The organism is Enterobacter sp. ECC_219_Taxon_10 (genome assembly GCF_058354905.1).
In genome coordinates this window covers 4,170,105-4,225,378 of record NZ_CM178005.1, presented here as the reverse complement: position 1 = coordinate 4,225,378, position 55,274 = coordinate 4,170,105, and the positions used below count along the sequence as shown (strand labels likewise).

Sequence of the window (55,274 nt, the reverse complement as noted above, 5' to 3'; positions counted from 1 at the left end):
ACTGGACGCACCTCGAACTGCGCCGTCCGTTTGGCATCACTGGCAAGTTGCTTTCACCCGCCACGGCGGATGAGATCTGGGACCAGTGCAATGCGCTGCTGGCGCAGGATAACTTCTCCGCGCGCGGCATCATGAAGCAGATGAACGTGAAGATGGTTGGCACCACTGACGATCCGATTGACTCCCTGGAACATCATGCTGTTGTCGCCGAAGACACCTCTTTTGACATCAAAGTGCTGCCAAGCTGGCGCCCGGACAAAGCCTTCAACATCGAACAGGCCACCTTCAACGACTACATGACGAAGCTGGCGGAAGTGTCCGATACCGATATTCGTCGTTTCGCTGACCTGCAAACCGCGCTGACTAAACGCCTGGATCACTTCGCGGCGCACGGCTGTAAAGTTTCCGACCACGCGCTGGACGTGGTGCTCTTTGCGGAATCAAACGAAGCCGAACTGGACAGCATCCTGGCGCGTCGTCTGTCCGGTGAATCGCTTAGCCAGCATGAAGTGGCGCAGTTCAAAACGGCGGTGCTGGTGTTCCTCGGTGCGGAATACGCCCGTCGCGGCTGGGTACAGCAGTACCACATCGGCGCGCTGCGCAATAACAACCAGCGCCAGTTCAAACTGCTGGGCGCGGACGTGGGCTTCGACTCCATCAACGACCGTCCGCTGGCGGAAGAGCTGTCCAGACTGCTGAGCAAACAGAACGAACAGAACCTGCTGCCGAAAACCATTCTGTACTGCCTGAACCCGCGCGATAACGAAGTGCTGGGCACCATGGTCGGCAACTTCCAGGGCGAAGGGATGCCGGGCAAGATGCAGTTCGGCTCCGGCTGGTGGTTCAACGATCAGAAAGACGGCATGGAGCGGCAGATGACGCAGCTGGCGCAGCTGGGTCTGCTGAGCCGCTTTGTCGGCATGCTGACCGACAGCCGCAGCTTCCTCTCTTACACGCGCCACGAATACTTCCGCCGCATTCTGTGCCAGATGATTGGCCGCTGGGTGCATGCGGGTGAAGCGCCAGCGGATCTCCAGCTGCTGGGCGACATGGTGAGAAACATCTGCTTTAACAATGCGCGTGACTACTTCGCCATTGAACTGAACTAAGGCCGTCTGAGGTTGATATGCAATACATCAAAATCCATTCGCTGGATAACGTCGCCGTCGCGCTGGCAGATTTAACCGAAGGCACGGAAGTGACCTTTGACAACCAGTTGGTCACGTTACGCCAGGCCATTGGACGTGGACACAAGTTTGCCTTGTTCCCCATTGCAAAGGGGGAGAACGTGGTGAAGTACGGTTTGCCCATCGGACATGCGCTGGCGGATATTGCGCCGGGTGAATATATTCATTCCCACAACGCGCGCACGAATCTGAGCGATCTGGACGAGTACAGCTATCAACCTGATTTACCCGAAGAAAATGTGCAGGCGGCGGATCGTGAAGTGCAGATCTACCGCCGCGCTAATGGTGAGGTGGGGATCCGCAACGAGCTGTGGATCCTGCCGACCGTCGGCTGCGTCAACGGCATTGCGCGTCAAATTCAGACGCGTTTCCTGAAAGAGACCAACAATGCCGAAGGCACCGACGGCGTGCATCTGTTCAGCCACACCTACGGCTGCTCGCAGCTGGGCGATGACCACATCAATACCCGCACCATGCTGCAAAACATGGTGCGCCACCCGAACGCGGGCGCGGTGCTGGTGATCGGCCTCGGCTGCGAAAACAACCAGGTGGATGCCTTCCGCGACACGTTGGGCGAATTCGCTCCTGAGCGCGTGCACTTCATGGTGTGCCAGCATCAGGACGACGAAGTGGAGGCGGGCGTTGAGCTGCTGCACCAGCTTTATGAGGTGATGCGCCACGACAGGCGCGAGCCGGGCAGGCTGAGCGAGCTGAAGTTTGGGCTGGAGTGCGGTGGGTCTGACGGCCTTTCCGGGATCACCGCCAACCCGATGCTGGGCCGCTTCTCGGATTACGTGATCGCCAACGGCGGTACGACGGTGCTGACCGAAGTGCCGGAAATGTTCGGCGCGGAGCGCATTCTGATGAGCCACTGCCGCGACGAAGAGACGTTTGAGAAGACCGTTACCATGGTGAATGACTTCAAACAGTACTTCATCGCCCACAATCAGCCGATTTATGAAAACCCGTCGCCGGGTAATAAGGCGGGTGGGATCACCACGCTGGAGGAGAAATCCCTCGGCTGCACCCAGAAAGCGGGCGCCAGCCAGGTGGTGGATGTTCTGCGCTACGGCGAACGCCTGAAAACCCACGGTCTGAACCTGCTGAGCGCACCGGGTAACGATGCGGTCGCCACCAGCGCGCTGGCAGGGGCGGGCTGTCATATGGTGCTGTTCAGCACCGGTCGCGGTACGCCATACGGCGGTTTTGTGCCGACGGTCAAAATCGCCACCAACAGCGAGCTGGCGGCGAAGAAAAAACACTGGATCGACTTTGATGCGGGCCAGCTGATCCACGGCAAAGCGATGCCGCAGCTGCTGACGGAGTTCGTGGACACTATCGTGGAGTTTGCTAACGGCAGGCAGACCTGCAATGAGAAGAACGACTTCCGCGAGCTGGCGATCTTTAAGAGTGGTGTGACGCTTTAATCGGTGCGGCCTGATGCCCTCTCCCACGGGGAGAGGGTACAAACACTAAAAACGGCAACCTCAGGGTTGCCGTTTTGCTGTTAACCTCGCAGGGCATTCTTCGCTAAACGCGCGTCTTCCGCCTGACAGGCCGCTGCGGTGAACAGCACGTCGGTTGAGGAGTTCAGCGCGGTTTCACAGGAGTCCTGCAGCACGCCGATGATGAAGCCGACGGCCACAACCTGCATCGCAATCTCGTTCGGGATGCCAAACATATTGCACGCCAGCGGGATCAGCAGCAGCGAACCGCCCGCCACGCCGGATGCGCCGCAGGCACACAGCGACGCCACCACGCTCAACAGCAGCGCCGTTGGCAGATCAACAGGAATACCCAGCGTATGCACCGCCGCCAGGGTCAGCACGGTGATAGTAATAGCGGCGCCCGCCATGTTCACGGTCGCGCCCAGCGGGATCGACACGGAGTAGGTATCGCGGTCCAGGTTCAGCTTCTCTGCCAGCGCCATGTTAACCGGAATGTTCGCCGCAGAGCTGCGGGTGAAGAAGGCATACACGCCGCTCTCGCGCAGGCAGGTCAGCACCAGCGGATACGGGTTGCGGCGGATCTGCCAGAACACTAGCAGCGGGTTGATCACCAGCGCCACCAGCAGCATACAGCCGACCAGAACAACCAGCAGCTGCGCGTAGCCCCACAGCGCGTCGAAACCGGTGGTCGCCAGCGTGGAAGAGACCAGCCCGAAAATACCGACTGGCGCAAAGCGAATCACCAGCTTCACCATAAAGGTGACGGCGTTCGACATATCATTCACCAGGTTTTTCGTGGTTTCGTTGCCGTGACGCAGCGCGAAGCCCAGTCCAATCGCCCAGACCAGGATGCCAATGTAGTTTCCGCTCATCAGCGCGGTGATGGGGTTAGAAACCATGCTCATCAGCAGGCCGCGAAGGACTTCGACAATGCCGGACGGCGGCGTTATATCACCGGCCGCGCTGGTCAGGTGCAGTGTGGACGGGAACAGGAAGCTGAACACAACGGCCGTTAAGGCCGCAGAGAAGGTTCCCAGCAGATACAGGAACAGAATTGGGCGAATGTTGGTTTTTTGTCCGTGCTGGTGGTTGGCAATCGACGCCATCACCAGCATCAGCACCAGTACCGGTGCGACGGCCTTCAGCGCGCCAACGAAAAGGGTGCCGAGCAGCCCCGTGGCTTCCGCGGCAGGTTTTGACACCATCGCCAGCAGAATACCCAGTACCAACCCGACCAGAATTTGTTTTACAAGGCTGCCCTGCGCCAGGCGCGCGAACAGACCGCGTGATTGTGTGCTCATACGTTATTCCTGAGTGAAATTGCGTTCCATCCTGGATGTGCTCTAAGTCACATTTGTGTCCGGATGTAAGTATTTGTTTGCCTGGTTGAGTATCAGGGAAAGGAGCGAAAGGCGGAAGCGTAAAATGCTGGATTTTACGTGTTGCGTCATGTTTTTTAACTATTGGTTAACGAAAATGCCGGGTGGCGCTGCGCTTACCCGGCCTGCATTGCATTTCCCCCTCTCCCTGTGGGCTGAGGGATCCCCAGTAATTTTTAAGCAGAAGCAATAATGCTGTTTCAGAACGATTTAAGGCTTTCAGCGATGCTATGGTCCGGCTGTAAATCGCTGAGGCGTTTCCGTAAGGCCGGGGCGAGGCGCACGGATGCGCCGAGAGGGCGTGGCCTGCAGGGATGCAGGCTCATGCCCGACCCGATAGCCTGAAGGAATAAGCTGAGGGCACCGCGAAGCGGCGATTTACCGCCGGGAGCCCGGGTCGCCAGGGCGGTGGCGATTGAGCCGCCCTGGCACGTTCACCGGCCATGTCCTTACAGAGTAGCAAGGAACATAAAGTGAACGAAATGACCACCAGAGCCGTATGTTCCCCCTCACCCTAACCCTCTCCCCAAAGGGGCGAGGGGATTGTTCACTGCTCGCATTAATTTGTGGAGATCCCTCAGCCCTGTGGGAGAGGGTCGGGATGAGAGCATCAGCCCGCACCGAACGTTTTACTCCACCTGCTGCTTCTTATCGTGCTGGCGGTTAACCCAGGTATTGATAAGCAGCGTCACCAGCAGAATGCCGAACACCACGCCAAGCGAGATAGCGATTGGGATGTGGTAGAAATCGACGATCAGCATCTTGATACCGATAAACACCAGGATCACCGACAGGCCGTACTTCAGCATCGAGAAGCGCTCCGCCGCGCCTGCCAGCAGGAAGTACATGGCACGCAGACCGAGGATCGCAAACAGGTTAGAAGTCAGCACGATGAACGGGTCGGTGGTCACCGCGAAGATTGCCGGGATGCTGTCTACGGCGAAAATCACGTCGCTCAGCTCGACCAGAATCAGCACCAGCAGCAGCGGGGTAGCAAACAGCAGGCCGTTCTTACGCACGAAGAAGTGCTCGCTCTCGATCTTGTCGGTCATGCGCAGATGGCCGCGGATCCACTTCACCAGCGGCTTATCGCCGATACCGGTATCGTCTTCTTTCGCCAGCGCCATTTTGACCCCGGTGAACAGCAGGAACGCGCCGAACACGTACAGCAGCCATTCGAACTGGGTAATCAGCCAGCTGCCGGCGAAGATCATGATGGTACGCAGGACAATGGCACCCAGCACGCCGTATACCAGCACGCGGCGCTGCAGGGCCGCAGGCACGGCAAAGTAGCTGAACAGCATCAGCCAGACGAAGACGTTATCAACCGCCAGGGCTTTTTCAATCAGATAGCCGGTGAGGAAGGCGAGCGCCTGAGGATCGGCCACCGCACGGCCTTCGGTCGAGGCCAGATACCACCAGAAGGCGGCGCAGAAAAGGAGTGAGAGGCTAACCCACACCAGCGACCAGACGGCGGCCTGCTTGACGCTCATGCCGTGCTCGCCGCGACGACCCTGCAAAAAGAGGTCGATCGCCAGCATGATGAGCACGACAACCGCGAATCCGCCCCACAGCATTGGAGTGCCGACAGAATGCATACTATTTTCCTTACACATAAAAAACAAAAACGGCTATGGTCAGAAGACGATAGCCGTTAGCTTTTTATGCATAGACCTCGCCTCCCGGCAAGGTCTCACTTACAACCACGAAGGTTGCCCGGCGACCGGATGCGGTTTTGCACGCATCGTAATGACGATCCACCGGCGAAGAAGTTACTCCCCTTTGCAGGTAACAAAATATGTCAGACCATTGGTTTCGTCAATGGTCTGCGCCGTTTCATTACACACCTTTACGCGATAGCTTCCGCGCTCACGCCGTCTGCCGGGAACACCACGCCGGTCTGGCGGCGGATCTCCGTTTGCAGCTTCGCCGTGGTGCGGCTAACCGCGATGCCAGGGTGATTCACTTCGTTGTCTTCCACCAGACGCGCGAAGACCTCTGCCTCATAGAGCATAGTGTTAATATGCTGAGGCTGCGTCAGCTCCTGCGCTTTCCCGCCGCGCGGCACAAAGCTCACCTTCTGGCATTCGGAGATTTTCTCGATGACCAGTGACCCGGCTTCGCCCTGAATTTCGCTCGGCAACACGGAATCGCTCACCTTGGAGTGCTGCAGGGTGACGCTAAAATCACCGTAATCCAGCACCACCAAACCGTGCGCATCCACGCCGCTCTCCAGCAGGCTGGCGGTGGCCGTGACGCCGTGCGGCTCGCCCCACAGCGCGACCGCAGAGGCCAGGCAGTAAAAACCAATGTCCATGATGGAGCCGTTTGAGAAGGCCGGATTAAAGGTATTCGGGTTTTCGCCGTCGAGATAGCGCTGATAGCGCGACGAATACTGGCAGTAGTTGATAAAGGCTTTACGCACTTTGCCAATTTTCGGCAGGGACTGCTGCAGCAGCAGGAAATTCGGCAGGCTTGCGGTTTTGAATGCTTCGAACAGCACCACCTGATTTTCGCGGGCAAGCGCAATGGCCGCTTCCACTTCCTCAATATTCGAGGCCAGCGGCTTCTCGCAGATCACATGCTTTTTATGGCTGAGAAACAGCGCCGTTTGCGGGAAGTGCAAGGAGTTCGGGCTGGCGATATAGACCGCGTCAATGGCGTCGCTTTGCGCCATCTCATCAAGGGAGGTAAAGAGATGTTCGACGAGGTAGTCGTTAGCAAAACTCTGCGCCTGCTCAAGGCTGCGGGAGTAAACTGCGGTGAGTTTAAGTTTGCCGGTTTCGTGGGCGGCGTCGACGAACTGGCGCGTGATCCAGTTCGTACCAATGACTGCGAAACGTATCATAAACGTTTACGTACTCCGTAGCGGGGAACCTTAAGCCACTTTAGCACGGGATTATTGCAAAACCAGTGCGCTATTCCGCATTACCATTTAACGATAAATGCGTAAGCCACAAACGGGTGTCAAACTCCAGCTGATGGTACTGCGGCTCCATGTGGCAGCACAGGGAATAGAACGCTTTGTCGTGCTCTTTCTCTTTCAGATGCGCCAGCTCATGGACCACGATCATCCGCAGAAAGGCTTCCGGCGCGTTACGGAAAACCGTCGCGACGCGGATTTCGGCCTTCGCCTTCAGCTTGCCGCCCTGCACGCGGGAAATCGCAGTGTGCAGGCCGAGCGCGTTTTTTAGCACGTGGATCTTATTGTCGTACATCACCTTGTTAATCGGCGGCGCGCTCTTCAGATAACGGCTTTTCAGATCCTGCGTATACTGCCAGAGGGCCTTATCGGTCGCGAAATCGTGCGTGCCGGGATAGCGTTTTTCCAGTACCGCGCCGAGCTTTTGCTCGGCAATCAGGGTGCGAACCTGAGAAAGTAAATGCTCCGGGTAGCCCTGGAGATAAGTTAGTTGGTTCATCAACGCCCCAAATCGACAATAAAACGGGTATACTCACGCACCCTTTTCAGGGATACGCCAAATTTTACCATTCAGGAGGGCCGATGAGCCACTTAGACAACGGTTTCCGTTCACTCAACCTTAAACGTTTCCCGGAAACGGACGACGTTAACCCGCTTCAGGCGTGGGAAGCGGCGGATGAATATCTGCTGCAGCAGTTGGATGAGACTGAAATCCGCGGCCCGGTTTTGATCCTGAATGACGCGTTTGGCGCGCTCGGCTGCGCCCTTGCGGAGCACACGCCTTACAGCATCGGCGATTCCTACTTAAGCGAGCTGGCAACGCGTGAAAACCTGCGCCATAACGACCTCGACGAGTCCAGCGTGAAGTTCCTCGACAGCACCGCGGACTACCCGCAGGCACCGGGCGTGGTTCTGATTAAAGTGCCAAAAACCATGGCGCTGCTGGAGCAGCAGCTGCGCGCGCTGCGTAAGGTCGTGACGCCGGAAACCCGCATCATCGCGGGTGCCAAAGCGCGCGATATTCACACCTCGACGCTGGAGCTGTTCGAGAAGGTCCTTGGCCCAACCACCACGACACTAGCCTGGAAAAAAGCGCGCCTGATCAACTGCACATTCAGCGCACCGGAGCTGGCCGACGCGCCGGAGACGCTGAGCTGGAAGCTGGAAGGGACCGACTGGACCATCCACAACCATGCGAACGTTTTCTCCCGCACCGGTCTGGATATCGGGGCGCGTTTCTTTATGGAGCACCTGCCAGAAAACCTGGAAGGGGAAATCGTCGATCTGGGCTGCGGCAACGGCGTAATTGGCCTGACGCTGCTGGCGAAAAACCCGGAAGCCAGCGTGGTGTTCAGCGACGAGTCGCCGATGGCGGTGGCCTCCAGCCGTCTGAACGTTGAAAGCAACATGCCGGAAGCGGTGGATCGCTGCGAGTTTATGATCAACAACGCGCTCTCCGGCGTAGAGCCTTTCCGCTTTAATGCGGTGTTCTGCAACCCGCCGTTCCACCAGAAGCATGCCCTGACGGATAACGTCGCGTGGGAGATGTTCCACCACGCGCGCCGCTGCCTGAAAATCAACGGCGAGCTGTACATCGTGGCGAACCGCCACCTGGACTACTTCCACAAGCTGAAGAAGATTTTCGGCAACTGCGTCACCATTGCCACCAATAACAAATTCGTGGTGCTGAAATCGGTGAAGCTGGGACGTCGTCGCTAAATAACCAGCGCAAGCTGGGTGCCCTGCGCAATGGCTCGCCGCGCATCCAGCTCCATCGCCAAGTCGCACCCGCCGATCAAATGCACCGTTTTACCCGCCTCGCGCAGCGGATCGGCCAGATCCCGCTTTGGCTCCTGCCCGGCGCACAAAATGACATGATCCACGCGCAGCAGCTGCGGCTCGCCGCCGATCGTGACGTGCAGACCCTCGTCGTCAATCTTCTGGTAGCTCACCGCCGGGATCATCTTCACCCCGCGCGAGAGCAGGGTGGCGCGGTGGATCCAGCCCGTGGTTTTGCCCAGCCCTTCGCCCGGCTTGCTGGCCTTACGCTGGAGCATCACGATCTGGCGCGGGCTTTTCGGCAGCTGCGGCCCTTCCGGGCGTAATCCGCCGGACTGGCTCAGGCTGGTATCAATGCCCCATTCTACGCAAAACTCGGCAATGTTCTGGCTGGTGGCCTCGCCCGGCTGGCTTAAATACATGGCGGTATCAAAGCCAATGCCGCCGCAGCCGATAATCGCCACCTTCTCGCCAACCGGCGTTTTGTCTCGCAATACATCCAGATAGCTCAATACCTTCGGATGATCGATACCTTCGATCGCAGGCGTTCGCGGTACGATCCCGCTCGCCAGGATCACCTCGTCAAAACCGATCAGATCCGCCGCATTTACAAACTGGTTAAGCCGCAGCTCGACGCCCGTCAGCTCGATCATCCGGCGGTAGTAGCGCAGTGTTTCATAGAACTCTTCTTTGCCGGGGATCTGTTTGGCGATATTAAACTGACCGCCAATCTCCGCCAGCGCATCAAACAGCGTCACGCTGTGCCCGCGCGAAGCGGCGTTCACCGCAAACGCCAGCCCTGCGGGGCCAGCGCCCACAACGGCCAGGCGTTTTTTATTGACCGCCGGAACCACCGGCATTTTGGTTTCATGACAGGCGCGCGGGTTAACCAGACAGGAGGTGACCTTTCCGACGAAGATCTGATCCAGACAGGCCTGGTTACAGCCGATGCAGGTGTTGATCTCATCCGCCCGGCCGCTTTGTGCTTTAGACAGCAGTTCGGCATCCGCGAGGAACGGCCGCGCCATCGACACCATATCGGCGTCGCCGCGTGAAATCACATCGTCCGCCACCTGCGGGTCGTTAATGCGGTTAGTGGTGACCAGCGGAACGGACACTTTACCTTTCAGCTTCCGCGTCACCCAGCTGAACGCCGCACGCGGCACCGGCGTGGCGATGGTCGGGATGCGCGCCTCGTGCCAGCCGATGCCTGTGTTGATAATCGTGGCACCTGCTGCTTCAATCGCCTGCGCCAGCTGCACGGTTTCGTCGAACGTGCCACCGCCCTCTACCAGGTCGAGCATCGACAGGCGGAAGATGATAATATAGTCTGCGCCCGCGCGTTCGCGCACCGCGCGCACCACCTCCACGGCAAAGCGCATCCGGCGGGCATAGTCGCCGCCCCATTCGTCGTCGCGCTGGTTGGTGCGGGCGGCGAGGAACTCGTTGATCAGGTAGCCTTCTGAACCCATCACCTCAACGCCGTCGTAGCCCGCCTCGCGCGCCAGCGCCGCGCAGCGGGCGAAGTCGTCGATTAGCGCCAGGATCTCGTCGTGGGTCAGGGCATGAGGTTTAAAACGGTTAATCGGCGCCTGAAGAGCCGACGGCGCGACCAGGTTCGGCTGATAGCTGTAGCGTCCGGTGTGCAGGATTTGCAGGGCGATTTTACCGCCCTCGCGGTGTACCGCGTCGGTCACAATGCGGTGGTGCGGCAGCTGTGACGCATCGTTCAGGACCGCGCCGCCCTCCATGCCCACGCCGGAAGGCGCAGGGGCCACGCCGCCGGTGACAATCAGCGCCACCCCGTGGCGGGCGCGCTCGGCATAGAAGGCTGCCAGACGCTCGGCCCCGTCCGGATGCTCCTCCAGCCCGGTGTGCATCGACCCCATCAACACGCGGTTTTTGAGTGTGGTGAACCCCAGATCGAGAGGGGCGAATAACGACGGGTAGCGGCTCATAGTCTCTTCCAGTGTAAAATTATTGTTATGTGGTCGGATGAGTTACTAATTTAGCCAGCGGGGAGTAAAAGGGAAAAGGGGAATGCGGTGATTGTGATGGGATTCAAATAATGCCCCTCACCCTAACCCTCTCCCCGGAGGGGAGAGGGGACTGTCCGGCGCGGTCTTAAAGAATCAGCTCGATCTGGTTTTTTCCCTCTCCCCTTTGGGGAGAGGGGCAGGGTGAGGGGTGTGGGTTTTTACTAACCCCGGAGCCTGCCACATCGACGTCGTCAGCCCGCTGTCCACCAACCCAAGCTGGTCCGCGTACACCGCCTGCCATTTCTGCATCATGCCGTCGTACAGCTCGCGATGCTGCGGGTTTGGCGTGAACTCGCGGCTCCACTTCACCAGCCGTTCGCCCGTCGAGGCCATATCCGCAAACAGCCCCGCGCCAGCCCCTGCCGCTATCGCGCAGCCGAGCGCCGTCGCCTCTTTCACTTCCGGCACGCGCACCGGCAGCCCGGTGACGTCGCTTAAGATCTGGCTCCACAGGGCGCCTTTGGAACCGCCGCCTGCAAACACCAGGCTCTCAAATGTCACGCCGGAGAAGCGAGAGATCTGCGCCAGGTTGCAGGCCGAGACGATCGCCGCGTTCTCTTCAAGGGCACGGAACAGCGTCGCTTTGTTGCACTTTTCCGGGTCGATGGAGAGGTTGATAAACGACGGCGCGGCGTGGTACCACTGCTTGAAATGCATCGCGTCGGAGAAGATCGGCATCACCCCGTGGGAGCCCGCCGGTACGCGGCTCGCCATCTCTTCCAGCAGGGAATAGGTGTCCATCCCCATCCGCTCGGCAATCAGCTTCTCCTCCGCGCAGAAGGCGTCGCGGAACCAGCGCATGGTCAGCCCGGTAAAGAAGCTGATCGACTCCGCCTGCGCCATGCCGGGAATCACGTGCGGGTTCACGCGGATGTTCATCTCGGGGTCGGTGCGCACCTGCGGCAGGTTCACCACCTGCTGCCAGAAGGTGCCGCCCAGCACCGCGGTTTGCCCGGCGCGAACTACGCCCAGCCCCAGACAGCCCAACTGCACGTCGCCGCCGCCCATCACCACCGGGGTGCCCTCGCGCAGGCCGCTCTGCTGCGCGGCCTCTCTGGTGACAGCGCCCAGCACGGTGCCGGTCTCTTTCACCGGGGAGAGGATATCGGCGCGCAGGCCGGCCATGTCGAGCAGAGCCGGACGCCAGTCGCGGGAGAAGAGATCCAGCATGCCCGTCGTGCCCGCGTTAGACGGGTCGACCGCCAGCTCGCCGGAGAGCTTCGCCGCCAGCCAGTCGCTGATCATGGTGATAGTCGCGGCCTTGCGATAAATATCCGGACGGTGGTGCGCCAGCCACAGCAGGCGCGGCATGGCGCTCAGCGCCAGCGTTTGCCCTGAGACGTCATACACTTCGGATTCAAAACGGTAATCGTGGATCTCTTTGAGTTCGGCCACCTCGCGGCTGGCGCGGGCGTCGACGTTGGCGCAGGCCCAGATGGCCTCGCCGTTGCGGTCGTACAGCACGATCCCTTCGCGCATCGAGCAGCAGGCGACGGACTGAATGTCCGCCGCGCTCAGGCGCGCACGCTCCAGCGCCTGATGAATGCACCGGCAGGCCAGCTGCCAGTTGGTTTCGAGGTCGAACTCCATCGACCCCGGCACGTTCTCCACGCTCAGGTGCTTCCACTCGGCCTGGCCGACGGCAATCTGGTTGCCCTTTAAATCGAAAATCACGGCGCGAACGCTGCCTGTCCCTGCATCTAACGCTAAAAGGTAACTCATGAGCTTGCCTCGTTGTTAGCGCAGGGCAACCCCGTTACGTCAGGGCCAGCACCGCGCGGGCTGTCGTCTCCTCCGTCACCAGGCCATTGATACGGCGGCCCTTCAGTGCGGCATAAATCGCATCGGCTTTCTCTTCCCCTCCGGCCACGCCAACGATGGTGGGCAGCTGCGCCAGTTCATCGAGCGTGACGCCCAGTAATTCTTTATGGATCTCCAGCTCCTCAACGCATTCGCCCTCGGCATTGAGGAAATAGCCGAGAATATCGCCGACCGCGCCTTTGCGGGCATACATCAGCTGTTCACCTTCGCTGATATAGCCGGAGCGCAGTATGGTGGCGTCACGGCGCTGGTTCACCGAACCAATGCCGACCACCGCCACGTCGGCGGCGGTGGCGGCGAGGATCACGTCCCGCACGCTGGTCTCGCGTTTTAAGATCCCGGCCACCTCGGCGGATGACACGCGAAGCGGGGCGGGGATCATGCTGACGCTGCAGGCCGCGTCCAGCTGGCCGATGCCGGTCATATACGGCCCGACGCCGCCGGAGAGCGTCACCAGGCGGATCTGCTGCGAGCTGATAAAGCCGCTCAGGTGCTGCAGGCTGCTCATGGTGGTTTCACCAAACCCCACCGCCAGCAGCTGGCCGGGCTCCAGCACGCCCATCAAGGACTGCGCCGCGCCTATGCCCAGCCGCACGTTCATCGGCGGCGTATTTAACGCGGGCATCACGCGCACCAGCTTCAGGCCAAAGCGCTGCTGTAGCTCGGTCTCCAGCGACAGGCAGCCCTCGTAGCGGGAGTTGATCTGCACGCGGATCACCCCGGACTGCCGGCCCTTCTCCAGCAGGCGGGAGATCTTCAAACGCGGCAGCCCGAGCCGCTCGCCGATGTCGTTCTGGGTTAATCCGTCGTGGTAGTAGCACCAGGCCACGCGCGCCACGAGTTCCTCTTCCGCCAGTGCCAGCCCGGCAAACCGTCCTTCTTCCGCAGTGCGTTTATCGCTCATAGTTGAACTCTTATAAAAATTTAGATCATATGTTCGTGATGGCGCGGAGGGAAAGTGTGAGCCACGCGACAAAACGGATCATTTCGATCGTTTCTGGTTTATCTGTATCTCAATCGATAAAACTGTGATCCCTGCACGGTTGTAAATATAGTTCACCGTCTACGCTTTTGAACATTATTAAATCTAAAAATCATTTGTTCAATAGCGGAGCGATGATGACCTCACTTCTCGACGCGCGGAATATCAGCAAGCAGTTCTCAGGCGTGCCGGTTCTTAAAGGCATTGATTTCACGCTGCTTGAGGGGCAGGTACACGCGCTGATGGGCGGAAACGGCGCGGGAAAATCGACGCTGATGAAGATCATCGCCGGGGTCGAAACGCCGGACAGCGGTGAACTTTCTGTCGAGGGGCAGTCATATGCGCGGCTCACGCCCGTACAGGCGCACAGGTTAGGCATTTATCTGGTGCCGCAGGAGCCGCTGCTGTTCCCCAACCTGACGGTGCGGGAAAACATCCTGTTCCGCCTGCCGCGTGAGCGCGATCTGGAAAAGCGGCTGGCGGAGAAACTCCAGCAGCTGCAGTGCCAGCTTAACCTTGATGCCGCCGCCAGCACCCTGGAGGTGGCGGATCAGCAGATGGTGGAGATCCTGCGCGGGCTGATGCGCAACGCGAGGATCCTGATCCTCGACGAACCTACGGCCTCCCTCACACCCGGCGAAACCGAACGGCTGTTTCGCCAGATCCGCGCCCTGCAGGATCTTGGCGTCGGGATCGTCTTTATCTCGCACAAGCTGCCGGAAATTCGCATGCTTTCGAGCCACGTCTCGGTGATGCGCGACGGTGCGGTGGTGCTGAGCGGCGAAACCGCGCAGTTTGACGATGGCGCCCTGATCGCCGCCATGACGCCGGTCAGCCGGGAGAAATCTCTCAGCGATACGCAAAAGCTGTGGCTGGCGCTGCCGGGCAACCGCCGCACCCAGCCGCAGGATTTTCCGGTGCTGCGGGTGGAGGATCTTACCGGAGAAGGGTTTATCGATCTCAGCCTTGAGATCTACGCCGGGGAGATCGTCGGCCTGGCCGGGCTGGTGGGCTCCGGGCGCACCGAGTTTGCGGAAACGCTTTACGGCCTGCGGCCAGTACGCGGGGGCCGCGTCTGGCTGGAGAATCAGGATATTACAGGCGAGCCGGTAAGTTCACGTCTGGACAAAGGGCTGGTCTACCTGCCGGAAGACAGGCAGGTGTCCGGCCTGTTCCTCGACGCGCCGATCCGCTGGAACACGGTGGCGCTGAACGAGCCGTCTCTCTGGCAGCAGCGCAAGCGGGAGTCGGCGGTGGTGGAGCGCTACCACCGGGCGCTGGGGATCAAGCTCAACCATGCGGATCAAACCGTGCGCACGCTCTCTGGCGGAAACCAGCAGAAGGTACTGCTGGCGCGCTGTCTCGAGGCCAACCCTTTACTGCTGATCGTCGATGAACCGACGCGCGGTGTGGACGTCTCGGCGCGCGCCGACATCTACCAGCTCATTAAAAGCGTGGCGGCGCAGAACGTGGCGGTGCTGATGATCTCAAGCGATCTCGACGAGTTTCCGGGCCTCGCGGATCGCGTGCTGGTGATGCATCAGGGGGTACTCAGCGGCGAGCTGCCGCGCCACGCCGTCAGCCTCGACAAGATGATGGCGCTGGCGTTTGGAGGACAATCATGAAGACCTTACTCAAAAACCGCGAGCTGAGCGCATTTCTCGCCATTCTGGCGCTGTTCGCCGTGCTGGTGGCGCTGAACCCGTCCTACCTGAGTTTACAGACGCTGGGGATGATCTTCGCCAGCTCGCAGATCCTGATCCTGCTGGCCATCGGTGCCGCGCTGGTGATGCTGACGCGCAATATCGACGTGTCCGTCGGCTCCATCGTCGGGCTGTCCGCCATTGCCGTCGGCGTGGCGCTGAATAGCGGCTACAGCCTGCCGGTTTCCATTCTTTTCGCGTTGTCGACTGGCGCGCTGGCCGGGGCGTTTAACGGGTTTCTGGTGGTGGGGCTGCGCATCCCGGCGATTGTCGCCACCCTCGGTACGCTGGGGCTGTACCGCGGGGCGATGCTGCTCTGGACCGGCGGAAAGTGGATTGAAGGGCTGCCGCCGGGGCTGAAATCCCTCTCTGAGCCAGCCGCCATCGGCATTTCGCCGCTCGGCATGCTGGTATTGATCGTCGCGGCCGCGGGCGCGTGGACGCTGTCGCGTACCGCGTTCGGGCGTGATTTTTACGCGGTGGGGGATAACCTCGCCGCCGCGCGCCAACTGGGCGTGGCGGTGAACCGCACCCGCATGATCGCCTTTACCCTGAACGGCATGCTGGCGGCATGCGCCGGGATCGTCTTTGCCGCGCAGATTGGCTTTGTACCCAACCAGACCGGCAGCGGGCTGGAGATGAAGGCCATCGCCGCCTGCGTGCTCGGCGGCATTTCGCTGCTGGGCGGCACGGGCACGCTGGTTGGCGCGCTGCTCGGGGCCTTCTTCCTGACCCAAATCGACACCGTGCTGGTGCTGTTCAGGCTCCCGGCGTGGTGGAACGACTTTATCGCCGGGCTGGTGCTGCTGGGCGTGCTGGTGCTCGACGGGCGCCTGCGCCAGGCGCTGGCGCGTCATCAGCGGGCGCTGAAGTACGGTCGCTTCCAGCCGGGTAACAAAGGGGGAAAGCATGTCACCCCGTTTCCCAAACGCAAAAAAGAGGTGGCGTAAATGAGGCTTAACTGGGAAAGCGCGCTGCTGATTTTACTGGTGCTGGAGATCCTGCTCTTTGGCGCCATCAACCCGCGCATGCTCGACGTCAACATGCTGCTGTTCAGCACCAGCGACTTTATCTGCATCGGCATCGTGGCGCTGCCGCTCACGCTTGTGATCATCAGCGGCGGGATCGACATCTCCCTCGGCTCGACCATCGGCCTGTGCGCCATCGCGCTGGGCGTGATGATGCAGGCGGGGTGGCCGATGGCGGTCGCTGTTCCGCTGACGCTGCTGCTCGGCCTGCTGTGCGGATTATTTAATGCCGCGCTTATTCACTACACCGGCATCAGCCCGCTGGTTATCACCCTCGGCACGCTCTACCTCTACGGCGGCGGCGCGCTGCTGCTCTCCGGCATGGCGGGGGCGACGGGCTATGAGGGCATCGGCGGCTTCCCGGACAGCTTCACGGCGTTCGCTAACCTCACGGTGCTGGGTCTGCCGATCCCGCTGGTGCTGTTCGCGGTGATTACCGCCTTCTTCTGGCTGATTACCCACCGGGGGCGCTTTGGCCGACATCTGTTTTTAATCGGCCAGAACCCGCGCGCGGCGCGCTATGCGGCGCTGTCGGTGAACGGCATGCCCTACGCGCTGTACGGTCTGGTGGGCGTGGCCTCGGCGATTGCCGCGCTGGTGATGGTCTCCTATTTCGGCTCTGCGCGTTCGGATCTGGGGCGCGATTTGCTCATGCCCGCGCTGACCGCCGCCGTGCTCGGCGGGGCCAATATCTATGGCGGTTCAGGTTCGGTTGTCGGTACGGCGCTGGCGGCGCTGCTGGTGGGCTACCTGCAGCAAGGTTTACAGATGGTCGGCATCCCTAACCAGGTGTCGAGCGCGCTGTCAGGGGCGCTGCTGGTTGTGGTGGTGATGGGACGTTCGCTGAGTCTGCACCGCGAGTGGGTGCGTTCTCTCTTCAGAAAACTATCCGGAGCGTAAGATGAAAACAAAACTGTTTGTCCTGGCAATGGCCCTCAGCTTCGCCTCGGCGCAGGCGGCGGACCGCATTGCCTTTATCCCGAAGCTGGTAGGCGTGGGCTTCTTCACCAGCGGCGGTAACGGAGCAAAAGAGGCGGGGAAAGACCTCGGCGTGGACGTGACCTACGACGGCCCAACCGAGCCGAGCGTCTCCGGCCAGGTGCAGCTCATCAATAACTTCGTTAACCAGGGCTATAACGCCATTATCGTCTCCGCCGTGTCGCCGGACGGCCTCTGCCCGGCGCTGAAGCGCGCGATGCAGCGCGGCGTCAAGGTCCTGACCTGGGATTCCGACACTAAGCCGGAGTGCCGCAGCATCTACATCAATCAGGGGACGCCGGAGCAGCTTGGCGGCCTGCTGGTGGAGATGGCGGGCAAGCAGGTTACCAAACCGAACGCTAAAGTGGCGTTCTTCTACTCAAGCCCCACCGTTACCGACCAGAACCAGTGGGTGAAAGAGGCGAAAGCCAAAATCGAGAAAGATCACCCGCAGTGGCAGATCGTCACCACCCAGTTTGGCTATAACGACGCCACTAAATCCCTGCAAACCGCTGAAGGGATCTTAAAAGCGTATCCGGATCTGGATGCGATCATTGCCCCGGACGCCAACGCGCTGCCGGCAGCGGCACAGGCGGCGGAAAACCTGAAGCGCGAAGGGGTGGCGATTGTCGGCTTCAGCACGCCGAACGTGATGCGCCCTTACGTTGAGCGCGGCACGGTGAAGGCCTTCGGCCTGTGGGATGTGGTGCAACAGGGCAAAATTGCGGTCAATGTCGCCGATCGCCTGCTGAAAAAAGGCGATCTTAACGTCGGCGACAGCGTGGACGTAAAAGATATCGGCGCGCTGAAGGTCGAGCCGAACAGCGTGCAGGGCTACCAGTATGAGGCGAAGGGCAACGGCATCGTGCTACTGCCGGAGCGCGTGGTGTTCACTAAAGAGAACATCAATAAATACGATTTCTGACGGGGGAGCAAATGGCTGATTTAGACGACATCAAAGACGGCAAGGATTTTGGCATCGGCACGCCGCAGCAGAATGTACCGTTCACGCTGAAAGGCTGCGGCTCGCTGGACTGGGGCATGCAGTCCCGGCTTTCACGCATCTTCAACCCGCAAAGCAACCGCACGGTGATGCTGGCCTTCGACCACGGCTATTTTCAGGGGCCGACCACCGGCCTTGAGCGTATCGACCTCTCTATCGCGCCGCTGTTTGGTGAAACCGACGTGCTGATGTGCACCCGCGGAATCCTGAGAAGCCAGGTGCCCGCCGCGACGAACAAACCGGTGGTGCTGCGCGCCTCCGGCGGTAATTCGATTCTGGGCGAACTGTCCAACGAGTGCGTGGCGGTGGCGATGGAGGATGCCCTGCGCCTGAACGTCTGCGCCGTGGCGGCGCAGGTGTACATCGGAAGCCCGTTTGAGCACCAGTCGATCAACAATATCATCAAGCTGGTAGACGCGGGCGCGCGCTACGGCATGCCGACGCTTGCGGTGACGGGCGTCGGCAAAGAGATGGCGCGTGACGCGCGCTATTTCTCGCTCGCCAGCCGCATCGCCGCCGAAATGGGGGCGCAGTTCGTCAAAACCTATTACGTGGACGAGGGCTTTGAAAAAGTGACCGCCAGTTGCCCGGTGCCGATCGTCATCGCCGGGGGCAAAAAGCTGCCGGAGCACGAGGCGCTGGAGATGTGCTGGCGGGCGATCGACCAGGGCGCGTCCGGCGTGGACATGGGGCGCAATATCTTCCAGTCCAGCGCGCCGCTCGCCATGCTGAAGGCGGTGAAGAAAGTGGTTCACGAGAGCTGGAACGCCCGTGACGCGTTCCAGTTCTGGCAGGAAGAGAAACAGGGAGAAGCGAAATGAACGTGACGTTAGTGGAGATCAACATCAAACCCGAGCGCGTGGACGAGTTTCTGGAGGTGTTTCGCGCCAACCACGAGGGGGCAATCAGGGAGCCGGGGAACCTGCGCTTTGACGTCTTGCAGGATCCAAGGGTGAAAACCCGGTTCTTTATCTACGAAGCCTATAAAGACGAAGAGGCGGTGCTGGCGCACAAGCAAACGCCGCACTATCTGGCATGCGTGGATAAGCTTGAGGAGCTGATGTCGGAGCCGCGCAAAAAACGCAGTTTTGTGGGGCTGTTGCCGGAGTAGCGGTCATGCCGGGTAAGCGCAAGCGCCACCCGGCGTTGTTCAGGCCAGCTTCAGCTCCGCAAGAATCGCAGCAAGCGCTTCGCGCGGCTCACCCTGAATAGCCTGAAGCGGGAAGGGGAGCGCGGGTGTTTCAACTTTCCCCAGCATTTCTGCCGCTGCTGCCACCACCCGTAAGCTGCCGTAACGACGGAACAATTCCCACAGCGGCTCCAGCCGCTCGGATTGCGCCGCCTCTTTCGAACGCGCAATCGCCAGCGCTGTTTGCGGAAACAACCCGCCGATGACCGAATACCAGACGTCAAACCCGGCCTGCAGGGCAGATGCTGCCCGCCAGTCGCCGGCAATGCCCAGCGTGACGGTATCAGGAAGACGAGCGCGTACCTGCGACAGCTCCTCCGGCACGCGGCCAAGCTTAATGGAGCCCACATTCGGCAGGGCCGCGGTAGCAAATAACAATTCATCGCTAAACGCAAAACCGGTCGTGGCGGGATTATCGTAAATACACAGCGGTACGGAGAGCTGGCGAGTCACCGTTTCATAGAGATTAAACGCTTCATCTTCCGTTAATCGCTGGTACGACACGGGTGCCATCAGCACGCCAGATGCACCTGCCGCTTGCGCGTCGTCAGCCAGACGCAGAATATCGTCCAGCCTAAGTGCGCCGATGCTGACGATGACCGGAACGTCACCAGCATGCTCCACCGCGCAGCGCGTGATTCGGCCGCGCTCTTCAATGGTCAGATAGGCATAACTTCCCGTTGAGCCCAAAATGCCCAGTGAATCCACGCCTGCGTCGACCACGGGGCGCAGAAGATTGATGAAGGACTGCTCGTCAAACATCTTATTTTTCAGGGGCGTTAACGGAAACGCGCTTAATCCGTGAAACACCTTGTTGTCCTCTTACAGCGTCAGCAGCTGGACCTGAGCCGTGGCTCCCGGCATCAGCTGCTGCAGGTTGTTGACCAGCTCCTCTCCTGCCTCTTCCAGTGCCGCAAGCGGCATCGACGGCAGGCTTTCAAGAATAAACCACATGGATTGCGCCTGACTGTCCAGACGCGTCCGTATCCCCTGGCGCCAGTTCCAGCGGCGGCAGGTGACGCCGAGGTCGTCGCGCCAGATAACCTCACCCGGTTCCGGATGTTCCACCACCGGCAGTCCCTCTTTGAAGGTATCAAACGGCTCGCTGCCGTCGGCCAGCGTCAGACGGGGCGCACCCGAGTACGCCGCGAGATTTTCCCCACCCACCGGAATGGCATAGCGAATGCTCACCGCGTTATAGATATCCACGACCGGATCCAGCGACGGCAGCGAACCGTCTTTCAGTACCCGCTTGCGCAGGGCAGAGGCCGAACAGGGCGTGCGTTTCGGCTTCGCACCGAAGGCTTTAAACACCTCATCCCAGTCTGAAAGGTGTGCATCAGCCCATGGCACATCATCATTCAACACCTGCCGGCAGGCCTGCGCCAGCGCGGCGGGCGCAACCTCCGGGTGGGTAATCGGCGCAGCTTCAACCAGAATGCTCAGTGCCCGAAAGCCCGGGGCAATCCCGGCAAGACGTGAGTCTATTGACGGCGTAACGAGAGACATAAATAATCCTGTATTGACTGTTTTATACCATGGTAGTGACCAATGACTGATAAAGTCAATATAATGACTGCGCAGGGTGCTGATGTTGCCCAGGTAAGCCTGGCCGTGGCGAACCGCATCCGCAACTGGCGGAAAGAGAAAAAGCTGTCGCTGGACGAGCTGTCCCGCCGGGCCAGCGTCAGCAAAGGGATGCTGGTGGAGATCGAAAAGGGCGCAGCCAACCCTAGCATCGCCATCCTGTGCAAGCTGGCCGCCGCGCTAGGCATCTCCGTGGCGGATATCGTCAATGTCTCCAGCGAGCCGCTGGTGCACGTTATCGAAGAAGCGGTGATTCCGGTGTTGTGGCAGGGCGAACAGGGCGGTTACGCCAGGCTGCTGGCAGGCACTGCGGGCCCGGATATGATTGAGTTATGGCAGTGGGAGATGCATCCGGGGGAGTATTTCACCTCGACAGGGCATCCGTCGGGAACCTTTGAGCTGTTGCACGTGAACGAAGGCGTGTTGACGCTGACGGTGGACGAGACGGTGACGCAGGTTAATGCAGGCGCATCGGCGGTGGCGAAAACCGAAGCCGCACACGGCTATGCGAATGAAGGCGATGCCGTGCTTCGTTTCACCATGACCGTGGCGGAGTTTCACCGTTAAAAAGCAGTCCGGTAGGGGATTCTAACGGGCGAGCTCCTTTCAGGAATGATGCTTTTGCAACGTAGCAAGCAGACTGTCTGCACAGTACTGTCTGAGGAGTTTCTCATCCCTCTCAGGCAGGTCGCTTTGAAGAAAGGCGTCCAGACCCTCGGTATCGACACCGTTATAAATAAAAATACGGGCGGGATCGTAAAGCGCCATCGTCTTAATCGACGCATTGGTGGTGATAAGCTTCCTGTTCAGAACCAAAGCTTCCAGCGCGCGAAGCGTTAATCCATTTTGCTCAGGTTTGTTTATTTCCAGCATAACTGAACAGCGTTTGGCTTTATCTATATTGTCCAGATAGCTGAGTTTTTTATTCTGGCAATTATCGGGGTAGTTATCCTGATTATTGTACTTATCCAGCAGATAAAAATCTGTCTTATAACCGCTATTTTCGAGCACCGGTGTGAGTGTGCGAAGAACTTCTGCACGAATGGGTTCATAGCCGCCGACAAAAAAGCAGCTTTTATTTTCAGTTGCGCTCTCATTTTGAAATTGCTGAATTTCTTGCCAGCTAAAAGGCAAAAACTGCTCAATCGCATGCAGATCATAGCGCTCGCAATCAGCAGGATCAAAGCTATAAATAGCATCAAAGAAGGGGCGAACGGTGTCGATGTAATACGCATCCTGCGCCAGTTGTCCAAGAAGACGACGTTTGCGCGTCAGGGCATCCACGGAGTCGCGCAGAATCAAAACTTTTTTACACGGCATGCTGGCGACATAATCCAGGAACGGAAAAACGCTATACCCATTACAAATCACAATATCATCGGGTTTTATTGCCGATAATTTAACGGCACAGTGCGCGCGCTTATGCCATTTTTTTAACGCCTGGCCTGGCAGTAGGGCATTGATCGATTTAAAGCGTCGCATAATGCGATTAATTTGCTTGACGGGGTGATCCTTAGCAAGCGAATTAAGCATCATGATTTCGAAAGGATTGACCCATTCCAGGAAAAAATAGCGCATGGTCCCTCAGGAGAAGATAGCCGATATAGAGGGGATGATAACTTATTCTGCCAGATGGGTCATTAAACTCCCCCTCGTCCGGAGGGGGAGTAGATATTACGCCTCTTCCACGCTCACCCGCAGCGCTGCCAGCGCTTTACGCGCCGCTTTCAGCACCTGCTCACACTGCTCAATGGTCAGCGTCAGCGGTGGTTCAATGCGGATGGTTTTCGAGTTGTTGAGCGTGCCGGCCACCAGCACCCGCTGGCGGAACATCTCGCTCGCGAAGCTGTAGCCGATTTCGTTGTCGACAAACTCAATCGCCATCAGCATTCCTTTGCCGCGTGCCTCCTGCACCAGGTCCGGGTACTCACGCCCCAGCTGGCGGAAGCCGTCCAGCAGCATGTCGCCTTTCTGCTCCGCCTGCGCGGGTAGGTTTTGCTCAAGCAGCACGTTGATGGTGGCCAGCGCCGCCGCGCAGGCCAGCGGGTTGCCGCCAAAGGTGGTGGTATGCAGGAACGGATTGTCGAACAGCACCGAGAACACCTCTTCCGTTGCAACCGTTGCTCCTATTGGCATCACGCCGCCGCCGAGCGCTTTCGCCAGACACAGAATGTCCGGCTGAACGTTTTCATGCTCGCAGGCAAACATCCTGCCGGTGCGTCCCATCCCGGTCTGCACTTCGTCGAGGATCAGCAGCGCGCCAAACTCATCGCACAGCTGACGCACGGCGGGCAGATAGCCCTGCGGAGGGAGGATCACACCCCCTTCACCCTGAATCGGCTCCAGGATCACCGCCGCCACGTCATCGCCGGTTTTACGGCATTCGCTCAGCACGGTGCGCATGGCGTTGATGTCGCCAAACGGCACGTGGCGAAAGCCCGGCAGCAGCGGCATAAACGGCTTGCGGAAGGTGGATTTCGCGGTCGCCGACAGTGCGCCCAGGGATTTACCGTGGAACGCGCCGCTGGTGGCGATAAAGGTGAATTTCCCGCGCGGCGACTGGTACGCTTTGGCGAGCTTAATCGCCGCTTCGACCGATTCCGTGCCGCTGTTGCTGAAGAAGCTGTACTTCAGTTTGCCGGGGGTTAAGGCCGCCAGCGTTTTCGCGAGCATGGCGCGAAGCGGGTCGAGCAGTTCCTGGCTATGGAGAGGTTGTTTCGCAAGTTGATTCTGTACGGCGGAAACCACTACTGGATTACGGTGCCCCACGTTGAAGATACCGAAACCACCCAGGCAATCTATGAACTCCTGTCCCTGGGTGTCGACAAGCGTATTAAGACTTCCCGCTTGCCACTCTACGGCTCCGTAATCCCCGCCGGCGGTAACAGATTTGCGATACTCCAGAAAACCAGGATTGACGTGCTCTTTAAAGTAATCGATGACCTCTCGGTTAAGTTGTTTCATCTCCTCATGATCGAGCGTTCGCTTCTCAATGAGATTCAGTGCGTGCGCGGTACAGGCAAGAGCCGAGGCGCTGGAAGGTAACCTGTTCAAAATGTGCTCCCGGGGATCGCGTATCACATGATACTGGTTTAAGTATTGCAGGGATTACGCCACTTCAGATGACTTAACGAAAATCGGGATAAACGCCAGGTTAAAATATTGTTGCACAATATTTAATCATGCCAATACAGCCGAAACGGGATTTCGCGGAACACGGCAACATACGTTGTGAGGGGCAGAAAAGGGCAATTGCACTAAAGGAGTGCATTGCTTGCGGCTTAAGTGGGCGTTAACAGGTCATATTTTGTAGGTAATTTCTTTGTGAAAGTATTTGAAATCAATGAATTATAAAATCTCACAAAAAGTGCGGTTTAAGTGAAATCTGCGATCTCCATCAACTTTAACAACTAAAGATAAATTGTTTACCGCCGAAAAAACAATAAACCACAAAATTAACATTCGAATAACCTGCAAGGAATGCCCATCATGTCTTCTCCCTCCTTTGTCACCCAGAATAATTATCCTCTGGACGATGACACCACCTTAATGTCTACCACAGACGTCCACAGCTACATTACCCACGCCAACGACACCTTTGTGCAGGTGAGCGGCTACCAGCTTGATGAGCTGACGGGCCAGCCGCACAATATGGTGCGCCACCCCGATATGCCAAAAGCCGCGTTTGCCGATATGTGGTACACGCTGCAGCAGGGCGAGCCGTGGAGCGGGATTGTCAAAAACCGGCGCAAAAACGGTGACCACTACTGGGTGCGTGCGAATGCGGTGCCGATGGTGCGCCGCGGGCAGGTGACGGGCTATATGTCGATCCGCACCAAAGCCACGGAGGAAGAGATTGCCGCCGTGGAGCCGCTCTACCGGGCGCTGAATAACGGGAGCTGTAAAAAACGTATTCATAAAGGGCTGGTGGTGCGTAAGGGCTGGCGGGGTAAACTTCCTGCAATGCCGCTGCGCTGGCGGGTACGCAGCGTGATGGCGGTACTCTTTGCCGCGCTTGCCGCTACCCTGCTGACGACCTCCGCAGGCTGGGCACCGCTCGCAGCGGCTGCCGTGGTAATGCTGCTGGGTACGCTGCTGTTTGAGCAGCAGATTGTCCGCCCGATCGAGAACGTGGCGCGTCAGGCGCTGAAGGTGGCGACCGGCGAGCGTAACAGTGTGCAGCATCTGAACCGCAGCGACGAGCTGGGGCTGACCCTGCGCGCGGTAGGACAACTGGGGCTGATGTGCCGCTGGCTCATCAATGACGTCTCAAGCCAGGTGATGAGCGTCCGTGACGGCAGCGACAGGCTGGCGCAGGGGAATGAAGCGCTGAACGATCGTACGCGTCAGACCGTGGCGAACGTGCAGCAGACCGTCGCAACGATGAATCAGATGGCCGCTTCCGTTCAGAGCAACTCTGAAACCGCCGCTGAGGTGGATAAACTCTCCGTTGCTGCGAGCAGCGCGGCGACGGAGGGCGGAAACGCGATGCAGACCGTCGTCAAAACCATGGACGACATCGCCGACAGCACGCAGCGAATTGGCTCAATTACCACCCTGATTAACGATATCGCTTTCCAGACCAATATCCTGGCGCTGAACGCGGCCGTTGAAGCGGCAAGGGCCGGCGAGCAGGGAAAAGGCTTTGCCGTAGTCGCGGGGGAAGTCCGCCATCTCGCCAGCCGCAGCGCGAATGCGGCTAACGATATCCGTAAGCTGATTGATGCCAGCGCCAGCAGGGTGCAGTCCGGCTCTGAGCAGGTGCACGCCGCAGGCCGCACGATGGATGACATTGTCGAGCAGGTGAAAAACGTGACGCAGCTTATCGCGCAGATCAGCCACTCGACGTCCGAACAGGCCACCGGACTGTCAGAATTAACCCGTGCGGTGGCGGAGCTGGACAGCATCACGCAGAAAAATGCCGACCTTGTCGAGGAGAGCGCGCACATTTCTGCCATGGTGAAACACCGCGCCGGGCGTCTTAAGGATGCGGTAACGGTGCTCCATTGAGCCAGTAGTGTTCCGGAAAAGCCGTTTATACCGTAAGGAATAAACGGCTTTTTTATTTCTGCTTGTGACTATTAATATGTTTTATTGTTAATCAGATATTAAATAACTAAAGAAAGTGCCTCAGTTATTTATTCCTGCCTAAGTCAGTTTTCCGTGATGCTATTTTGTAAAACCCTGTTCTGGTGGTCTGGTAACGATCGATGAGGCGGTATTAATAGCCTCTACCTATCCATTGTGATGGTTATGAAATAAAAAAACGATCAAAGTCATAAAGTTAGCGGATTCGTTACCGATAACAGCGATCGTCTGAGAAATAATCACATCGATGGAGAAAATATGTTCTTACATGACGTAAAGATCGGCACGAAATTATTTCTGGCGTTTGGATTCTTTATTGTCCTGATGGTAGTTAGCGCCAGTATGTCCTTACTGAGTCTGAACCGGGCTAACAACGGGATGCAATCCATCATTACCCATGATTATCCGACCACGGTAAAAGCGAACCAGTTAATCGACAACTTCCAGGAATTTATTAGCACTCAGCAGCTCATGTTGCTGGATGATAAGGGAACGTACACGGCGCAGTCGCAGCAGCATCTTAAAACGATCAGCGAACATATTACGTTGATTCTGGGTGAGCTAAACAGCGTGTTGCAGGATCCGAAATCACAGCAGGTCCTTGCCGAGATCCGCGACGTTCGTCAGCAGTATCTGGACTCGCGCTATCGCATTTTGCAGGCGGTGCAGAACAACGATCGCGCGGCTGCAATCCAGGAGATGATGACCCGCACCCTCACCGTGCAGCAGGCCTATAAAGCCAAAGTGCAGGAGCTGATTGCGATTCAGAACCATGAGATGCAGAGCGCAGGGAAGCAGGTGGAAGGTGACTTCAAATCCAGCCGGCTGCTGCTGATCCTGATCACCCTGTTTAGCGTTGCGGCGGGCAGCCTGATTGGCTGGTTTATCGTGCGCGCTATTACTCGTCCGCTCGGCGAGGCGGTGAATTTTGCCAATGCCATTTCAGAGGGCGACCTGACGGGCAGCATCACGCCGCACGGCAAGGACGAAACGGGCCTGTTGCTGCACGCGCTGATGGAGATGAAAAACCGCCTGCTGGACATTGTGCAGCAGGTGCAAACCGGCTCGGAGAATATCTCCAGCGCGGCCGCGCAGATTGTCGCCGGGAACCAGGATCTGGCCGCGCGCACCGAAGAGCAGGCCAGCTCCGTTGAACAGACCGCCGCCTCGATGGAGCAGATCACCGCGACGGTGAAAAACACCGCCTCGCACACCGGCGAAGCGACCAACCTCTCGGCAGATGCCGCCACGGTGGTCAAAAACAACGGGGAGATGATGAAGCAGGTGACCAGCAAAATGCGCCTGATTAACGAGACGTCGAACCGGATGTCCGACATTATCGACCTGATCGACGCCATTGCCTTCCAGACCAACATTCTGGCGCTGAACGCGGCGGTGGAAGCGGCGCGTGCCGGCGAGCACGGCCGTGGTTTTGCGGTGGTGGCCGGCGAGGTGCGCCAGCTTGCCCAGAAGAGCGCGTCGTCAGCCAGCGAAATCCGCGAGCTGATCGAGAGCTCCACCAGCCAAACCCAGGACGGGATGAACCTGGTGGAAAAAGCGAGCGCTCTGATCAACGGGATGGTCGGCAACGTGGAGGAGATGGACGTGATCCTGCGCGAGATCCGCCAGGCCAGCCACGAGCAGACGGAAGGGATCTCGCAGATCAACAGCGCGATTGGCCTGATTGATGCCACCACCCAGCAGAACTCTGCGCTGGTGGAGGAGTCCGTCGCGGCGGCGGCATCCCTTAACGAGCAGGCGATGCACCTGAAAGAGCTGGTACGCGTCTTCCGCGTGAGCGAGCACGCGCCGGCTTAATCCAGCTGGGAGATCTCCAGCGCCGCGCGGTCGATTACGCCGATAATCTGCTTGAGCTGCGCGTCGCTGAGCTCTCCCTGATTTACCTTCAGATCTAACACCGCTTTAAAGTTATCCAGCGCCCGCTTCATCTGCGGGTTTTTGCGCAGCTGAAAGCCGACGCTGCGCGCTTTAATACGCACCTGGATCTGTTCCAGCTGTTCCCGGTTTTCGTCCAGCCAGCGTTGTCCTGCAGCGGTAATCGCAATCTTCTTACGACCGCTTTCTTCTTCCGTGATGGTGATAAAGGTCTGATCCTGAAGATAATCCAGGGTTGGATAGATCACACCTGGGCTCGGAGTGTAGTTCCCCTGAGTCAGATTCTCGATCTCTTTGATCAGCTCATAGCCGTGGCTCGCGCTGCGGGTCAGGATGTCCAGGATCACCAGCCGCAGGTCGCCGTGGCCGAAAAAGCGCGGTCGGCGTCCGCCGCCATCGTGTTCGTGTCGCATAGTAGTCTCTTTAATTTGATATATCTAAACTATATCTAAGATATATTCAGATGCAATCTAAAAGATCTTGCATTTTTACTGATTAGTAATCATTATCATTTAAAAATCAGTTTCGATATATCGTATTCACAAGACAAGAGGCTAAAAATGGCATCTACCCGTTACCCACAGCGCGTGCGTAATGACCTGCGTTTTCGCGAGCTGACGGTGCGCCGCGTTGAGCGCATCAGCGCAGGCTTTCAGCGCATTGTTTTAGGCGGCGAGGCGCTGGAGGGCTTTAGCTCCCGCGGTTTCGACGACCACACCAAAGTCTTTTTCCCGGCACCTGGCACCACGTTTGTTCCGCCGGTGGTCACCGATGAAGGCATCGACTGGGGCGACGGCGTGCGTCCGCAGGCGCGCGACTATACGCCGCTGTACGATGAGGCAAATCATGAGCTGTTGCTCGATTTCTTCATTCATGACGGCGGGGTTGCCAGCCGCTGGGCGGTCGAGGCGAAAGCGGGCGACAGGCTGACCATCGGCGGCCCGCGCGGTTCTCTGGTGGTGCCGGAGGATTACGCCTGGCAGCTGTACGTGTGCGACGAGTCCGGCATGCCCGCGCTGCGTCGGCGCTTAGAGAGCATTGTTAAACTGCCGGTTCGCCCGGAGGTTCATGCGGTAGTGACGGTCGGGGACGAATCTTACAAAGGCTATCTGGCGCACCTGAGCGAATTCAATATCACATGGGTGGTGGGCCACAACGCGCAGGCGGTAGCGGACCATCTGGCGGCGCTGACCGTTCCGGCTGAGGATTACTTTATCTGGCTGACCGGGGAAGGGAAGGTGGTGAAAAGCCTGAGCCGCCAGTTTGAAACCGACGCGATTGACCAGCAGCTGGTGCGTGCCAGCGCATACTGGCACGCTAAATAATCAGGCTGCCGAATCCAGCTGCGCTTCGTTCACCTGATGTTCGAGCGAGGCGCGGACCTCGTGCAGCGCTTTCTCCTGCTGAGCGAAGTACGCTTCCATATTGCTCAGCGAAGAGACCAGCAGCCAGGACTCCTCTTTCTCCAGCTCCGCCAGCTCGTGCACTAAGGTATCGATTTGCTCGCGGACCTGCGCCATTTTTTTACGGATACGTTCCAGATCGTTCAGCCTGTCGCTTGCCATCAATGGCTCGAAGCCCTGCTGCAGGCGGGCCACCAGCGAGCGAATGGCTTTTACGTCGCCGCGCTGCTTCGCCTGGTTGAGCTGCACCATCATCGCGTTGGCTTCCTCTTTTAGATCGTCTGCGACTAAATCCGGATGGCAGAGCTTGCTCGCCTGCCGCCAGAGGCGCTTGAGCTCGTTTTGATCCTCTTCCGAGAGATCTTTCCCCTTACGCAGACGCACTTCGGCATCGTGATGCTGTTCGCGATACTTCTCGTACTCTTCGTTGGCCTCGTCGCGGGCCTGCCGGGCAGGCTCCTCTTCGCGCGTTAAGCCGCTCTCCAGCTCGAGCGCTTCGGCCAGCAGGTTTGCAATCAGATTACTTTGCTGCTCAAGATGCTTGCGCGCCTCAGCGGCCTGCACGGAGTCGGCCGGAAGGTCGCGCCAGCGCTGGGTGAGCGTAGCCAGCACCTCTACCGCCTGCGCCATATACCGCTGGCAGCGACGGTAATCTTCCTCGCGACGACGTGCCTCCGCCTGCTGACGACGCAGGTTCAGCTCCGCCAGGGTTTTACGCAGGGCGAGGATCTGCTGCATCAGCGGGCCCAGCCGTGAGAAATACAAATCGTTGAACTCATCAAGCTGCTGTACGCGTGCGTTGCGGCGGTCAATCAGATCGCGCAGTCGCTCTTCCAGCGCCTTCAGCTCCAGCTTGCTGGCAGCCACCTGCGGATCGCGCCATTGGGTCACGGCGCGCTGGCCCTGCAGCCAGGCGGTAATGGCCGCCATCGCCGCGGTGTAGTTCTTTTGCTCAAGCATCACGACGATTGCCTGTAGCTCATCGTCAAACGCTTCATTTTTCAGGCGTGTCAGCTGGCTCTGGATGATGTCGTAATCTTCCAGTTCAATGGCATTTTTAATGATTTCTAGCCGTTTGATCGGTGTGCTCATGATGCCTTTCGCTTTGGCGCTTAAGTATTTGAGTTAAGGGTAGTTGTTGTAAAAGCTACAGGAAATAATACACACGGATGATGATCGGCGCGATGGGGGATTTCTTTAGATTTTACAGAGTGTGAAGATGGGCGCGTAACAGATGAAATGAGTAGGTTGCTTTTAATAGTAAGCGTTAATTAATTGAAATAAATAACAATAGTTTTTAAAGCAAGACAAGTCCCTACGTAAAATTACCAGGTAAAACGCGTATTCCTCCGAATAGTTTGCCTTTTCGGGAGTGCTTATGCTTCGTCTCACTGACATTTTTTCCTGACCTCGGCAGACGATGGTTCGCCGTGCGGAATATTTTTTCAACGGAGTGTAGATGAAGATGAAAGCTATTGTAGTCGCCCTGCCGATCGCGATGATCCCGGCTACCGTTCTGGCGGCAAATACGGAAGAAGGGTATTACGGTTCCGCAAAATATCTCCAGGTTGAACAACGTGCAAAGGAGATGGATACCAGCGCACGTCCTGGGGTAGGGCAGTTTGTGGGCGGTAAAGAGAAAGAGCACTTTGGCGGCGCGGCGATTGCTGCGGGCTATCAGTTTGGTAACGGCTGGCGTACAGAGGGTGAATATACCTTTAAACAAAAGACGGAGTACACCAGCGGCTCCAGCACATTCGCTAATAGCTTTAATCACTTACAGACTGAAACTGAACGTCTGATGCTGAATGTCTATCGCGATTATGAATTGGGCTACGGTGTGTCTGTTTACGGTACTGCCGGGCTTGGCGTGAGTAAAATCAAAGCGGGCGGCTGGCAGGGTAACGCCGGACGTGAATATGCCTCGACAACACAAAGCAATCTGACTTATGCGTTAGGGGCGGGCGTAAGCTACATGCCGGTTGAGCGTCTGTATGTTGATCTGGGCTACCGTTATATCGATATGGGTAAGATCGAAAGTGGGTATAACAACTTCACTAACGCGCGTGGCTTAAAAGACGAACAGATGAAAGCGCATATTGTCTCTAATGAATTTACCCTTGGCATGCGTTATGTCTTTTAACCTGTTGTAAGTTTTTACTGTCTTTAAAACAGGGCCAACGCCGCGTGAATGCGGCGTTGGCTTTTTTGTTCTTGTCGCAGAACGCTTTCATCAGCTCATCTCGCTGTAGATCCCTACCACGCGGCCCACCGTTTTTATCTCGTCGATACCGCACTCAAAGGGAACTTTACCGCCCGCCACGTGGAGTTTTTTACCCGGTAGCAGCGTTAAGTCGCGGATGCTGGTGGTCCCTTCAATCTCAACCAGCCACAGGCCGTCGGTTAACGACGCCTCTTTTTCGATAAAGTGCAGCTTACCCTCCGCCCGGACGGCAATGCCGCGAGCCAGCGGTTTGCTAAAGACAGCTGAATCAATACTCAAAATAGTATTTTCTTCCAGTCTTCCATCACTGAGTGTGAACATGGAAACTGAAACGGGGTCGCCCGAGGCGGGGTTACCTTCAAACTGCGCGCCTTGCCCGGTCATCAGCCAGCGCAGGCTGGCACCGGTGTCCAGCGCGCACTGAACCGCGAAGTCGTAAGAGATAGTACCGCGCGCGTAGCGGTTCTGAAGCGAGCTGGCGGCGATATTAAAGTGCCGGGCCAGCTGGATTTTCTGCGTGAAACCATATACCTGACAGATTCTATCGAGTAACTCTTCATTATTCACTTGAGAATCTAAGATCAAAATATATTCCTTTGGGTGTTTACTAATACTCAATTGGGTATTAATATCATTGCAAATTCGAGCAATCTGCGGCAGACGTTGGCAAACAGAGGCTAAAGATTGCAGACATTATCAAAATGGGAATTTTGCAGCATGGCTTGTGAAATCGCAATCATCAAACGGCGGAAAATGCCGGGCTATATCTGTTTTCTGCAAGGTAGCGGCTGGCCATTCGGCCTGCGCGGATTCACGCGAGAGGGTATATGGCAATAGAAGCTGCCCGAGCAAGGGTTCCGCTCAGCGTGGGGGCACGCCTCAGTGGACTTAACCACGTCGCGGAACTGCGCGCCAGATACTGGAGCGACAGCGGAAAAGAGCTGGCGCGGTTTATGGCCGAGATGCGAGACAAGCGCGATCCCTGTTTTGAAGAAAACAGCAGGGCGCTGGCCGCCATCTTTTTCCTGGCGAGATTGCCCGTCGCCCGTCATGAGTGCGATATCAGCGAGCTGACGACCGAGGAGAAAAGGGCGCTGATTATCGCCATGAACCATTTTCGCGCTGTCGTGAGTTTATTTCCTGAACGGCTGACCCTGCCGATCTAATCCAACCCGAAACCTATTGGCGTAAACCCGCCGGGCAATCTATTGCCTGAATTTAAGGAGAAAGCGTGATGCGAAACGGTGAAAACCGCCCTAATCCGATCGGAAGTGAAGAACTAAAACGTCTGCTGATGGAGGCAAAAACAGAGGAACGATGCGCGCGAGCCCTCGCGGTCTCCCTGCGCCTGGAGGCGCTGGCGAGCCATATCTTCAAAACCGGCATGAGCGGAGAAGACGTTGCCGAACTGCTGTGCCACGAGGCGGCCCGCTACGAACGTGAATCTCAGGAGCTGCACTGATGGCCGATTATATCGATCTTGCGCAGGCGCGCGAGCAGGAAGACAGAGAGCGCCACATTAACAGTGCCCGCAGACGGCCCGCATCGCCTTCGCGTTTCCTCTGCGAGGACTGCGATGCACCGATACCTGAGGCGCGTCGAAAGGCGGTGCCTGGGGTGGCCTTGTGCATCACCTGCCAGGAGATCGCGGAGATGAAAAACAAACACGTCCGGGGAGGATGAGTTGGCGACGTCATTTGCTTATCCGTGGAATGCTCCACGGTCGGCCATTGCCAGCCCTTACCTCACGCACGCCCAACAGCAGCGTCGCGATCGCCTCTTCGCGGCGCTGCATCAGGCAAGAATGGCCCTCTCACAGCAGCCTGACTGCGTGCGCTTCGAGGTCTGGCGCACGGTTGACACCCTCGAAAAGCATCGGGGCAGCCTGCAGGCCAATGCTTTCTTGATCCGCTTCGGCAAAAGAATGTTGCCCCGCCTGCGCCTGATCTCTGAACGCTATACCTGCGCGGGCCTCCACAACATGGTCTCCAGGGCCGTGTTTGACGGCCATTTCGACACCCAGATTCTGCAATACCTTGCCTCACGGATGGTCGAGCTGGTTGCCCGCTATAACCGTCTTCCGGATATGTCCCGTGCGGATATCGACCTGCTGGCCGCTGATATCGCCAGCTTTATTCGCGGCGAGCTGGCGAATATTAACGATGCTGAGATGGGCGAATACCGGACGCTTTACGTCTGGTACCAGCGCGCCGGACTGATCGCCCGACAGTTCAACGTGTCACCTCCCCACTGGGAGCGGGTGTCGAAGACGTTTTTCAACAAAGATGACGTTGCCGCGGCGGTGATCCGCATGTTTTCCGAGGCGTGGTGGCGCGGGCGCCTGCGTCGGATCGCGGCGGCCTGGCGCGAGCATTTGCAGATTGCGCTCGGCAACGTCAGCAAAAAGAGAACAGCGTATGCGAGCAGGCGCTGCGTGACCGAGTGGCGCGAGCAGAAGCGCCGAACCCGGGAATTCCTTAAGGGCATGGAGCTTGAAGATGAAGAGGGCAACCGCATCAGCCTGATTGAAAAATATGATCGTTCAGTAGCTAACCCGGCGATACGCCGCTGTGAACTGATGACCCGCATCCGCGGGTTTGAAAATATCTGCGGGGCGCTGGGCTATGTGGGTGAATTCTATACCTTAACCGCGCCCGCGCAGTATCACGCGACCGTGAAGTCGGGCTACCCCAACGCGAAGTGGAACGGGGCCAGCCCGGCGGATACGCAAGGCTACTTTACCCGTCTCTGGGCGCGTATCCGGGCAAAACTCCACCGGGACGGGCACCGTATTTTTGGTATCCGCGTCGCCGAACCCCATCACGACGGTACGCCCCACTGGCACATGCTGATGTTTATGCTGCCGGAAGATGTCGAATGCGTTCGCCAGATTATCGGGGATTACGCACGGCTGGAGGATGCCGTTGAGCTGCAGAGCGAAAGCGCCAGAAGGGCGCGTTTTCATGCGGAAGCGATCGATCCGCAGAAAGGCAGTGCTACGGGCTATATAGCCAAATACATCTCAAAGAATATCGACGGCTATGCGCTTGATGGCGAGACCGATAGCGAAAGCGGCGGGCTTCTGAAGGAGATGGCGTCCGCCGTTTCGGCCTGGGCGGGACGCTGGCACATTCGTCAGTTTCAGTTCATCGGCGGCGCGCCGGTAACGGTCTACCGCGAGCTGCGCCGTCTGGCGGATGCCGAGGCCGCGCGCGGCTTGAGCATTGAGTTTGCCGCCGTCCATGATGCCGCCGACGCCGGTGATTGGGCGGGTTATGTCACAGCGCAGGGCGGGCCGCTTGTCCGGCGCGACGATTTACAGGTGCGTACGTTGTATGAGCCGCGCGCCGGGTTTAACCAGTACGGCGAGGAAACCGTTCGTATTCGTGGCGTGTACGATTCCGCCGTCGGCGCGGGTAGCCCGATTATAACCCGGCACACCCAGTGGAAAATTGTGCCGAAGCGGGCCGTGGAGGTTAAGGATACGCCTGAGCCCTCTCGGAGTTCTGTCAATAACTGTACGCAGGACGATCTGTCTAAGCCCCTTAGCCGGCGTGCGAGACGGGCATTAACCGAACGCATCAAATTCATCCGCCCAGGCCCGTCGTCGCCCATAGTCTTCGCGAGCGACCCGCAGAACGGGGTACCAGAGAAGGTGATTGACGAAATACGGCTCTCAACCGGGATAGCCATCAGCCGGGGCGAGGCCCTGCATCTTATGGCGGGAGGCGTCAGCCGCTTTAACGACAAATGGTGCAGGGGCGCAGCTGACGGATCGCTATTTCCTGCGGCGTGTTCTTATCAGGAAAAGGCGCGGAAAATCCTTGAACGTATTGGGTATTTAACGGATCTGTTAACCCGGCGAGCACGCTAATCTTCATCGATATCATGCACATACCGTGAAGTGTTCTGATTTTTCGCTTCACTCTTTTTATGAATACATGCTACTGTATGTTTATACAGTATCTCGTGGTGGAGGTTGTGTGGACAGAGAGTTGAACGAGCAGGTCATGATTGAACGAGTCGAGATGATTGCTCGGCTGACGACAGAAGGAACGTGTCAGGAAAGAGATCGTGAGATTGCCCTGAATTTGATTGCCGAGATTGCGCGGGGAAATTTAATCAAGAACAACGCCTTTACCGTTGTTTTCTCGGCATCGCCTGTTCCGGAACGAGTTAAAAAAGAAAGTAACGTTCGGGTGAACATTACTCTCGATAAAGATCGGCTGGCTGGCCAGTCCGTCGCCGAAGCCTTTCAGAGCGAACTGACCCGCAGGATTGGATCCCTGTTTCCGTCAACGCGGGTGATCGTGAAAATAGGCTCGGTGACGGGTGTGGAGCTCCAGGGGCTTGAAAAAGAGGCCGATCGCGAGGCGCTGGACACTATTCTCCGGGAGGTCTGGGAAGACGAGAGCTGGCGCTAGCCCCGGTTTTATTACCCGGACCGAACACCCTCATTAGATTTTTACGCTCCTATTGAACCGCGCTTCGCTTCTCGCGGACGGTCTGTTGTGTCCGCGAGCGTCCATCCGTCAGCGATAGCGAAAAGCCTGCTGGCCCGGGAAACTCTACAGTACCTTGAAACCGGATGTTGGGAGCGTCTGATGAAAATCTATGCAATGCAGGGGGACACGCTTGATGCCGTTTGCGCCCGCTTTTATGGGCGCACGGCTGGCGTCGTTGAAGCCGTTCTGGAGGCCAACTCTGGCCTCGCGGAGTCAGGGGTTATCTTGCCTCACGGCACGCCGGTAGAGATGCCGGAGGTGGATACCGCCCCCACAAAAGAATCCGTAAACCTATGGGACTGAGCCTGGAGAAAATCACCACGTTTATCGCCTACTGGCTGGCTGTGGCGCTGGCCTGGTTCGGGGCGATGTCTCCTGAAAAAGTGGCGCTGTACGTGGGAAGTCTTTGCGCCATTTTTACCGCGCTGACGAATTACTGGTTTAAGAGAAAAACCTGGCGCTATCTCAAATCTCTTGGCCTCGATAAGAAGAGCATTCGTGAACTCAATCATTAAGCGTTGCAGTATCGCCGGCGTGCTGGCCCTGGCGGTGCTGATGCCTGACTTTCGGTTACTGAAAACCTCCCCGGATGGGCTGGCGTTGATTGCCGATCTCGAAGGATGCCGCCTCTCGCCCTACAGGTGTAACGCCGGCGTATGGACGTCAGGCATTGGCCACACGGCAAACGTTGTGCCCACGCGGGACATTACGGAGCGTGAGGCCGCGGCAAACCTGGTCGCTGATGTGCTCAACGTGGAGCGGCGGCTGGCGGCGTGCGCGCCGGTAGAAATGCCGCCACGGGTCTACGACGCGCTGGTGAGCTTCACGTTTAATGTCGGCGCAGGCGCTGCCTGTCGTTCGACGCTGGTGTCGTTTATCAAGCGTAAACAGTGGTCGCAGGCGTGCGAGCAGCTTACCCGCTGGGTGTACATCAACGGCGTCAAAAATGCCGGGCTGGAAAATCGTCGCGTCCGCGAGAAGGCCTGGTGCATGAAGGGGCTGCAATGAGAGCCCTCATGCTGGCGCTGGCCGGGCTGCTGGCTATCACGCTGTGGCTTCGTCATGACAACCTGAACCTGTCTCGTTCCTTGGCCACGGCTAACCGGGTCGCCAGCGAGCAAAAAACGGCCCTCGCCACGCTTAACCAGCAGCTGTCCCTGTCACAACGGATATCCCGATCAAACGAAAACGCCCAGGTCAGGCTCCGTGAGGCGCTTGTCACTGCGGGTGAGGAGAGCGCGAGACGGGAAGCCACTATCGGGAGATTACTTAATGAAAATGAAGCGTTACGCCGCTGGTATAGCGCTCGGCTGCCTGATGCTGTCCGCAGGTTGCACACCCGCACCGCCTGCGCCTCCGCAGCCCATTGTTTACCACGCCTGCCCGAAAGTGAGCCTCTGCCCGATGCCGGGCAGCGAACCCGCCACTAACGGCGATCTCAGCGCGGATATTCGCAGGCTTGAGTATGCCCTTATCGCCTGCGCGCTGCAGGTTGAAACCCTTAAAAACTGTCAGGATAAACTCGATGCACAAACTCAAGAGCCTGCGTCAGGCATTAATTGACGCGATCCCCCAACTGAACGCCAGCCCGGAGCGCCTGCAGATGTCGGTCGGAAGCGGGCATATTGACGCCCGCCTGGCCTCCTCGCTCTCCTTTGAAAAACACTATCAACTGAATGCAAAGGTCAGCGGTTTCACCGGTGACAGCGAGGGATTTTTCGTTCCCGTGCTGGCCTGGCTTCGGGAAAACCAGCCGGACATTTTTACCCTTGATGAAGGCCGTAAAAACGGATGTTCCTTCACGATCGTCTTAAACGATGACGATACGATGGATATCAGCGTCAGTTTGCAATTAACCGAGCGCATGCTTGTTGCACAGGAGCAGGGCGCTCTGCACGCGACGTATTCCCCCGAACCGCCGCTGCCGGAGCCCGTCACGCGTCCGACGTCGTTGTACATCAACGGTGAGCTGGTCAGCCAGTGGGAGGCTTAATTTCCCCCGCGCCGTGTTGTTTCATCCCGCATAAAACCTCGTCTCGTTGCTGCCGTTCCTCCTGAACGGCATTCTCTTCTCATGAATACATTAACTTCCATGAACGGTATCGCTCGCGCGATCCGCAATCTGATTCGTATCGGTGTTGTGACCGAGGTTGACCTCAACAGAGGGCTTTGTCGTGTCCAGACCGGCGGGATGAAAACTACCTGGCTGAACTGGCTAACCTGTCGTGCGGGACGTTCGCGCGTCTGGTGGGCGCCTTCCGAGGGCGAGCAGGTGCTGCTGCTGGCCATCGGAGGCGAGCTTGATACCGCCTTTGTGCTGCCTGGCATTTTCTCGGACGACCATCCGGCGCCGTCCGGGTCGCCTGATGCGTTCCACGTCTCGTTTCCTGACGGCGCGGTGATCGAGTACGAACCCGAACGCGGGGCGCTGACGGTTACAGGCATTAAAACGGCCGACATTACCGCCTCGGAATCGCTGACCGCCACCGTGCCGGAGGTGCGGGTGACGTCAACTTCCCGCATCACGCTGGATACGCCTGAAGTGGTGTGTACCAACAAGTTAATTACCGCCTCTCTTGAAGTGCAGCAGGGCGGTGTGATGACCGGAAATATTGAGCATTCCGGCGGTAAATTCACCTCCAACGGGGTACAGGTGGACAACCACGCGCACGGCAGCGTGCAAAGCGGCGGAAGCTGGACTAAGGGGACACAATGACGGTGCGATACAGGGGAATGAACAGGCAGACCGGGCTGAGCATTTCAGAGGCTGAACACATCCGGCAGAGCGTGCGCGACATTCTGGTCACGCCGATTGGCTCGCGGGTTATGCGCCGGGACTACGGCTCGCTGCTGGCGGCGATGATCGACAGGCCGCAGAGCCCGGCGCTGCGCCTGCAAATCATGTCCGCATGCTATTCCGCCATCCAGAAATGGGAGCCGCGGATAAGCCTGACGGCCATCACTTTCGAGCGTTCGGAGAACGACGGGACGTTGTATGTCGATATCACCGGCACGCGCCCGACCTCCGGACAATCCTTTTCTATCACCATTTCACTGAGTTAAACGCTATGGCTATTGTTGATCTGAGCCAGCTCGCCGCGCCTGATGTCGTGGAGGAGGTGGATTATGAAACGCTGTTGGCAGAACGAAAGGCCACCTTTGTCTCGCTCTATCCCGAAGAGGAGCGAGAGGCGATTGCGCGGACGCTGACGCTGGAGTCAGAGCCGATTGTGAAGCTCCTGCAGGAGAATGCCTACCGGGAAGTCATGTGGCGTCAGCGGGTTAACGAGGCCGCGCGTGCGGTCATGTTGGCCTATGCAGCGGGCAGCGATCTGGACCAGATTGGGGCAAACGCTAACCTTGCGCGTCTGGTGATCGCCCCTGCCGACGACACCACGTTCCCACCCACGCCGGCTGTGATGGAGTCCGATACCGATTTTCGTCTGCGCATCCAGCAGGCGCCGGAAGGGCTGAGCGTGGCCGGTTCGACGGGCGCGTACCAGTTCCATGGCCGCAGTGCCGATGGCCGGGTAGCGGACATCTCCGTCATCAGCCCGCAGCCGGCGAACGTCACGATCTCCGTGCTCTCCCGGGAGAATAACGGCATAGCGTCTGAAGAGCTGATCGCTATTGTTCGTAATGCCCTCAACGATGAAGACGTCAGGCCCGTTGCCGACCGCGTTACCGTCCAGTCGGCCAAAATCGTTGACTACAGCATTGAAGCATCGCTTTTCCTTTTTCCCGGCCCTGAAAGCGAGCCGGTACTCAACGCGGCAAGAGCCCGGTTACAGGCCTATATCACGGCTCAGCATCGGCTTGGACGCGATATTCGCAAGTCCGCCATTTACGCCGCTCTTCACGTAGAAGGGGTGCAGCGGGTGGAACTGACCGCACCCGCAGCTGACATCGTGCTTGATGAAACCCAGGCCTCATGGTGCAGCCACTACAGCGTAACCGTGGGAGGCAACGATGAGTAACACCCGTCTTTTACCGGTTGGCTCATCGCCGCTTGAGGTGGCGGCAGCGCGCGCCTGTGCGGATATAGAAAATACGCCCGTTCCGCTGCGTCATCTCTGGAGCGCGGACACCTGCCCGGCGAATCTGCTGCCCTGGCTGGCGTGGGCGTTTTCGGTTGACCGCTGGGACGAGAGCTGGCCGGAAGCCACTAAGCGGGACGTTATCCGCGCGGCGTGGTTTATCCATGCCCACAAAGGGACGATTGGCGCCGTGCGTCGCGTGGTGGAGCCGCTTGGCTATTTGATCAACGTCACCGAGTGGTGGGAAACCAACGATCCGCCCGGCACCTTCCGCCTTGATATTGGCGTGCTGGACACCGGTATCACCGAGGAAATGTATTACGAAATGGAGAGGCTGATTGCTGATGCAAAGCCTGCCAGCCGCCACCTTATTGGCCTGAATATCATCCAGGACATTCCGGGTTATCTCTATACCGGCGCCCTGAGCTATGACGGCGACATCATTACGGTTTATCCCGGATAAGTGAGAGTACAATGACAGTGAAATATAAAACGGTTATCACCAAAGCCGGTGCCGAAAAACTGGCTGCAGCGACCGTCCCGAACGGCAAGAAAGTGAATTTTACGGCGATGGCGGTGGGTGACGGTGGGGGCACGTTGCCGGTGCCTGATGCCGGGCAGACGAAGCTGGTTAATGAAGTCTGGCGCCATGCGCTTAATAAAATCAGCCAGGATAATAAAAAGCAGAACTATGTGATCGCAGAACTTCTTATTCCTCCTGAAACCGGCGGTTTCTGGATGCGAGAGATGGGGCTCTATGATGACACGGGGACACTGATTGCCGTTGGGAACATGGCTGAAAGCTATAAGCCGTTGTTAGATGAGGGATCAGGGCGTGCGCAGACTGTGAGAATGGTGATCATGGTCAGCGATATCGCCTCGGTCGAGCTTACGATAGATACGTCTACGGTAATGGCAACCCAGGAGTACGTTGATGAGAAGCTTGAAGAGCATGAGCAGTCTCGTCGCCATCCTGATGCCACGCTGACGGCTAAAGGGTTTACTCAGCTTAGTAGTGTGACCGACAGTGAGTCTGAGTCGCTTGCGGCTACACCTAAGGCTGTGAAGACCGTCAATGATGACGTGACAAAGCTCAAAAACAGCTTGGGTACTGCCGCAGGTAAAAATGTTCAGGAAAGCCGCGACGACATCACACCGGGGCGCGTGCTGGTTAACGGTGGTGCGCTGGCGTTGAGAACGGTAGCCGCCAGAGCGGGTACGGCAATTGCCGATGCAAGCGCCCTCCCGGCTAACTCAGTGAGCTTCTGTTATGCCGATGCAGCATATTCACCGGGTTATGAGGCGACGATTCTTGATGTGGGCGGCCTTGGAGGCGATGGCTATCGTGTGCAGTATGCTGCGTCCTATGGCGACGGCGGAAAGCGGCTGAAATTCCGCACCTTAAATGCGGATAATGGCTATTGGGGGAGCTGGACGAACGTTATCACAAACTACGGCGGAAGCGTTGAGTATTTAAACAATGCATGTTATTACGCGACAAAGCCTGAATACTGGCAAGGCGGCGGGGCGTTTGCAAATCAATATATTGATGCCTCGGCTCCATTTTTTGTTCCTGGTTATACTACTCCTAAAGATATTTCGATGTATCTACCAATTGTAAAAGGAACATCTGCGACGAGTGGATATGGATTTGGTGCGTCAGTTAGTTTTGGAATATTACGTTCAGGAAGTGGTGATTTTGGTTCCGCTGTTATTCAAATTTTGGGTGATAGCGGAGCCGGGGCAATATATTCATTTAATGCTAATGGGAATTTAAATGTTCCCGGCCAGATTGGGACAGGGGGGAATATTGTCGCTGGTCAGGGGTTGTTTGAGTCAGGCGGTTTGGTCAGGGTTTATTCCAGTAATAATCCGCCGCCCCAGCAGGATTTGAGCCCTTATGCACGACAGGACTGGACGCTGCAATACTTTGTCCGGGATGTTGCCATGGGTGCGGAGGGGGCATTTACGATTGTAAAAAATGCCTGGCAGCGTGTGCCTCCTGGATGTGCTATGACAGGCTACAACTTTGAAGGTGATAACCCTGGCGGCGATACGATTTTTTACCGCCCAATTCAGAAATATATGTCTAATATCGGATGGATTACTGTAGGTCATACAGCATGATTACACTTAAAAATTTCGTTCAGTATGAACCAGAATTTAAAGATTTCTTGTTTAATGCTATATTTCTTCAGTCAGATGAGGGGCTTGACTGGTATTACCATATGTCACGCTTTCAGGCCGACACCTTAAAGATTTGCTACGACAAAAATAACATTATTCGCTCTTTCAGTAATCAGGTTGATCGCCTCTTTCCTCTTGGTATGTCAGTTTCCGAAGTTGATCCAACAGACGTGCCAGAAGGGCTGAATATACACGGTGAGTGGGTATGGAATGGCACTAAAATTATTCCACGCCAGCTCACCAATGAGGAGTTAATTCAACAGGCGCAAACAAGAAAAACTGAATTGCTTGCTGATGCTTCCGAGGCTATCGCTCCCCTCCAGGATGCCTTCGAGCTCGGCATTGCAACAGACGAGGAAGCTGCCAGGTTGTTACTCTGGAAGCGCTATCGGGTGATGCTAAACCGGCTGGATCTCAGCGTTTCACCAGAGATTGAATGGCCCGAACGCCCCGCCTGACCCCAAACCCTCCATCAGGAGGGTTTTTCGTTTGTTGTGCAATCCTTTCCCCAACCCCAATACGTCGCATCAATTGCGCGCTCCACAGACAATAGCCTCACCACTAAACGAAGGAGTTAACCGGATGGGCGACTATCACCACGGCGTGGAAGTTATCGAAATCAACGATGGCACCCGCACCATTTCCACCGTCTCGACGGCAATCATCGGCATGGTTTGTACGGCCAGCGATGCTGACGACAAGACATTTCCTTTAAACGAGCCTGTGCTCATTACCAACGTGCAAAGCGCGATTGCGAAAGCCGGCAAGGCGGGGACGCTGTCCGCTTCTCTGCAGGCGATCGCCGACCAGTGTAAACCGGTTGTCGTGGTTGTTCGCGTGGCTGAAGGCACTGCAGAGACCCCGGAAGAGGCACACAAACAGACCGTTTCCAACATCATCGGTACCACCGATGAAAACGGTAAATACACCGGTCTGAAGGCGCTTCTCACGGCGAAAACGGTGACCGGCGTTAAGCCACGCATTCTCGGCGTACCGGGGCTGGACTCTCAGGAAGTGGCAACCGCGCTGGCCGCCACGTGCCAGAGCCTGCGCGCGTTCGGCTATGTCAGCGCATGGGGTTGTAAAACCATTTCTGAGGCGATCAACTACCGCAAAAACTTCAGCCAGCGCGAGCTGATGGTTATCCACCCTGATTTTCTGGCGTGGGATACCACCACGAACGCGACGACAACGGCCTGGGCGACCGCCCGTGCGCTTGGCCTGCGCGCCAAAATCGACCAGACAATGGGCTGGCATAAAACCCTGTCAAACGTTGGCGTTAACGGCGTCACTGGCGTAAGTGCTTCTGTCTCCTGGGATCTGCAGGAACAGGCCACAGACGCGAACCTGCTCAACCAGGCTGGCGTCACCACGCTGATTCGCAACGACGGCTTCAAATTCTGGGGTAACCGCACCTGCTCAGACGATCCGTTATTCGTCTTTGAAAACTACACCCGTACCGCGCAGGTGCTGGCCGATACCATGGCTGAAGCGCACGCGTGGGCGATGGATAAACCCATCACGCCAACGCTTATCCGCGACATTGTCTCCGGTATTAATGCCAAGTTCCGCGAGCTGAAAACCAACGGCTATATCGTCGACGGCTCCTGCTGGTATGACCCTGAGTCGAACGACGCATCAACCCTGAAAGCGGGGAAACTGTATATCGATTATGACTACACCCCTGTCCCGCCGCTGGAAAATCTGACCCTGCGCCAGCGCATCACCGATACCTATCTGGCAGACCTGTCAGATTCAGTTAATAGCTAAGGAGCTGAAGCATGGCGTTACCACGCAAACTGAAATATCTGAATATGTTCAACGATGGCCTGAGCTACATGGGCGTTGTTGAGTCTGTCACCTTGCCGAAGCTTACCCGCAAGCTGGAGAAGTATCGCGGCGGCGGTATGCCCGGCTCGGTCTCTGTCGACCTCGGCCTGGACGATGATGCCCTGGCGCTGGAGTGGACCGTTGGCGGGCTGCCGGATGCCGCTCTGTGGGCGCAGTATGCCTCTCCGGGCGCGGACAGCGTGCCGCTGCGCTTTACCGGCTCTTATCAGCGCGATGACACCGGCGAAATTTCCGCCGTCGAAATCGTCATGCGTGGCCGTCATAAAGAGTTTGATGGCGGTGAAAACAAGCAGGGCGAGAGCGGCACCACCAAAATGTCCACCGAGTGCGCCTACTACCAGCTGACCATTGATGGCAAAGAGATCATTGAAATCGACATCATCAACATGGTGCTGAAAGTCGACGGCGTCGATCGCCTGGCAGAACACCGTAGGGCCATCGGCCTGTAACCCTTTAACCGGCCGGGATCGCCGGCCGGTAAGTTAACTTTCTGAAGAGTAACGAAATGGAAAATATCAACGAGATCGCCATGAACGAAAACCTACATATCGTCACGCTTGATAGCCCCGTTCAGCGCGGTGAGCAAAAAATTGAAAAGGTGACCGTTTCAAAACCGAATGCCGGGACCCTGCGAGGTGTATCGCTGGCGTCGCTGGCGCAATCTGACGTGGATGCGCTGATCAAGGTGCTGCCGCGAATGACCTCGCCAGCCCTGACCGAGCACGAGGTTGCGCGCCTGGATGCCTGCGATCTGCTCTCTTTTGCAGGCAAGGTGATCGGTTTTTTGTCACCGGCTTCGGCTCGCTGAAATTTCCTGAAAATCTATCGGTCGACGATCTGATGGCGGATATCGCGGTGATCTTTCACTGGCCGCCGTCAGAGCTGTACACCCTGAGCGTGACCGAACTCCTCTTATGGCGCGAAAAAGCGCTGCAGCGAAGCGGAAACCACCATGAGTAATAATGTCAGACTTCAGGAGCTGCTTAAGGCCGTTGACCGGGCAACCCGACCGCTTAACGCTCTCCATAACGCCAGCCTCACTCTCGCGAACGATATCCGCGATGCGCAGGCGGCGCTCGGGGCGTTCGATGAGCAGGCGGGGCGTATTAACGGCTTCAGGAAAGCAAACGGCCAGCTCGCCATGACGGAGCAGTCCCTTGCTCAGGCGAAACAGCAGGCCGCAGCGCTGGCGGTGCAGTTTAAAAACACGCAAAACCCCACCCAGGCACAGGCTGATGCGCTGTCCGCGGCCCGAAAATCGGCAGCCGATCTTAAGCTTGAGTACAACAGCTTACGCTATTCGGTACAGCGTCAGCGTGCTGAGCTCGCGCGGGCGGGGATAAACACGCGCACGCTCTCATCGGACGAGCGTCGTCTACGAACCAACATCGGCGAGAAAACGCAGCAGCTTAACCGGCAGCGGGATGCGCTGGCCCGCGTCAACCAGCAGCAGGAGCGGCTGAGTACCGTTCAGAACCGCTACGAGTCAGGCAAGCGCGCTGTCGCGCGGGTGCAGCAGCTGGCTAATGCGGGCGTGGGTATGGCAAAAGCGGGCTTTGACCAGACGTCCCGCTTTATGGCGCCTGGCATCAGCTTTGAAAAGCAGATGTCTGCCATTCAGGCAAACCTTGGTCTGGCGAAGGGGGATTCCCGGCTTGAGGCCATTCGCCAGCAGGCGCGGGAGGTCAGTGCCAGCACCGGAGTACCTGCAGATACGGTCCTCCGGGCACAAACCGAACTGACTCGTTCAGGCTATGATGCCGATGGGCTGCTTACGGCCACCGCGCCAACGGTCAACCTCAGCCTGGCGGGGAGTGTCGACGCGGCTAAAGCGGCCGATATTATCAGCAGCACGCAGGCCGCGTACAGCCTGGCCGATGCGGACGCGGGACGCATCGCAGATGTGCTTACGCGCGGTTCTACCTCTTCAAATACCAGCCTCGCTGAGATGGCGGCGGCCCTGAACGCCGCTGCGCCAGCTGCGGACGCCGCCGGTATGGGGCTTGAAGAGACAACGGCGCAGCTTGGCGTTTTGGCGGAAAAGGGGATGTACGGTGCTGCCGCCGGGGACGCGCTCAGCGCGATGTTGCGCCAGGTTCAGACTCCGGGTGCCATAAAAGCCGCGGGGGCGCTGGCTTCCGCTGCGGGTGATGGATCGCTTGATGAAAAACGCCGGCAGTTGCAGGGGGCAAAGGGCAGTACCGCGCTCGCGGCTTCCGTGCAGACCGATAATCTTGACGGTGATATCAACCGATTCCAGGCCGCGTGGAACGGGTTGAAGATTGATGTATTTGATAAAGCGGATGGCGCTCTGCGCAACCTGATAACAACCGCAACCGGCTGGCTCAGCACGGCCTCCCTTTGGGTGAATGCCAACCCTGAGCTGACGCAGACCCTCGCCAGCATTGTTGTCGGTGCGCAGGCGTTTGCTGGCGTACTGGGCGGCGTAGGAACGGTTATCGCCCCGGTTCTGACGGGCGTCAATATGGTTATTACCGCGGCCGGGATGTTGGGAACGGTATTCAGCGTGGTGGGCGGCGCCATCATGACGGTACTGGGTGCCCTTAGCTGGCCGGTGATTGCCCTGAGCGCGGCGATTGCTGCCGGTGCGTTACTGATTTTTAAATACTGGGAGCCCATCAGCGCCTTCTTTGGCGGGGTGATGGAAGGGCTTTCGACGGCCTTCGCACCGCTGGGGGCGCTGTTCTCACCGGTGATAACGGTATTTGATGCTATCTCGGAGAAGCTGGGCGGTATCTGGCAATGGTTCACCGACTTGATTACGCCTATCAAGGCGACGCAGGAAACGTTGGATGGCTGTAAAAATGCTGGCGTGATATTTGGGCAGGCGCTGGGCGATGCGTTAATGGCACCGCTTGATCTCTTTAACAGCCTGAGCGGCAAGGCCAGCTGGCTGCTGGAGAAGCTCGGTCTTATCAAAAACGAGTCGGGCGATCTCGACGCCGCTGCGGCAAAAGCAGAAGCGGCATCCTCCTCTCCTGCGGGCAGCTCTTATATTCCGGGTACGGGGACCTATGGCGGCTATCAGGGGTATCAGCCAACCATCGCCACAGGGGGACGCTCTTACGTCGATCAGAGTAAAAGCGAGTACAACATCACGCTGCAGGGGGGCACGGCCTCCGGAACGGATCTGACGCGTCAAATCCGGGAGGCAATAGAAAACAGTGAACGTGATAAAGCGAGACGGCAGCAATCCAGCTTTTTGTATGGTTGAGGAGAGAGAAAATGTTAATGGTGCTGGGTCTGTTTGTCTTTGAACGACGAACCTTACCGTATCAGACAATGCAGTTTACAAAGGACTACCGCTGGGCGTCCAACGTTCGCATCGGGAAGCCCAAAGCCTGGCAATATCTTGGCGAAGGTGAGACATCCTTTAACCTCACCGGAGTACTTTACCCGGAGCTCACGGGAGGGCGGCTTTCTCTTAAGGCGGTTGAGCTGATGGCGAATGAAGGACGGGCCTGGCCGTTGATAGATGGTACCGGCATCATTCACGGCATGTTTATCATTGAGAAAGTCACGCATACGCATTCGGATTTCTACAGCGATGGTACCGCGCGAAAAATTGAATTTTCCCTTTCGCTGAAACGCGTGGACGAATCGCTGATGAAGATGTTTGGCGATCTGAGAACGCAGGCTGAAGAGCTGGTGACGAGCGCACGTAATAGCATTGGAGGGCTGGTGGGATGATCGCCGAGATGAATATCCGGGCGGGCGGCAAAATCGCCCCTGATTTTATGCTTAAGCTTGACGATCGTGATATCACACAAAATTTCAGCCACCGCCTTATCAGTTTATCCATGACCGACAAACGTGGGCTGGAAGCCGATCAGCTGGATATTCAACTGGATGATTCCGACGGGCTGCTGGACTTGCCAGCCCGGGGGGCAAGGCTCTCCTTATGGCTGGGATGGGAGGGAACCCCGCTCGAGGAGAAAGGGGACTTTACGATAGATGCGATTGAATTCCGTGGCGCGCCGGACACGCTGACCATCCGGGGATGCAGCGCTGATTTTCGTGGAAAGCTAAACGTGCGGCGCGAACAGTCGTGGCATGACACGACGATTGGCGCGATAGTCGATACCATCGCTCAGCGTAACCAGTTGACCGCCAGCGTCGCGGCGGGGCTTGCATCCATCGCCATCTCTCATATTGACCAGTCTCAGGAGACTGACGCGACGTTTCTCTCTCGCCTTGCCGAACGTAATGGTGCATTTGTTTCAATCAAAGCCGGGAAGATTATCTTTATGAAAGCGGGCCAGGCCGTGACGGCCAGCGGCACCCCGCTTTCCTTAATGGTGATTGAGCGTGGGGATGGCGATAAGCACCTTTTTTCCGTAGCTGACCGTGAAAATTATTCCGGCGTAACGGCCAAATGGCTGCAAACGCGCGATCCCAAACAACAAAATCCTCAATTGAGTATTTCTCGTCAGCCCGGAGGACAGCCGGCAGAAGCACTGCAGCACCCGGATGCCGCTGCGCCGGGAGCCGGTGGCGCGGAGCAGAAGCCGCAAGAGAGGCTGGTGGGATCGGCGGAGAACGTGTTTGAGCTCACTACGGTATATGCCTCTGAAGAGCAGGCGCTCAGGGCTGCGGAGGCGAAGTGGCGCGCGCTTCAGCGGGGAACCGTGAAGTTTTCCATCCAGCTTGCGCTGGGACGCGCCGATCTGTTCCCTGAAACGCCGGTGCGGGTAAACGGTTTTAAACGCGTCATTGACGAGCAGGCGTGGATCATCAGCGAGGTGGTTCATACCCTGAGCGGGAGTGGATTTACCACGCAGCTGAACCTTGAGCTGAACGTCATCGACGAAAAATTTTCTGTGGATAGTGAGTAATGCAGTTGCTATTGGTTTTATTTTGGGTATTATTGATTCACAAATAGTGAATCAAACGGAGGGTATATGTTTCATTGTCCTAAGTGCAAGCATTCTGCGCATGCGCGTACCAGTCGCTACTTAAGTGAAAACACCAAAGAGCGCTATCATCAGTGCACCAATGTGGACTGCAGCTGTACGTTCGTGACGATGGAATCCGTGGAGCGTCTGATTGCAACTCCTGGCGCCTCTGAACGTGTCCGAATGGCTTCGATGAGCCACGGTTAACGGCGGTACCACCGGCTCATAAAAAACCAATAAAAAAGCCACTCAATCGAGTGGCTTAATTCTATGATTCTACAGCTAAAATTTGGTGGCCCCTGCTGGACTTGAACCAGCGACCAAGCGATTATGAGTCGCCTGCTCTAACCACTGAGCTAAGGGGCCGTGGCGGTGAATTATAAAGTAACTCCCCGCAGCAATCCAGCCATTCACACCTGCCTGCTGTTTTTATAAACAACGCATTATCAATCCTTTATACTTCCATAACGACGTATCAGTGGGAGTAAAGATGATCAACGACATTCTGGCCCCTGGCCTGCGGGTGGTATTTTGCGGAATCAACCCGGGAAAGTCCTCGGCGCACACCGGCTTTCACTTTGCCCACCCGGGAAATCGCTTCTGGAAGGTGATCTACCAGGCCGGGTTTACCGACAGGTTACTCAAGCCGGAAGAGGAGCTGCATTTGCTGGATACGCGCTGCGGAATTACCATGTTGGTCGAGCGGCCGACGGTACAGGCAAGCGAGGTCAACCTGCATGAACTGCGCAGCGGCGGGCGGGAGCTGGTGAAGAAGATTGAAGACTACCAGCCGGCCGCGCTGGCGATCCTCGGCAAGCAGGCCTACGAGCAGGCGTTTAGCCAGCGTGGAACGAAGTGGGGCAAGCAGAGCATCATGATTGGCGTTACGCAGGTGTGGGTGCTGCCGAACCCGAGCGGGCTCAACAGGGCGACGCTGGATAAGCTGGTGGAGGCGTATCGGGAACTGGATGAGGCACTGATGGTGCGGGGGCTTTAGCTCCTCTGCGGCCTGATACTCTCACCCTGGCCCTCTCCCACGGGGAGAGGGAATAAACAAAAAAAAGCTCCCGATTGGGAGCTTTTTCACTGTCAGGACAGATTAGTCGTCCAGGAAGCTACGCAGCACTTCAGAGCGGCTTGGATGACGCAGCTTACGCAGCGCCTTCGCTTCGATCTGACGGATACGTTCGCGGGTAACGTCGAACTGTTTACCCACTTCTTCCAGCGTGTGGTCGGTATTCATATCGATGCCGAAACGCATACGCAGAACTTTTGCTTCACGGGCGGTCAGGCCAGCCAGAACGTCGTGCGTCGCGGCACGCAGGCTCTCGGTGGTCGCAGAGTCCAGCGGCAGCTCGAGGGTGGTATCCTCGATGAAATCACCCAGATGCGAATCTTCATCGTCACCGATTGGCGTTTCCATGGAGATTGGCTCTTTGGCGATCTTCAGCACTTTACGGATCTTGTCTTCCGGCATCAGCATGCGCTCGGCCAGCTCTTCCGGCGTCGGCTCGCGGCCCATCTCCTGCAGCATCTGACGGGAGATACGGTTGAGCTTGTTGATGGTCTCAATCATATGCACCGGAATACGGATGGTGCGCGCCTGGTCTGCGATAGAGCGGGTAATCGCCTGACGGATCCACCATGTCGCGTAAGTAGAGAACTTGTAACCACGACGGTATTCAAACTTATCTACCGCTTTCATCAGACCGATGTTGCCTTCCTGAATCAGATCCAGGAACTGCAGACCGCGGTTGGTATATTTCTTGGCGATAGAGATAACCAGACGTAAGTTCGCCTCAACCATCTCTTTCTTGGCCCGGCGGGCTTTCGCTTCACCGATGGACATGCGACGGTTGATGTCTTTAACCTGCTCGATGGTCAAGCCGGTCTCTTCTTCAATCTGCTGCAGCTTCTGCAGACCACGATAAACATCGTCCTTCACGTCGTGCAGTTTTTCAGACCACGGCTTGTTCATCGCGATAGCCGCGTTGAACCAGGTTTCGCTGGTTTCGTTGCCGGTGAAGAGGGTGATGAAGTTCTTCTTCGGCATTTTGCACTGCTCAACGCATAGCTTCATGATGATGCGTTCCTGGGTACGTACGCGATCCATCATCACGCGCATGCTGTTAACCAGGTAGTCGAACTGTTTTGGCACCAGGCGGAACTGTTTGAATACTTCAGACAGCTTCAGGATCTCTTCCTGAGCGGCGGCATGGCTGCGGCCTTTCGCTTTGATGGTGTCACGCGTCACTTCGTACTGGGTGCGCAGCTCGGCAAACTTCTCACGCGCCAGTTCCGGGTCGATGCTGTTATCATCGTCCGCGCTGTCGTCGTCTTCTTCCTCATCTTCGTCTTCGTCGTCATCCATCTCTTCCTGAGACAGTTCAGAACCGACATGAGTGGCGGTAGGCGCCATATCTTCTTCAGCGTTCGGGTCGACAAAACCGGTGATCAGGTCAGACAGGCGCGCTTCTTCCGCTTCAACGCGATCGTACTGCTCCAGCAGATAGGTGATCGCTTCCGGGTATTCGGCAACAGAGCACTGTACCTGGTTGATCCCGTCTTCGATGCGTTTTGCGATGTCAATTTCGCCTTCGCGGGTCAACAGTTCAACGGTACCCATTTCGCGCATGTACATGCGGACCGGGTCAGTGGTACGCCCGATTTCAGATTCCACGCTGGACAGTACCTGTGCAGCAGCTTCTTCCGCATCTTCGTCAGTGTTGTTGGAGGTTTCAGCCAGCAACAGATCATCGGCATCCGGTGCTTCTTCCATCACCTGAATGCCCATGTCATTGATCATTTGGATGATGTCTTCGATCTGGTCTGAATCGACGATATCTTCCGGCAGATGGTCATTGACCTCGGCATAGGTCAGATAGCCTTGCTCCTTACCGCGTTGGACAAGAAGTTTCAGCTGTGACTGCGGGTTTTGCTCCATAAGACGGTATCCACACTTAATTCGTTTGATTGGTGTCGGCGATGGGGCTGCCAACCTTTAAAGCGAGGGCGTACTTATATTTTTGCCGCTGCCTCTCAGTGCGGCTGCCGGGGGCTTCCCGATCGATATTCGGCACTTAAGCCGTTAAATACTGTTGTCTTTGACTTATTTCTTCGCCAGTTCCTGGTTAATCATCCAGAGCTCCCGGCGTTCTTCGCTGCTTAAGCCGTGCGTGCGCTCGCGAGCTATCAACTCTTCCTGGCGCAGCTCAAGCATCGAATCAAACATATGGTTGAGCGAGTCGGTGAACGTTTTTTCTGCAATGTCCTTATCAGCTATATCGTCCCACATCGACAATTTTTCAAGGGTAGCGGCCTCTTTTGTGCCGCGATAATGTTCTAAAAGTTGTCCGGTGGTCAGACCTGGTTGAGACAAACACGTGTTGACCAGTTCTGAAAATAAGCCAAGCCCGGGCAATTTTTCGTGGTTCAAACCCGCCAGCGACGGCACCTGCGGCGCGAGCTCGGGGTTTTGTACCAGCAACCCTATCAGTATACGCATGGTTGTGCGTTTTAGCTGAGGCGCGGGGCGAACCGTGCCGTTTTCAGCCTGTTTAGGCATTAAACGTTCAAGCTGGCTGTCATCCAGAATGCCGAGCTTGTTGCCTAACTCCTGACGCAGATAGATGCGCAGCGTTTCGCCGGGCACCTGGCTGATTAACGGCAGCGCCAGCGTACTGAGTTGCGCGCGCCCGTCAGGGGTACTCAAATCAACCTGCGGCATCAGGCTGTTAAACAAAAACGTGGAGAGCGGCTGAGCCTGCTCCATCCGCGCTTCAAACGCCGCTTTGCCCTCTTTACGCACCAGCGTATCCGGGTCTTCACCGTCGGGCAGGAACATAAAGCGTAGCTGACGCCCGTCGGTCATATACGGCAGCGCGGTTTCCAGCGCTCGCCAGGCGGCGTCGCGTCCAGCGCGGTCACCGTCGTAACAGCAGATGACGTTGTTGGTCACCCTGAACAGCAGTTGAATATGATCGGCGGTGGTGGACGTACCTAGCGACGCAACCGCGTAGTTGATGTCGTACTGCGCCAGCGCAACGACGTCCATATAGCCTTCGACGACCAGAAGACGCTGAGGTTCCGCGTTATCCTGCTGCGCCTCATAAAGACCGTAAAGCTGACGGCCCTTATGGAAAATATCGGTTTCCGGAGAGTTGAGGTATTTCGGCAGGGCATCACCCAGCACGCGACCACCAAAACCAATCACCCGGCCACGCTTGTCGCGGATCGGGAACATTACCCGTTCACGGAAGCGGTCGTAGCTTCGTCCCTGGTCGTTGGTGACCAGCATGCCTGCGTCGATGAGAGATTTACGATCTTCGCTATTGCCGCCAAAACGCTTTAACACGTTGTCCCAGCCGGGCGGGGCGTAACCAATAGCGAAACGCGCAATCACATCGTCGCTCAGTCCGCGCTTGTTCAGATACTGACGCGCAGGCTCAGCCGCAGAGTGCTTAAGAGACTGTTGGTAAAACGAATTCAGGCCATCCATCAGTTGATACAGCGTTTGCCGTTGATGGCGCTCGATCTGACTTGGCCCACTGCCTGCTTCATACGGCACTTCAAGGTTATGCATCGCCGCCAGCTCTTCGACGGTTTCAACGAACTCGAGCTTGTCGTAGTTCATTAAAAAATCGACGGCATTACCGTGTGCGCCACAGCCGAAGCAATGGTAAAACTGCTTTTCACCGTTTACGGTGAAGGAGGGGGTTTTTTCGTTATGGAACGGACAGCACGCATGGTAGTTCTTGCCCTGCTTTTTCAGCTTTACCCGCGCGTCGATGAGATCGACGATGTCGGTTCTGGCGAGCAGGTCATTGATGAAAACGCGTGGGATTCTTCCGGCCATATGCCCCAAAAATTTAAGCGACTTATAAACGAAAACAAGCCGCGCATTCCTTCCGGAAGCACGGCCTTACGACTACTACTCTGTCTGTCAATTGAGGGCGTTGACCCTCAAGAGATTAGTACAGACGAGTACGGCGTGCGTTTTCGCGAGCCAGTTTCTTCGCGTGACGTTTCACAGCGGAAGCTTTAGCGCGCTTACGTTCGGTCGTTGGTTTTTCATAAAACTCACGACGACGAACTTCAGCCAGAACACCTGCTTTCTCGCATGAACGTTTGAAGCGACGCAGTGCTACGTCGAACGGCTCGTTTTCACGTACTTTAATTACCGGCATGTAACTCTCACCTTTAATAAATTCGGTTTGCCGCTGGCATCAACGCCAGCTTATTTCAAAATGGTGCGGAATTTTACTGCAAATGCTGCTGCTTTGTAAAGCACCGATGCGATTTTGAAAGGGACTTTAATAAGGGTGAAGAGTATACACGAGCCTTCCTCCTGGGGCGAACAAAGTTTTACATCAACCCGCCCAGGCTCTACACTGCGCGGTATTGAAACGAGGTAAAACAAGTCATGCGTGTACTGGGTATTGAAACATCCTGCGATGAAACCGGCATCGCCATTTACGACGACGAAAAAGGGCTTCTGGCCAACCAGCTGTATAGTCAGGTGAAATTGCACGCTGACTACGGCGGCGTCGTGCCGGAACTGGCCTCTCGTGACCACGTGCGTAAAACGGTTCCCCTGATTCAGGCGGCGCTGAAAGAGGCCGGATTAAGCTCAACCGATATTGACGCCGTGGCCTATACCGCGGGGCCGGGCCTGGTCGGCGCGCTGCTGGTTGGCGCGACGGTTGGCCGGTCGCTGGCCTTCGCGTGGGATGTTCCGGCCATTCCGGTTCACCATATGGAAGGGCACCTTCTGGCACCTATGCTGGAAGAAAATCCGCCTGAATTCCCGTTTGTGGCGCTGCTGGTCTCGGGTGGGCATACCCAGTTGATTAGCGTAACGGGCATTGGCAAGTACGAGCTGCTGGGCGAGTCGATCGACGATGCCGCCGGTGAAGCCTTCGACAAAACCGCCAAGCTGCTGGGTCTCGATTACCCGGGCGGCCCGATGCTCTCGAAAATGGCGTCACAGGGAACGGAAGGGCGCTTTGTCTTCCCGCGTCCGATGACCGACCGTCCGGGGCTGGATTTCAGCTTCTCCGGGCTGAAAACCTTCGCGGCGAATACCATCCGTAATAACGACGACAGCGAGCAGACCCGCGCC

Annotated in this window: 58 protein-coding genes and 1 tRNA gene (2 of these 59 cut by a window edge); 41 read left to right on the top strand and 18 right to left on the bottom strand. The window is 57.3% G+C overall.

Annotation, left to right across the window (positions count from 1 at the left end; genetic code table 11):
• Both uxaC and AC4ICF_RS20055 read left to right on the top strand, forming a co-directional pair.
• Window positions 1-1,109, top strand: the 3' portion of a protein-coding gene (uxaC, locus tag AC4ICF_RS20060) for a glucuronate isomerase (RefSeq protein WP_439209956.1). 304 nt of this gene lie to the left of the window's left edge; the window shows 1,109 of its 1,413 coding nt (coding positions 305-1,413); its start codon lies beyond the left edge, outside the window; its stop codon occupies window positions 1,107-1,109.
• A 17-nt stretch (window positions 1,110-1,126) separates the two neighbouring features.
• The gene (locus tag AC4ICF_RS20055; protein WP_316379879.1) at window positions 1,127-2,614 is read left to right on the top strand and encodes a UxaA family hydrolase; all 1,488 of its coding nucleotides are present in this window, start codon (window positions 1,127-1,129) and stop codon (window positions 2,612-2,614) included.
• Between the two features lie 80 nt (window positions 2,615-2,694).
• On the opposite strand, the gene sstT is transcribed toward AC4ICF_RS20055, so the two are convergent.
• From sstT to AC4ICF_RS20035, 4 genes are all read right to left on the bottom strand, one after another.
• Entirely contained in the window at window positions 2,695-3,936 is a 1,242-nt protein-coding gene (gene sstT, locus AC4ICF_RS20050; RefSeq protein ID WP_116342182.1) for a serine/threonine transporter SstT, read from the bottom strand.
• Window positions 3,937-4,643: 707 nt separating this feature from the next.
• Window positions 4,644-5,612 (bottom strand): TerC family protein, encoded by a 969-nt coding sequence (locus AC4ICF_RS20045; RefSeq protein WP_116342180.1) that lies wholly within the window; start codon window positions 5,610-5,612, stop codon window positions 4,644-4,646.
• Window positions 5,613-5,863: 251 nt separating this feature from the next.
• On the bottom strand, window positions 5,864-6,862 hold the full coding sequence (locus AC4ICF_RS20040; protein WP_316379880.1) for a Gfo/Idh/MocA family protein: 999 nt from the start codon (window positions 6,860-6,862) through the stop codon (window positions 5,864-5,866).
• Between the two features lie 70 nt (window positions 6,863-6,932).
• The gene (locus AC4ICF_RS20035; RefSeq protein WP_233002746.1) at window positions 6,933-7,436 is read right to left on the bottom strand and encodes a YgjP-like metallopeptidase domain-containing protein; all 504 of its coding nucleotides are present in this window, start codon (window positions 7,434-7,436) and stop codon (window positions 6,933-6,935) included.
• Between the two features lie 83 nt (window positions 7,437-7,519).
• Here AC4ICF_RS20035 and rlmG point away from each other — a divergent pair, with 83 nt between their 5' ends.
• The gene (gene rlmG, locus AC4ICF_RS20030) at window positions 7,520-8,656 is read left to right on the top strand and encodes a 23S rRNA (guanine(1835)-N(2))-methyltransferase RlmG (protein ID WP_316379881.1); all 1,137 of its coding nucleotides are present in this window, start codon (window positions 7,520-7,522) and stop codon (window positions 8,654-8,656) included.
• Here the strand turns inward: rlmG and AC4ICF_RS20025 are convergent.
• From AC4ICF_RS20025 to lsrR, 3 genes are all read right to left on the bottom strand, one after another.
• Entirely contained in the window at window positions 8,653-10,674 is a 2,022-nt protein-coding gene (locus AC4ICF_RS20025; RefSeq protein ID WP_316379882.1) for an oxidoreductase, read from the bottom strand. The two genes, rlmG and AC4ICF_RS20025, sit on opposite strands and share 4 nt — an antisense overlap.
• A 174-nt stretch (window positions 10,675-10,848) precedes the next feature.
• Window positions 10,849-12,477: an autoinducer-2 kinase gene (gene lsrK / locus AC4ICF_RS20020; protein WP_316379883.1), complete on the bottom strand. Its 1,629-nt coding sequence runs from the start codon at window positions 12,475-12,477 to the stop codon at window positions 10,849-10,851.
• Window positions 12,478-12,511: 34 nt separating this feature from the next.
• Window positions 12,512-13,480, bottom strand: a complete 969-nt coding sequence (gene lsrR / locus AC4ICF_RS20015) for a transcriptional regulator LsrR (RefSeq protein ID WP_023309277.1) — start codon at window positions 13,478-13,480, stop codon at window positions 12,512-12,514.
• 215 nt (window positions 13,481-13,695) lie between these two features.
• Here lsrR and lsrA point away from each other — a divergent pair, with 215 nt between their 5' ends.
• From lsrA to lsrG, 6 genes are read left to right on the top strand one after another with little or no spacing between them, the layout of a single operon-like run.
• On the top strand, window positions 13,696-15,183 hold the full coding sequence (lsrA, locus tag AC4ICF_RS20010; protein WP_316379975.1) for an autoinducer 2 ABC transporter ATP-binding protein LsrA: 1,488 nt from the start codon (window positions 13,696-13,698) through the stop codon (window positions 15,181-15,183).
• On the top strand, window positions 15,180-16,211 hold the full coding sequence (lsrC, locus tag AC4ICF_RS20005) for an autoinducer 2 ABC transporter permease LsrC (protein WP_116342164.1): 1,032 nt from the start codon (window positions 15,180-15,182) through the stop codon (window positions 16,209-16,211). The genes lsrA and lsrC overlap by 4 nt, the downstream gene beginning before the upstream one ends.
• Window positions 16,212-17,189: an autoinducer 2 ABC transporter permease LsrD gene (gene lsrD / locus AC4ICF_RS20000; protein ID WP_116342161.1), complete on the top strand. Its 978-nt coding sequence runs from the start codon at window positions 16,212-16,214 to the stop codon at window positions 17,187-17,189.
• A gap of 1 nt (window position 17,190) precedes the next feature.
• Window positions 17,191-18,192 (top strand): autoinducer 2 ABC transporter substrate-binding protein LsrB, encoded by a 1,002-nt coding sequence (gene lsrB / locus AC4ICF_RS19995; protein ID WP_116342159.1) that lies wholly within the window; start codon window positions 17,191-17,193, stop codon window positions 18,190-18,192.
• An 11-nt stretch (window positions 18,193-18,203) separates the two neighbouring features.
• Window positions 18,204-19,091, top strand: a complete 888-nt coding sequence (lsrF, locus tag AC4ICF_RS19990; protein ID WP_316379884.1) for a 3-hydroxy-5-phosphonooxypentane-2,4-dione thiolase — start codon at window positions 18,204-18,206, stop codon at window positions 19,089-19,091.
• The gene (lsrG, locus tag AC4ICF_RS19985) at window positions 19,088-19,381 is read left to right on the top strand and encodes a (4S)-4-hydroxy-5-phosphonooxypentane-2,3-dione isomerase (protein ID WP_044597614.1); all 294 of its coding nucleotides are present in this window, start codon (window positions 19,088-19,090) and stop codon (window positions 19,379-19,381) included. The genes lsrF and lsrG overlap by 4 nt, the downstream gene beginning before the upstream one ends.
• Window positions 19,382-19,420: 39 nt before the next feature.
• Here lsrG and AC4ICF_RS19980 read toward each other — a convergent pair whose 3' ends face one another.
• The gene (locus tag AC4ICF_RS19980) at window positions 19,421-20,269 is read right to left on the bottom strand and encodes a dihydrodipicolinate synthase family protein (RefSeq protein WP_316379885.1); all 849 of its coding nucleotides are present in this window, start codon (window positions 20,267-20,269) and stop codon (window positions 19,421-19,423) included.
• A gap of 12 nt (window positions 20,270-20,281) precedes the next feature.
• Complete coding sequence (locus AC4ICF_RS19975) at window positions 20,282-20,968, bottom strand: B3/B4 domain-containing protein (protein WP_316379886.1); 687 nt, start codon at window positions 20,966-20,968, stop codon at window positions 20,282-20,284.
• A gap of 42 nt (window positions 20,969-21,010) precedes the next feature.
• Here AC4ICF_RS19975 and AC4ICF_RS19970 point away from each other — a divergent pair, with 42 nt between their 5' ends.
• Window positions 21,011-21,613, top strand: a complete 603-nt coding sequence (locus AC4ICF_RS19970; protein WP_316379887.1) for a helix-turn-helix domain-containing protein — start codon at window positions 21,011-21,013, stop codon at window positions 21,611-21,613.
• A gap of 39 nt (window positions 21,614-21,652) precedes the next feature.
• Here the strand turns inward: AC4ICF_RS19970 and AC4ICF_RS19965 are convergent, their stop codons facing one another.
• Together AC4ICF_RS19965 and ygjG are read right to left on the bottom strand one after the other, a co-directional pair.
• The gene (locus tag AC4ICF_RS19965; protein WP_316379888.1) at window positions 21,653-22,624 is read right to left on the bottom strand and encodes a WaaS/CpsH family glycosyltransferase; all 972 of its coding nucleotides are present in this window, start codon (window positions 22,622-22,624) and stop codon (window positions 21,653-21,655) included.
• Window positions 22,625-22,720: 96 nt separating this feature from the next.
• Window positions 22,721-24,100, bottom strand: coding sequence for a putrescine aminotransferase (gene ygjG, locus AC4ICF_RS19960; RefSeq protein ID WP_052682963.1), 1,380 nt, complete (start codon window positions 24,098-24,100; stop codon window positions 22,721-22,723).
• Window positions 24,101-24,535: 435 nt separating this feature from the next.
• On the opposite strand from ygjG, the gene AC4ICF_RS19955 reads away from it, so the two are divergent.
• Both AC4ICF_RS19955 and AC4ICF_RS19950 read left to right on the top strand, forming a co-directional pair.
• Entirely contained in the window at window positions 24,536-26,056 is a 1,521-nt protein-coding gene (locus tag AC4ICF_RS19955; RefSeq protein ID WP_302220267.1) for a methyl-accepting chemotaxis protein, read from the top strand.
• 336 nt (window positions 26,057-26,392) lie between these two features.
• A complete protein-coding gene (locus AC4ICF_RS19950; RefSeq protein WP_302220270.1) occupies window positions 26,393-27,952 on the top strand; it encodes a methyl-accepting chemotaxis protein in 1,560 nt (519 codons plus the stop codon).
• Here AC4ICF_RS19950 and AC4ICF_RS19945 read toward each other — a convergent pair.
• Window positions 27,949-28,443, bottom strand: coding sequence for a PadR family transcriptional regulator (locus tag AC4ICF_RS19945; RefSeq protein ID WP_316379889.1), 495 nt, complete (start codon window positions 28,441-28,443; stop codon window positions 27,949-27,951). The two genes, AC4ICF_RS19950 and AC4ICF_RS19945, sit on opposite strands and share 4 nt — an antisense overlap.
• Window positions 28,444-28,590: 147 nt before the next feature.
• On the opposite strand from AC4ICF_RS19945, the gene AC4ICF_RS19940 reads away from it, so the two are divergent.
• The gene (locus AC4ICF_RS19940) at window positions 28,591-29,355 is read left to right on the top strand and encodes a siderophore-interacting protein (RefSeq protein ID WP_316379890.1); all 765 of its coding nucleotides are present in this window, start codon (window positions 28,591-28,593) and stop codon (window positions 29,353-29,355) included.
• Here AC4ICF_RS19940 and AC4ICF_RS19935 read toward each other — a convergent pair whose 3' ends face one another.
• On the bottom strand, window positions 29,356-30,525 hold the full coding sequence (locus AC4ICF_RS19935; RefSeq protein ID WP_439209974.1) for a coiled-coil domain-containing protein: 1,170 nt from the start codon (window positions 30,523-30,525) through the stop codon (window positions 29,356-29,358).
• A 367-nt stretch (window positions 30,526-30,892) separates the two neighbouring features.
• On the opposite strand from AC4ICF_RS19935, the gene AC4ICF_RS19930 reads away from it, so the two are divergent.
• Window positions 30,893-31,576 (top strand): outer membrane protein, encoded by a 684-nt coding sequence (locus AC4ICF_RS19930; RefSeq protein ID WP_163329713.1) that lies wholly within the window; start codon window positions 30,893-30,895, stop codon window positions 31,574-31,576.
• Between the two features lie 90 nt (window positions 31,577-31,666).
• Here the strand turns inward: AC4ICF_RS19930 and AC4ICF_RS19925 are convergent, their stop codons facing one another.
• Window positions 31,667-32,242, bottom strand: coding sequence for a phage repressor protein CI (locus AC4ICF_RS19925; protein ID WP_316379892.1), 576 nt, complete (start codon window positions 32,240-32,242; stop codon window positions 31,667-31,669).
• A gap of 242 nt (window positions 32,243-32,484) precedes the next feature.
• Between AC4ICF_RS19925 and AC4ICF_RS19920 the strand changes: the two genes are divergently transcribed.
• The 25 genes from AC4ICF_RS19920 (at window position 32,485) to AC4ICF_RS19800 (ending at window position 49,360) form a co-directional block, all read left to right on the top strand.
• Entirely contained in the window at window positions 32,485-32,823 is a 339-nt protein-coding gene (locus AC4ICF_RS19920) for a DUF5347 domain-containing protein (protein WP_316379893.1), read from the top strand.
• A gap of 68 nt (window positions 32,824-32,891) precedes the next feature.
• Window positions 32,892-33,119 carry a DUF2732 family protein gene (locus AC4ICF_RS19915; RefSeq protein WP_233002877.1) on the top strand — a complete coding sequence of 76 codons (228 nt, stop codon included), beginning with the start codon at window positions 32,892-32,894 and terminating at the stop codon, window positions 33,117-33,119.
• The gene (locus AC4ICF_RS19910; protein ID WP_233002766.1) at window positions 33,119-33,340 is read left to right on the top strand and encodes a TraR/DksA family transcriptional regulator; all 222 of its coding nucleotides are present in this window, start codon (window positions 33,119-33,121) and stop codon (window positions 33,338-33,340) included. Before AC4ICF_RS19915 ends, AC4ICF_RS19910 begins: the two co-directional genes overlap by 1 nt.
• A 1-nt stretch (window position 33,341) precedes the next feature.
• Window positions 33,342-35,531, top strand: a complete 2,190-nt coding sequence (locus tag AC4ICF_RS19905) for a replication endonuclease (protein WP_316379894.1) — start codon at window positions 33,342-33,344, stop codon at window positions 35,529-35,531.
• A 109-nt stretch (window positions 35,532-35,640) separates the two neighbouring features.
• On the top strand, window positions 35,641-36,081 hold the full coding sequence (locus AC4ICF_RS19900) for a DinI-like family protein (protein WP_316379895.1): 441 nt from the start codon (window positions 35,641-35,643) through the stop codon (window positions 36,079-36,081).
• A 180-nt stretch (window positions 36,082-36,261) separates the two neighbouring features.
• On the top strand, window positions 36,262-36,465 hold the full coding sequence (locus tag AC4ICF_RS19895) for a tail protein X (protein WP_069732677.1): 204 nt from the start codon (window positions 36,262-36,264) through the stop codon (window positions 36,463-36,465).
• Complete coding sequence (locus tag AC4ICF_RS19890; RefSeq protein WP_006178624.1) at window positions 36,456-36,677, top strand: phage holin family protein; 222 nt, start codon at window positions 36,456-36,458, stop codon at window positions 36,675-36,677. The genes AC4ICF_RS19895 and AC4ICF_RS19890 overlap by 10 nt, the downstream gene beginning before the upstream one ends.
• The gene (locus AC4ICF_RS19885) at window positions 36,661-37,170 is read left to right on the top strand and encodes a lysozyme (protein ID WP_316379896.1); all 510 of its coding nucleotides are present in this window, start codon (window positions 36,661-36,663) and stop codon (window positions 37,168-37,170) included. Before AC4ICF_RS19890 ends, AC4ICF_RS19885 begins: the two co-directional genes overlap by 17 nt.
• Window positions 37,167-37,592, top strand: a complete 426-nt coding sequence (gene lysB / locus AC4ICF_RS19880; protein WP_439209975.1) for an Rz-like lysis system protein LysB — start codon at window positions 37,167-37,169, stop codon at window positions 37,590-37,592. The genes AC4ICF_RS19885 and lysB overlap by 4 nt, the downstream gene beginning before the upstream one ends.
• On the top strand, window positions 37,480-37,725 hold the full coding sequence (gene lysC, locus AC4ICF_RS19875) for an Rz1-like lysis system protein LysC (RefSeq protein ID WP_233002771.1): 246 nt from the start codon (window positions 37,480-37,482) through the stop codon (window positions 37,723-37,725). The genes lysB and lysC overlap by 113 nt, the downstream gene beginning before the upstream one ends.
• Window positions 37,688-38,155: a phage tail protein gene (locus tag AC4ICF_RS19870; protein ID WP_316379898.1), complete on the top strand. Its 468-nt coding sequence runs from the start codon at window positions 37,688-37,690 to the stop codon at window positions 38,153-38,155. Before lysC ends, AC4ICF_RS19870 begins: the two co-directional genes overlap by 38 nt.
• Window positions 38,156-38,236: 81 nt before the next feature.
• Window positions 38,237-38,878: a phage baseplate assembly protein V gene (locus tag AC4ICF_RS19865; protein ID WP_439209976.1), complete on the top strand. Its 642-nt coding sequence runs from the start codon at window positions 38,237-38,239 to the stop codon at window positions 38,876-38,878.
• Window positions 38,875-39,225 (top strand): GPW/gp25 family protein, encoded by a 351-nt coding sequence (locus AC4ICF_RS19860; RefSeq protein WP_041908038.1) that lies wholly within the window; start codon window positions 38,875-38,877, stop codon window positions 39,223-39,225. Before AC4ICF_RS19865 ends, AC4ICF_RS19860 begins: the two co-directional genes overlap by 4 nt.
• Window positions 39,226-39,230: 5 nt before the next feature.
• Window positions 39,231-40,139 carry a baseplate assembly protein gene (locus AC4ICF_RS19855; RefSeq protein WP_136343796.1) on the top strand — a complete coding sequence of 303 codons (909 nt, stop codon included), beginning with the start codon at window positions 39,231-39,233 and terminating at the stop codon, window positions 40,137-40,139.
• A complete protein-coding gene (locus AC4ICF_RS19850) occupies window positions 40,132-40,662 on the top strand; it encodes a phage tail protein I (protein ID WP_233002774.1) in 531 nt (176 codons plus the stop codon). The genes AC4ICF_RS19855 and AC4ICF_RS19850 overlap by 8 nt, the downstream gene beginning before the upstream one ends.
• A gap of 11 nt (window positions 40,663-40,673) precedes the next feature.
• Entirely contained in the window at window positions 40,674-42,326 is a 1,653-nt protein-coding gene (locus AC4ICF_RS19845) for a phage tail protein (protein ID WP_439209977.1), read from the top strand.
• Window positions 42,323-42,844 carry a tail fiber assembly protein gene (locus AC4ICF_RS19840; RefSeq protein WP_316379900.1) on the top strand — a complete coding sequence of 174 codons (522 nt, stop codon included), beginning with the start codon at window positions 42,323-42,325 and terminating at the stop codon, window positions 42,842-42,844. The genes AC4ICF_RS19845 and AC4ICF_RS19840 overlap by 4 nt, the downstream gene beginning before the upstream one ends.
• A 124-nt stretch (window positions 42,845-42,968) precedes the next feature.
• Entirely contained in the window at window positions 42,969-44,156 is a 1,188-nt protein-coding gene (locus AC4ICF_RS19835; RefSeq protein WP_316379901.1) for a phage tail sheath protein, read from the top strand.
• An 11-nt stretch (window positions 44,157-44,167) separates the two neighbouring features.
• Window positions 44,168-44,686 (top strand): phage major tail tube protein, encoded by a 519-nt coding sequence (locus AC4ICF_RS19830; RefSeq protein ID WP_233002778.1) that lies wholly within the window; start codon window positions 44,168-44,170, stop codon window positions 44,684-44,686.
• Between the two features lie 56 nt (window positions 44,687-44,742).
• Entirely contained in the window at window positions 44,743-45,045 is a 303-nt protein-coding gene (locus tag AC4ICF_RS19825) for a phage tail assembly protein (protein WP_316379902.1), read from the top strand.
• A gap of 32 nt (window positions 45,046-45,077) precedes the next feature.
• Window positions 45,078-45,197, top strand: coding sequence for a GpE family phage tail protein (locus AC4ICF_RS19820; protein WP_041908052.1), 120 nt, complete (start codon window positions 45,078-45,080; stop codon window positions 45,195-45,197).
• The gene (locus AC4ICF_RS19815) at window positions 45,190-47,472 is read left to right on the top strand and encodes a phage tail tape measure protein (protein WP_316379903.1); all 2,283 of its coding nucleotides are present in this window, start codon (window positions 45,190-45,192) and stop codon (window positions 47,470-47,472) included. Before AC4ICF_RS19820 ends, AC4ICF_RS19815 begins: the two co-directional genes overlap by 8 nt.
• An 11-nt stretch (window positions 47,473-47,483) precedes the next feature.
• On the top strand, window positions 47,484-47,948 hold the full coding sequence (locus AC4ICF_RS19810) for a phage tail protein (RefSeq protein ID WP_316379904.1): 465 nt from the start codon (window positions 47,484-47,486) through the stop codon (window positions 47,946-47,948).
• Window positions 47,945-49,093, top strand: coding sequence for a phage late control D family protein (locus AC4ICF_RS19805; RefSeq protein WP_316379905.1), 1,149 nt, complete (start codon window positions 47,945-47,947; stop codon window positions 49,091-49,093). Before AC4ICF_RS19810 ends, AC4ICF_RS19805 begins: the two co-directional genes overlap by 4 nt.
• A 66-nt stretch (window positions 49,094-49,159) precedes the next feature.
• Window positions 49,160-49,360 carry an ogr/Delta-like zinc finger family protein gene (locus tag AC4ICF_RS19800; RefSeq protein WP_316379906.1) on the top strand — a complete coding sequence of 67 codons (201 nt, stop codon included), beginning with the start codon at window positions 49,160-49,162 and terminating at the stop codon, window positions 49,358-49,360.
• Between the two features lie 83 nt (window positions 49,361-49,443).
• On the opposite strand, the gene AC4ICF_RS19795 is transcribed toward AC4ICF_RS19800, so the two are convergent.
• Window positions 49,444-49,519, bottom strand: a tRNA-Ile gene (locus AC4ICF_RS19795).
• Between the two features lie 124 nt (window positions 49,520-49,643).
• On the opposite strand from AC4ICF_RS19795, the gene mug reads away from it, so the two are divergent.
• Window positions 49,644-50,150, top strand: a complete 507-nt coding sequence (gene mug, locus AC4ICF_RS19790) for a G/U mismatch-specific DNA glycosylase (RefSeq protein ID WP_316379907.1) — start codon at window positions 49,644-49,646, stop codon at window positions 50,148-50,150.
• A gap of 102 nt (window positions 50,151-50,252) precedes the next feature.
• On the opposite strand, the gene rpoD is transcribed toward mug, so the two are convergent.
• From rpoD to rpsU, 3 genes are all read right to left on the bottom strand, one after another.
• Window positions 50,253-52,097: an RNA polymerase sigma factor RpoD gene (rpoD, locus tag AC4ICF_RS19785; RefSeq protein WP_028014473.1), complete on the bottom strand. Its 1,845-nt coding sequence runs from the start codon at window positions 52,095-52,097 to the stop codon at window positions 50,253-50,255.
• 165 nt (window positions 52,098-52,262) lie between these two features.
• Complete coding sequence (gene dnaG / locus AC4ICF_RS19780; protein ID WP_192982747.1) at window positions 52,263-54,008, bottom strand: DNA primase; 1,746 nt, start codon at window positions 54,006-54,008, stop codon at window positions 52,263-52,265.
• Between the two features lie 115 nt (window positions 54,009-54,123).
• Entirely contained in the window at window positions 54,124-54,339 is a 216-nt protein-coding gene (rpsU, locus tag AC4ICF_RS19775; protein WP_001144069.1) for a 30S ribosomal protein S21, read from the bottom strand.
• Between the two features lie 236 nt (window positions 54,340-54,575).
• Between rpsU and tsaD the strand changes: the two genes are divergently transcribed.
• On the top strand, window positions 54,576-55,274 hold the 5' portion of the coding sequence (tsaD, locus tag AC4ICF_RS19770) for a tRNA (adenosine(37)-N6)-threonylcarbamoyltransferase complex transferase subunit TsaD (RefSeq protein ID WP_024906472.1). It continues 315 nt past the right edge of the window; only the first 699 of its 1,014 coding nucleotides appear in the window; the start codon lies at window positions 54,576-54,578; its stop codon lies off the right edge, out of view.

Excerpts from the sequence above, each read along its gene's own strand:
- AC4ICF_RS20055 (WP_316379879.1), top strand. The coding sequence starts at position 1,127 with ATGCAATACATCAAAATCCATTCGCTGGATAACGTCGCCGTCGCGCTG.
- sstT (WP_116342182.1), bottom strand. The coding sequence starts at position 3,936 with ATGAGCACACAATCACGCGGTCTGTTCGCGCGCCTGGCGCAGGGCAGC.
- AC4ICF_RS20045 (WP_116342180.1), bottom strand. The coding sequence starts at position 5,612 with ATGCATTCTGTCGGCACTCCAATGCTGTGGGGCGGATTCGCGGTTGTC.
- AC4ICF_RS20040 (WP_316379880.1), bottom strand. The coding sequence starts at position 6,862 with ATGATACGTTTCGCAGTCATTGGTACGAACTGGATCACGCGCCAGTTC.
- AC4ICF_RS20035 (WP_233002746.1), bottom strand. The coding sequence starts at position 7,436 with ATGAACCAACTAACTTATCTCCAGGGCTACCCGGAGCATTTACTTTCT.
- rlmG (WP_316379881.1), top strand. The coding sequence starts at position 7,520 with ATGAGCCACTTAGACAACGGTTTCCGTTCACTCAACCTTAAACGTTTC.
- AC4ICF_RS20025 (WP_316379882.1), bottom strand. The coding sequence starts at position 10,674 with ATGAGCCGCTACCCGTCGTTATTCGCCCCTCTCGATCTGGGGTTCACC.
- lsrK (WP_316379883.1), bottom strand. The coding sequence starts at position 12,477 with ATGAGTTACCTTTTAGCGTTAGATGCAGGGACAGGCAGCGTTCGCGCC.
- lsrR (WP_023309277.1), bottom strand. The coding sequence starts at position 13,480 with ATGAGCGATAAACGCACTGCGGAAGAAGGACGGTTTGCCGGGCTGGCA.
- lsrA (WP_316379975.1), top strand. The coding sequence starts at position 13,696 with ATGACCTCACTTCTCGACGCGCGGAATATCAGCAAGCAGTTCTCAGGC.
- lsrC (WP_116342164.1), top strand. The coding sequence starts at position 15,180 with ATGAAGACCTTACTCAAAAACCGCGAGCTGAGCGCATTTCTCGCCATT.
- lsrD (WP_116342161.1), top strand. The coding sequence starts at position 16,212 with ATGAGGCTTAACTGGGAAAGCGCGCTGCTGATTTTACTGGTGCTGGAG.
- lsrB (WP_116342159.1), top strand. The coding sequence starts at position 17,191 with ATGAAAACAAAACTGTTTGTCCTGGCAATGGCCCTCAGCTTCGCCTCG.
- lsrF (WP_316379884.1), top strand. The coding sequence starts at position 18,204 with ATGGCTGATTTAGACGACATCAAAGACGGCAAGGATTTTGGCATCGGC.
- lsrG (WP_044597614.1), top strand. The coding sequence starts at position 19,088 with ATGAACGTGACGTTAGTGGAGATCAACATCAAACCCGAGCGCGTGGAC.
- AC4ICF_RS19975 (WP_316379886.1), bottom strand. The coding sequence starts at position 20,968 with ATGTCTCTCGTTACGCCGTCAATAGACTCACGTCTTGCCGGGATTGCC.
- AC4ICF_RS19970 (WP_316379887.1), top strand. The coding sequence starts at position 21,011 with ATGACTGATAAAGTCAATATAATGACTGCGCAGGGTGCTGATGTTGCC.
- AC4ICF_RS19965 (WP_316379888.1), bottom strand. The coding sequence starts at position 22,624 with ATGCGCTATTTTTTCCTGGAATGGGTCAATCCTTTCGAAATCATGATG.
- AC4ICF_RS19955 (WP_302220267.1), top strand. The coding sequence starts at position 24,536 with ATGTCTTCTCCCTCCTTTGTCACCCAGAATAATTATCCTCTGGACGAT.
- AC4ICF_RS19950 (WP_302220270.1), top strand. The coding sequence starts at position 26,393 with ATGTTCTTACATGACGTAAAGATCGGCACGAAATTATTTCTGGCGTTT.
- AC4ICF_RS19945 (WP_316379889.1), bottom strand. The coding sequence starts at position 28,443 with ATGCGACACGAACACGATGGCGGCGGACGCCGACCGCGCTTTTTCGGC.
- AC4ICF_RS19940 (WP_316379890.1), top strand. The coding sequence starts at position 28,591 with ATGGCATCTACCCGTTACCCACAGCGCGTGCGTAATGACCTGCGTTTT.
- AC4ICF_RS19935 (WP_439209974.1), bottom strand. The coding sequence starts at position 30,525 with ATGAGCACACCGATCAAACGGCTAGAAATCATTAAAAATGCCATTGAA.
- AC4ICF_RS19930 (WP_163329713.1), top strand. The coding sequence starts at position 30,893 with ATGAAGATGAAAGCTATTGTAGTCGCCCTGCCGATCGCGATGATCCCG.
- AC4ICF_RS19920 (WP_316379893.1), top strand. The coding sequence starts at position 32,485 with ATGGCAATAGAAGCTGCCCGAGCAAGGGTTCCGCTCAGCGTGGGGGCA.
- AC4ICF_RS19915 (WP_233002877.1), top strand. The coding sequence starts at position 32,892 with ATGCGAAACGGTGAAAACCGCCCTAATCCGATCGGAAGTGAAGAACTA.
- AC4ICF_RS19910 (WP_233002766.1), top strand. The coding sequence starts at position 33,119 with ATGGCCGATTATATCGATCTTGCGCAGGCGCGCGAGCAGGAAGACAGA.
- AC4ICF_RS19895 (WP_069732677.1), top strand. The coding sequence starts at position 36,262 with ATGAAAATCTATGCAATGCAGGGGGACACGCTTGATGCCGTTTGCGCC.
- AC4ICF_RS19890 (WP_006178624.1), top strand. The coding sequence starts at position 36,456 with ATGGGACTGAGCCTGGAGAAAATCACCACGTTTATCGCCTACTGGCTG.
- lysB (WP_439209975.1), top strand. The coding sequence starts at position 37,167 with ATGAGAGCCCTCATGCTGGCGCTGGCCGGGCTGCTGGCTATCACGCTG.
- lysC (WP_233002771.1), top strand. The coding sequence starts at position 37,480 with ATGCTGTCCGCAGGTTGCACACCCGCACCGCCTGCGCCTCCGCAGCCC.
- AC4ICF_RS19870 (WP_316379898.1), top strand. The coding sequence starts at position 37,688 with ATGCACAAACTCAAGAGCCTGCGTCAGGCATTAATTGACGCGATCCCC.
- AC4ICF_RS19865 (WP_439209976.1), top strand. The coding sequence starts at position 38,237 with ATGAATACATTAACTTCCATGAACGGTATCGCTCGCGCGATCCGCAAT.
- AC4ICF_RS19860 (WP_041908038.1), top strand. The coding sequence starts at position 38,875 with ATGACGGTGCGATACAGGGGAATGAACAGGCAGACCGGGCTGAGCATT.
- AC4ICF_RS19855 (WP_136343796.1), top strand. The coding sequence starts at position 39,231 with ATGGCTATTGTTGATCTGAGCCAGCTCGCCGCGCCTGATGTCGTGGAG.
- AC4ICF_RS19850 (WP_233002774.1), top strand. The coding sequence starts at position 40,132 with ATGAGTAACACCCGTCTTTTACCGGTTGGCTCATCGCCGCTTGAGGTG.
- AC4ICF_RS19845 (WP_439209977.1), top strand. The coding sequence starts at position 40,674 with ATGACAGTGAAATATAAAACGGTTATCACCAAAGCCGGTGCCGAAAAA.
- AC4ICF_RS19840 (WP_316379900.1), top strand. The coding sequence starts at position 42,323 with ATGATTACACTTAAAAATTTCGTTCAGTATGAACCAGAATTTAAAGAT.
- AC4ICF_RS19835 (WP_316379901.1), top strand. The coding sequence starts at position 42,969 with ATGGGCGACTATCACCACGGCGTGGAAGTTATCGAAATCAACGATGGC.
- AC4ICF_RS19830 (WP_233002778.1), top strand. The coding sequence starts at position 44,168 with ATGGCGTTACCACGCAAACTGAAATATCTGAATATGTTCAACGATGGC.
- AC4ICF_RS19825 (WP_316379902.1), top strand. The coding sequence starts at position 44,743 with ATGGAAAATATCAACGAGATCGCCATGAACGAAAACCTACATATCGTC.
- AC4ICF_RS19820 (WP_041908052.1), top strand. The coding sequence starts at position 45,078 with ATGGCGGATATCGCGGTGATCTTTCACTGGCCGCCGTCAGAGCTGTAC.
- AC4ICF_RS19815 (WP_316379903.1), top strand. The coding sequence starts at position 45,190 with ATGAGTAATAATGTCAGACTTCAGGAGCTGCTTAAGGCCGTTGACCGG.
- AC4ICF_RS19810 (WP_316379904.1), top strand. The coding sequence starts at position 47,484 with ATGTTAATGGTGCTGGGTCTGTTTGTCTTTGAACGACGAACCTTACCG.
- AC4ICF_RS19805 (WP_316379905.1), top strand. The coding sequence starts at position 47,945 with ATGATCGCCGAGATGAATATCCGGGCGGGCGGCAAAATCGCCCCTGAT.
- AC4ICF_RS19800 (WP_316379906.1), top strand. The coding sequence starts at position 49,160 with ATGTTTCATTGTCCTAAGTGCAAGCATTCTGCGCATGCGCGTACCAGT.
- mug (WP_316379907.1), top strand. The coding sequence starts at position 49,644 with ATGATCAACGACATTCTGGCCCCTGGCCTGCGGGTGGTATTTTGCGGA.
- rpoD (WP_028014473.1), bottom strand. The coding sequence starts at position 52,097 with ATGGAGCAAAACCCGCAGTCACAGCTGAAACTTCTTGTCCAACGCGGT.
- dnaG (WP_192982747.1), bottom strand. The coding sequence starts at position 54,008 with ATGGCCGGAAGAATCCCACGCGTTTTCATCAATGACCTGCTCGCCAGA.
- rpsU (WP_001144069.1), bottom strand. The coding sequence starts at position 54,339 with ATGCCGGTAATTAAAGTACGTGAAAACGAGCCGTTCGACGTAGCACTG.